Origin of the sequence: Pedobacter sp. (assembly GCF_041662865.1) — a bacterium.
GTDB lineage: Bacteria > Bacteroidota > Bacteroidia > Sphingobacteriales > Sphingobacteriaceae > Pedobacter.
In genome coordinates, this window is record NZ_JBAZRL010000023.1 from 1 (window position 1) to 48954 (window position 48954).

At 31.1% G+C, this 48954-nt stretch carries 50 protein-coding genes and 1 tRNA gene; 13 read left to right on the plus strand and 38 right to left on the minus strand.

Annotated features, from left to right (window positions below; all coding sequences use genetic code 11):
• From WC622_RS09385 to atpD, 3 genes are all read right to left on the minus strand, one after another.
• Positions 1 to 685 (minus strand): aminotransferase class IV (locus tag WC622_RS09385; RefSeq protein WP_372819434.1); only part of this gene is annotated, 685 nt, incomplete at its 3' end.
• Between the two features lie 743 nt (positions 686 to 1428).
• Positions 1429 to 1674, minus strand: coding sequence for an ATP synthase F1 subunit epsilon (atpC, locus tag WC622_RS09390; RefSeq protein WP_372819435.1), 246 nt, complete (start codon positions 1672 to 1674; stop codon positions 1429 to 1431).
• Positions 1675 to 1704: 30 nt separating this feature from the next.
• Positions 1705 to 3207, minus strand: a complete 1503-nt coding sequence (gene atpD, locus WC622_RS09395; protein ID WP_182920780.1) for a F0F1 ATP synthase subunit beta — start codon at positions 3205 to 3207, stop codon at positions 1705 to 1707.
• A 151-nt stretch (positions 3208 to 3358) separates the two neighbouring features.
• Between atpD and WC622_RS09400 the strand changes: the two genes are divergently transcribed.
• From WC622_RS09400 to obgE, 5 genes are all read left to right on the plus strand, one after another.
• The gene (locus tag WC622_RS09400) at positions 3359 to 4267 is read left to right on the plus strand and encodes an NAD(P)-dependent oxidoreductase (RefSeq protein ID WP_372819436.1); all 909 of its coding nucleotides are present in this window, start codon (positions 3359 to 3361) and stop codon (positions 4265 to 4267) included.
• Between the two features lie 103 nt (positions 4268 to 4370).
• Positions 4371 to 4835, plus strand: coding sequence for a redoxin domain-containing protein (locus WC622_RS09405; protein WP_372819437.1), 465 nt, complete (start codon positions 4371 to 4373; stop codon positions 4833 to 4835).
• An 86-nt stretch (positions 4836 to 4921) separates the two neighbouring features.
• Positions 4922 to 4998: transfer RNA gene (locus WC622_RS09410), tRNA-Arg, on the plus strand.
• A gap of 62 nt (positions 4999 to 5060) precedes the next feature.
• Complete coding sequence (locus WC622_RS09415; protein WP_372819438.1) at positions 5061 to 5630, plus strand: adenylate kinase; 570 nt, start codon at positions 5061 to 5063, stop codon at positions 5628 to 5630.
• Positions 5631 to 5704: 74 nt separating this feature from the next.
• Positions 5705 to 6703: a GTPase ObgE gene (gene obgE / locus WC622_RS09420; protein ID WP_372819439.1), complete on the plus strand. Its 999-nt coding sequence runs from the start codon at positions 5705 to 5707 to the stop codon at positions 6701 to 6703.
• Here obgE and WC622_RS09425 read toward each other — a convergent pair whose 3' ends face one another.
• From WC622_RS09425 to WC622_RS09595, 35 genes are all read right to left on the minus strand, one after another.
• Positions 6704 to 7258, minus strand: a complete 555-nt coding sequence (locus tag WC622_RS09425) for a WcaF family extracellular polysaccharide biosynthesis acetyltransferase (protein ID WP_372819440.1) — start codon at positions 7256 to 7258, stop codon at positions 6704 to 6706.
• A complete protein-coding gene (xrtY, locus tag WC622_RS09430; protein WP_372819441.1) occupies positions 7251 to 7853 on the minus strand; it encodes an exosortase Y in 603 nt (200 codons plus the stop codon). Before xrtY ends, WC622_RS09425 begins: the two co-directional genes overlap by 8 nt.
• Positions 7854 to 7880: 27 nt before the next feature.
• Entirely contained in the window at positions 7881 to 8732 is an 852-nt protein-coding gene (locus WC622_RS09435; protein WP_372819442.1) for a glycosyltransferase family 2 protein, read from the minus strand.
• Entirely contained in the window at positions 8732 to 9355 is a 624-nt protein-coding gene (locus tag WC622_RS09440) for a class I SAM-dependent methyltransferase (RefSeq protein ID WP_372819443.1), read from the minus strand. The genes WC622_RS09435 and WC622_RS09440 overlap by 1 nt, the downstream gene beginning before the upstream one ends.
• A complete protein-coding gene (locus WC622_RS09445) occupies positions 9355 to 10512 on the minus strand; it encodes an XrtY-associated glycosyltransferase XYAG1 (protein WP_372819444.1) in 1158 nt (385 codons plus the stop codon). Before WC622_RS09445 ends, WC622_RS09440 begins: the two co-directional genes overlap by 1 nt.
• A complete protein-coding gene (locus WC622_RS09450; protein ID WP_372819445.1) occupies positions 10475 to 11932 on the minus strand; it encodes an exosortase Y-associated Wzy-like protein in 1458 nt (485 codons plus the stop codon). The genes WC622_RS09445 and WC622_RS09450 overlap by 38 nt, the downstream gene beginning before the upstream one ends.
• Positions 11919 to 13070 carry a glycosyltransferase family 4 protein gene (locus WC622_RS09455; RefSeq protein ID WP_372819446.1) on the minus strand — a complete coding sequence of 384 codons (1152 nt, stop codon included), beginning with the start codon at positions 13068 to 13070 and terminating at the stop codon, positions 11919 to 11921. The genes WC622_RS09450 and WC622_RS09455 overlap by 14 nt, the downstream gene beginning before the upstream one ends.
• Positions 13063 to 13884, minus strand: a complete 822-nt coding sequence (locus WC622_RS09460; RefSeq protein WP_372819447.1) for an FkbM family methyltransferase — start codon at positions 13882 to 13884, stop codon at positions 13063 to 13065. Before WC622_RS09460 ends, WC622_RS09455 begins: the two co-directional genes overlap by 8 nt.
• A gap of 1 nt (position 13885) precedes the next feature.
• Entirely contained in the window at positions 13886 to 15118 is a 1233-nt protein-coding gene (locus WC622_RS09465) for a glycosyltransferase (protein WP_372819448.1), read from the minus strand.
• A 57-nt stretch (positions 15119 to 15175) separates the two neighbouring features.
• Entirely contained in the window at positions 15176 to 16426 is a 1251-nt protein-coding gene (locus tag WC622_RS09470; RefSeq protein ID WP_372819449.1) for a hypothetical protein, read from the minus strand.
• 122 nt (positions 16427 to 16548) lie between these two features.
• Positions 16549 to 17565, minus strand: a complete 1017-nt coding sequence (locus WC622_RS09475) for a glycosyltransferase family 4 protein (protein WP_372819450.1) — start codon at positions 17563 to 17565, stop codon at positions 16549 to 16551.
• Positions 17562 to 18551 carry a glycosyltransferase family 1 protein gene (locus tag WC622_RS09480; RefSeq protein ID WP_372819451.1) on the minus strand — a complete coding sequence of 330 codons (990 nt, stop codon included), beginning with the start codon at positions 18549 to 18551 and terminating at the stop codon, positions 17562 to 17564. Before WC622_RS09480 ends, WC622_RS09475 begins: the two co-directional genes overlap by 4 nt.
• A complete protein-coding gene (locus tag WC622_RS09485) occupies positions 18548 to 19249 on the minus strand; it encodes a hypothetical protein (protein ID WP_372819452.1) in 702 nt (233 codons plus the stop codon). The genes WC622_RS09480 and WC622_RS09485 overlap by 4 nt, the downstream gene beginning before the upstream one ends.
• Complete coding sequence (locus WC622_RS09490; RefSeq protein ID WP_372819453.1) at positions 19246 to 20226, minus strand: glycosyltransferase; 981 nt, start codon at positions 20224 to 20226, stop codon at positions 19246 to 19248. Before WC622_RS09490 ends, WC622_RS09485 begins: the two co-directional genes overlap by 4 nt.
• A complete protein-coding gene (locus tag WC622_RS09495) occupies positions 20227 to 21204 on the minus strand; it encodes an acyltransferase family protein (RefSeq protein WP_372819454.1) in 978 nt (325 codons plus the stop codon).
• The gene (locus WC622_RS09500) at positions 21188 to 22207 is read right to left on the minus strand and encodes a glycosyltransferase family 10 domain-containing protein (protein WP_372819455.1); all 1020 of its coding nucleotides are present in this window, start codon (positions 22205 to 22207) and stop codon (positions 21188 to 21190) included. The genes WC622_RS09495 and WC622_RS09500 overlap by 17 nt, the downstream gene beginning before the upstream one ends.
• Complete coding sequence (locus WC622_RS09505; RefSeq protein ID WP_372819456.1) at positions 22207 to 23088, minus strand: glycosyltransferase; 882 nt, start codon at positions 23086 to 23088, stop codon at positions 22207 to 22209. The genes WC622_RS09500 and WC622_RS09505 overlap by 1 nt, the downstream gene beginning before the upstream one ends.
• Positions 23089 to 23091: 3 nt before the next feature.
• Entirely contained in the window at positions 23092 to 24123 is a 1032-nt protein-coding gene (locus tag WC622_RS09510; protein WP_372819457.1) for an acyltransferase family protein, read from the minus strand.
• Entirely contained in the window at positions 24116 to 25006 is an 891-nt protein-coding gene (locus WC622_RS09515) for a glycosyltransferase (protein ID WP_372819458.1), read from the minus strand. Before WC622_RS09515 ends, WC622_RS09510 begins: the two co-directional genes overlap by 8 nt.
• A gap of 35 nt (positions 25007 to 25041) precedes the next feature.
• Positions 25042 to 26049: a glycosyltransferase gene (locus WC622_RS09520; protein ID WP_372819459.1), complete on the minus strand. Its 1008-nt coding sequence runs from the start codon at positions 26047 to 26049 to the stop codon at positions 25042 to 25044.
• Positions 26043 to 26918 (minus strand): alpha-1,2-fucosyltransferase, encoded by an 876-nt coding sequence (locus WC622_RS09525; RefSeq protein WP_372819460.1) that lies wholly within the window; start codon positions 26916 to 26918, stop codon positions 26043 to 26045. The genes WC622_RS09520 and WC622_RS09525 overlap by 7 nt, the downstream gene beginning before the upstream one ends.
• 7 nt (positions 26919 to 26925) lie before the next feature.
• Positions 26926 to 27645 carry an FkbM family methyltransferase gene (locus WC622_RS09530; RefSeq protein ID WP_372819461.1) on the minus strand — a complete coding sequence of 240 codons (720 nt, stop codon included), beginning with the start codon at positions 27643 to 27645 and terminating at the stop codon, positions 26926 to 26928.
• Positions 27636 to 28823 (minus strand): glycosyltransferase family 4 protein, encoded by a 1188-nt coding sequence (locus tag WC622_RS09535; RefSeq protein ID WP_372819462.1) that lies wholly within the window; start codon positions 28821 to 28823, stop codon positions 27636 to 27638. The genes WC622_RS09530 and WC622_RS09535 overlap by 10 nt, the downstream gene beginning before the upstream one ends.
• 80 nt (positions 28824 to 28903) lie before the next feature.
• Entirely contained in the window at positions 28904 to 30049 is a 1146-nt protein-coding gene (locus tag WC622_RS09540) for a glycosyltransferase (RefSeq protein ID WP_372819463.1), read from the minus strand.
• A gap of 59 nt (positions 30050 to 30108) precedes the next feature.
• Positions 30109 to 31218, minus strand: a complete 1110-nt coding sequence (locus WC622_RS09545; protein WP_372819464.1) for a DegT/DnrJ/EryC1/StrS family aminotransferase — start codon at positions 31216 to 31218, stop codon at positions 30109 to 30111.
• A 16-nt stretch (positions 31219 to 31234) separates the two neighbouring features.
• Positions 31235 to 31987, minus strand: a complete 753-nt coding sequence (locus WC622_RS09550; protein WP_372819465.1) for a class I SAM-dependent methyltransferase — start codon at positions 31985 to 31987, stop codon at positions 31235 to 31237.
• 46 nt (positions 31988 to 32033) lie between these two features.
• The gene (locus tag WC622_RS09555) at positions 32034 to 33074 is read right to left on the minus strand and encodes a hypothetical protein (protein ID WP_372819466.1); all 1041 of its coding nucleotides are present in this window, start codon (positions 33072 to 33074) and stop codon (positions 32034 to 32036) included.
• Positions 33071 to 33499 carry a hypothetical protein gene (locus tag WC622_RS09560; RefSeq protein ID WP_372819467.1) on the minus strand — a complete coding sequence of 143 codons (429 nt, stop codon included), beginning with the start codon at positions 33497 to 33499 and terminating at the stop codon, positions 33071 to 33073. The genes WC622_RS09555 and WC622_RS09560 overlap by 4 nt, the downstream gene beginning before the upstream one ends.
• On the minus strand, positions 33499 to 34755 hold the full coding sequence (locus WC622_RS09565; RefSeq protein WP_372819468.1) for an ABC transporter ATP-binding protein: 1257 nt from the start codon (positions 34753 to 34755) through the stop codon (positions 33499 to 33501). The genes WC622_RS09560 and WC622_RS09565 overlap by 1 nt, the downstream gene beginning before the upstream one ends.
• A gap of 38 nt (positions 34756 to 34793) precedes the next feature.
• Positions 34794 to 35648 (minus strand): ABC transporter permease, encoded by an 855-nt coding sequence (locus WC622_RS09570; RefSeq protein ID WP_372819469.1) that lies wholly within the window; start codon positions 35646 to 35648, stop codon positions 34794 to 34796.
• Positions 35648 to 36790 (minus strand): glycosyltransferase family 4 protein, encoded by a 1143-nt coding sequence (locus WC622_RS09575; RefSeq protein ID WP_372819470.1) that lies wholly within the window; start codon positions 36788 to 36790, stop codon positions 35648 to 35650. The genes WC622_RS09570 and WC622_RS09575 overlap by 1 nt, the downstream gene beginning before the upstream one ends.
• The gene (gene asnB, locus WC622_RS09580; RefSeq protein ID WP_372819471.1) at positions 36780 to 38570 is read right to left on the minus strand and encodes an asparagine synthase (glutamine-hydrolyzing); all 1791 of its coding nucleotides are present in this window, start codon (positions 38568 to 38570) and stop codon (positions 36780 to 36782) included. Before asnB ends, WC622_RS09575 begins: the two co-directional genes overlap by 11 nt.
• 159 nt (positions 38571 to 38729) lie before the next feature.
• Positions 38730 to 39236: a UpxY family transcription antiterminator gene (locus tag WC622_RS09585; RefSeq protein WP_372819472.1), complete on the minus strand. Its 507-nt coding sequence runs from the start codon at positions 39234 to 39236 to the stop codon at positions 38730 to 38732.
• 21 nt (positions 39237 to 39257) lie between these two features.
• Entirely contained in the window at positions 39258 to 41654 is a 2397-nt protein-coding gene (locus WC622_RS09590) for a GumC family protein (RefSeq protein WP_372819473.1), read from the minus strand.
• Positions 41654 to 42451, minus strand: a complete 798-nt coding sequence (locus WC622_RS09595) for a polysaccharide biosynthesis/export family protein (RefSeq protein WP_372819474.1) — start codon at positions 42449 to 42451, stop codon at positions 41654 to 41656. Before WC622_RS09595 ends, WC622_RS09590 begins: the two co-directional genes overlap by 1 nt.
• 828 nt (positions 42452 to 43279) lie before the next feature.
• On the opposite strand from WC622_RS09595, the gene WC622_RS09600 reads away from it, so the two are divergent.
• From WC622_RS09600 to mraW, 8 genes are all read left to right on the plus strand, one after another.
• Complete coding sequence (locus WC622_RS09600) at positions 43280 to 43834, plus strand: glycosyltransferase family 2 protein (RefSeq protein WP_372819475.1); 555 nt, start codon at positions 43280 to 43282, stop codon at positions 43832 to 43834.
• The gene (locus WC622_RS09605) at positions 43835 to 44050 is read left to right on the plus strand and encodes a hypothetical protein (RefSeq protein ID WP_372819476.1); all 216 of its coding nucleotides are present in this window, start codon (positions 43835 to 43837) and stop codon (positions 44048 to 44050) included.
• Between the two features lie 49 nt (positions 44051 to 44099).
• Positions 44100 to 45242 (plus strand): MraY family glycosyltransferase, encoded by a 1143-nt coding sequence (locus tag WC622_RS09610; protein WP_372819477.1) that lies wholly within the window; start codon positions 44100 to 44102, stop codon positions 45240 to 45242.
• A gap of 64 nt (positions 45243 to 45306) precedes the next feature.
• Positions 45307 to 46302 carry a type I glyceraldehyde-3-phosphate dehydrogenase gene (gap, locus tag WC622_RS09615; protein ID WP_372819478.1) on the plus strand — a complete coding sequence of 332 codons (996 nt, stop codon included), beginning with the start codon at positions 45307 to 45309 and terminating at the stop codon, positions 46300 to 46302.
• The gene (locus tag WC622_RS09620) at positions 46295 to 46726 is read left to right on the plus strand and encodes a GNAT family N-acetyltransferase (RefSeq protein ID WP_372819479.1); all 432 of its coding nucleotides are present in this window, start codon (positions 46295 to 46297) and stop codon (positions 46724 to 46726) included. The genes gap and WC622_RS09620 overlap by 8 nt, the downstream gene beginning before the upstream one ends.
• Before the next feature lie 4 nt (positions 46727 to 46730).
• Entirely contained in the window at positions 46731 to 47921 is a 1191-nt protein-coding gene (locus tag WC622_RS09625) for a phosphoglycerate kinase (protein WP_372819480.1), read from the plus strand.
• 212 nt (positions 47922 to 48133) lie between these two features.
• Entirely contained in the window at positions 48134 to 48604 is a 471-nt protein-coding gene (gene mraZ / locus WC622_RS09630) for a division/cell wall cluster transcriptional repressor MraZ (protein WP_372819481.1), read from the plus strand.
• A partial coding sequence (gene mraW, locus WC622_RS09635) for a 16S rRNA (cytosine(1402)-N(4))-methyltransferase (RefSeq protein WP_372819482.1) occupies positions 48594 to 48954 on the plus strand: 361 nt, incomplete at its 3' end. The genes mraZ and mraW, both read left to right, overlap by 11 nt.

Genomic DNA, 48954 nt, shown 5'->3' on the forward strand with positions numbered 1-48954 from the left:
CAATATCTAACACATTGCATAATTCAATAACTGTATTTCGTGTTATTCCTGCTAAGATATTTCCTAAACTAGGAGTGTATAATTTCCCGTTTTTCTCTATGAAAATGTTTGCACCTGGAGCTTCGGCTACATTTTCATCCATATCTAATAGTAATGCCTCATCAAATCCTTTGCTTTTTGCATCAGTTGTGGCTAGAATAGAGTTTACATAGTGCCCACTGATTTTAGCCTCAACAAAAGTTGATTTTGGATTAGGTCTTTGAAAAGGAGAAATGCAAACTTTTAATTGTTTATTGCCTAAATAAGCGCCCCATTCCCAAGCACAAATCATAATTGAGGCTTTTTGTGGAGCAATCAGAGTCATGTTTGGCTCACAATACACTAATGGACGGATATAAGCATCTTTTAGATTATTCAATTCTAATAATCTATAGGTTTGTTTAATCAATTCATTGTTATCCCAAGGGTATGGAATATTAACTAATTCACACGAACGTTGTAGTCTTTCAAAATGTTCTCTTATTTTAAATACTCGAGTAGCATTGTGAGTTTTATACGCCCTTATGCCTTCAAAAGCGGCAAAACCATAATGTAACGACTGACCATACAAGTCTGTTTTCGTTTCTTCGGCTTTAACAAAGCGTCCGTTTACATAAATTACTGTGTTAGAATTATAGTATTGCATTTTAATTTTTTTATTTAAAAAAAGCGTCCCTTTTAAATTGGGACGCTTCAGGTATATTTTGAGTATTAAATATTCATTTTATAGCGACCCCTGCTGCTTACTTAGTAGCAGAATAATAGCAATAAGAATGACATATAAAGTAGCCATATCGTCCGCTCTATTTGTTAAACTTAAACTTAAATATCTAGGGTTGTACATTGTTAATGTTTATAAAACCAATTTAGTTTTTGGTTCATAAACTAGCAATAGTAAATTGAAAATAATTTAAAAAAAATTTTGTTTCGATTTTTGTATATATACAGAATAAAATATCTTATTGTTATATTTATTCGATTTATATAGTGGTGTTAGATAGACTAAATATGAATTCGGTATTCGGTATGTTTATTATGCTTGCATTGTAATTAATAGATTTTCGGCGTAAAATGTTATAGATGACGAAAAAATTTGAGAAATAACCTAATATTTAATCCTTCTAAATGCATACAAATTCTAAAGGATAAGACTCATAGCCTGATACTATATCTACTGTATCTAAGCTTTCTTAAGCTTCTAATGTTTATTGATGTAAATTGAAAGTGGGATAAAGACTAATGCCCATAACATAACTAATGATTTATCTTCTTTTCCAAAAAATGAATGAATAATTTCTTGACTTTTATTTTTCAAACTAAGGACTATGTTATAAATAAAAAAAGCCCCTTGAAATTATCAAAGGGCTTTAAGAACTAGCAAATTTATACTTAAGAAAGTACTGCTTCTGCTAAAACTATAATTTTATTGTCCAGAACCTCGACTACACCACCTTTAATATTGAAGATGTTTTCGCCGTTTGCGTCTTTGATAATTACTAAACCGTCTTCTAAAGTAGAGATAATAGGAGCATGGCCTCTTAAAATTTGAAAAGAACCTAAAGTTCCAGGAACGGTAACTGAAGTTACATCGCCTTCGAAAACTTTTTTATCTGGAGTTAATATTTCTAAAGTCATTCTTTAAGTTTTACGTATACGTACAACGTACTAGTTAGATTCTGCTAATAATTTTTTACCTTTTTCGATAGCTTCTTCAATGCTACCAACTAGGTTAAATGCAGCTTCTGGATATTCATCAACTTCACCATCCATAATCATGTTAAATCCTTTGATGGTATCTTTAATGTCAACCAATACACCTTTTAAGCCTGTAAATTGCTCAGCTACGTGGAAAGGTTGAGATAAGAAACGTTGAACACGACGAGCTCTTGATACGACTAATTTATCTTCCTCAGATAATTCGTCCATACCTAATATCGCGATGATATCTTGTAATTCTTTATAACGTTGTAAAGTTTCTTTCACACGTTGAGCTGTGTTATAGTGCTCATCGCCTAAAACAGCAGGAGAAAGGATACGTGAAGTAGAATCCAATGGATCTACCGCAGGATAAATACCTAACTCAGCAATTTTACGAGAAAGTACTGTTGTTGCATCTAAGTGGGCAAAAGTTGTAGCCGGTGCAGGGTCAGTTAAATCATCTGCAGGTACGTATACAGCTTGTACCGAAGTAATTGAACCACGTTTAGTTGAAGTAATACGTTCTTGCATTAAACCCATCTCAGTTGCTAATGTTGGTTGGTAACCTACCGCAGATGGCATACGACCTAATAGAGCCGATACCTCAGAACCTGCTTGAGTGAAACGGAAGATGTTATCAACGAAGAAAAGGATATCTTTTCCAGCGCCTTCACCATCACCATCACGGAAATATTCTGCAACTGTTAATCCTGATAGGGCTACACGAGCACGTGCACCGGGAGGTTCGTTCATTTGACCGAATACCAACGTTGCTTTTGATTCTTTTAATTTTTCTGTATCAACGGTTTTTAAATCCCATCCACCTTTTTCCATTGAGTGTAAGAATTCATCACCATAGTTGATTACACCAGATTCGATAAACTCACGTAATAAATCGTTACCCTCACGAGTACGTTCACCCACACCAGCAAATACTGATAAACCAGCGTAAGCTTTAGCGATGTTATTTACCAACTCCATGATTAATACAGTTTTACCAACACCGGCACCACCGAATAATCCAATTTTACCACCTTTTGCATAAGGCTCTAACAAATCGATAACTTTAATACCTGTAAAAAGTACTTCGGTTTCTGTAGAAAGATCTTCAAAACGAGGAGGTGCATTGTGAATTGGGCGACCACCAGTTTTATCAACTGCTGTGATACCGTCAATTGCATCTCCAACTACGTTAAATAAACGGCCTTTAATTTGATCGCCAACAGGCATTTTAATAGGTGCACCAGTATCTACTGCATCCATACCGCGAACTAAACCGTCGGTAGAGTCCATTGAAATGGCACGTACACGGTCTTCACCAAGGTGTTGTTGAACTTCCAAAACGATCTTTTGTCCGTTTTCTTTTGTAATCTCTAATGCAGAGAAAATTTTAGGTAAATGGGCATCGTTAGCAAAACTTACGTCAACTACCGGTCCTATAATCTGCGCTATTTTTCCAATGTTAGGCATATATTGTTTTTGATAAAATTATAAAAATCAAAATGTTAAAGGCGTTTTTATGCGCCCGCAATTCAGTTTGCAAAGTTAGGATTTTTCAATGTAAATTTTATATATAAATTAAAAGTTTTTCAACAGAATTTTAATCGATAATTTAGCGGCTATGAAAACCATATTAGTAACAGGCAGTAATGGGCTCTTAGGGCAAAAAATAACTGAGAAAATTTTAAAAGAAGGCAGTATAAATTTAATAGCTACTTCAAAAGGAGATAACCGTTTTCCTGTTAAGGAAGGCTATATCTATGCTGATATGGATATCCTAAATCCTGGTGAAGTAAAAACAGTTATTGAAAAATATAAACCTGATGCGATTATTCATACAGCTGCAATGACAAATGTGGATACTTGCGAAGATCAAAAAGAATTGGCATTTGCTTTAAATGTAGAATCTGTAATTACCTTGATTGCTATTTGCGAACAACACAATATTCAATTAGTGCATTTATCTACCGATTTTATATTTGATGGAGAGGATGGACCTTATAATGAGGAAGCTGCACCAAACCCCTTAAGTTACTATGGAGAAACAAAATTACTGGCAGAAGAGGCTATTAAAAATTCGAATTGCAAATGGGCCATTCTTCGTACCATTATTGTGTATGGTATTGTAAGTGATATGAGTAGAAGCAATATTGTGCTTTGGGCAAAAGGAGCCTTAGAAAAGGGGCAACCTTTAAATATTGTAAATGACCAATGGCGTATGCCAACTTTGGCTGAAGATTTAGCTAATGGCTGTTTGTTGGCGGTTTCACATGATGCACAGGGTGTATATAATATTTCTGGAAAAGACATGATGAGTATTTCTGAATTAGTTGCAAGAGTAGCTGATTTTTGGAATTTAGATAAAAAGTTAATTAATGAGATTAGTGCTACTACTTTAAATCAAACTGCAAAAAGACCTGCCTGTACTGGGTTTATTTTAGACAAAGCAATGACTGAATTAAACTATCAACCACATAGCTTTGAGGAGGGGCTTGCGATATTAGATCAACAGCTTAAAGAAAGAAATTAACCTATTAGTTCAGTAGTATTGTTAGTTCATTAGGCATGATAATTAATACTAATGAACAATTGAATTAATGAACAACACTACAGATAACGATTAAACGAAAAATATGTCACTAAAAGTTGGCGATAAAGCCCCAGATTTTAAATTATTTAGTTCAGAACTAAAAGAAGTTTCATTAGGCGATTACAAAGGAAAAAAATTGGTTTTACATTTTTTTCCATTAGCATTTACAGGGACTTGTACTACGCAATTGTGTACTATGAGAGATAGTTTTGGTTATTATGAAGGCATGAATGCGGCTGTTGTTGCTGTATCTGTCGATTCTCCTTTTGCGTTAGGTAAATTTAAAGAAGAACAATTTTACCAATTTCCTTTATTATCTGATTTTAACAAAGAAGTATCTCAAGCTTTTGGCACATTTTACAAAGAATTTGTATTTAACTTAAAGGGCGTATCTAAAAGAGCTGCTTTTGTAATAAATGAACAAGGCGTAATTACGTATGCAGAGGTTTTAGATGTTGCAACAGATTTGCCTGATTTTGATGCAATTAAAAAAGTTGTAACCGATTAATTTGAATTATTCAATAAAAAAATTGTTAAATTGAATTTCAAGCGTTACTTTTGCAATCCGTTAACCACACGGAAACAGTAACATTCGCATTTGTAGCTCAACTGGATAGAGCATCTCACTACGGATGAGAAGGTTTGGGGTTCGAATCCCTACAAGTGCACCAATATTAAAGAGCCTTGCTGCCCACAGGCGGTGAGGCTTTTTTCACTTTTAAAGACAACCTTAATGCTGAATTTAGTTCTCTTTGGCCCTCCAGGTGCAGGCAAAGGCACCCAATCTGAAAAACTGATTAGCAAATATCAGTTAGTGCATATTTCTACAGGAGATCTTTTTAGAGCACACATTAAAAATCAAACTGCTTTAGGTAAGAAAGTAAGTAAATTAATTGCTGATGGTGAATTAGTACCAGATAAGATCACAATTGACATGTTAGAGGAAGAAATCGATAAAAATCCGAATGCTAAAGGATTTGTATTTGATGGTTTTCCTAGAACAATTCCTCAAGCAGTAGAATTAGATAAGTTTTTAGAAGGAAAAGGCAGTAAGATTGACGGTGTAATTGCACTAGATGTTGATAAAGATGAGCTGGTTAAACGCGTAGCGCTTCGCCAAAAAGAAACAGGTAGATTAGATGATCAGGCAGAAAAATCTCAAAAAAGAATTGATGAGTATTTTAACAAAATTATTTTAGTGTTACCTTATTATGATGAGCAAAAAAAATTAACAAAAATTAACGGCATTGGGAATATCGATGATATTTTTAACAGTTTATGTTCCGTTATAGATAAGTATTAAAGTATAAATGAGATAAAGAATAGCGGGAAAGATTGTTCAGTTCTTCCCGCTTTTTTGTTTTTAAATAAATTGTTATGTCACAGGGATCGAATTTTGTAGATTATGTAAAAATATGTTGCCGTTCTGGTAAAGGAGGGGCAGGTTCTGCACATTTACACCGTGATAAATTAACTTCTACAGGTGGACCTGATGGTGGAGATGGAGGAAGAGGTGGACATATTATTTTAAGAGGAAACTCTCAGTTTTGGACTTTACTTCACTTAAAATACCGTAAGCATATTATTGCTGAGGATGGATTAAGTGGTGGAAGTAGTCAGAAAACCGGGAAAACTGGAAAAGACGAAATTTTGGAAGTTCCACTCGGAACTATAGCTCGTGATGCAGAAACAGGAGATATTATATTTGAGATTACAGAAGATGGAGAAACTAAAATTTTAACTCCAGGAGGAAGAGGCGGATTAGGAAACTGGCATTTTAAAACCCCAACTTTACAAACTCCTCGTTTTGCACAACCTGGTGAGCCAGGAAAAGAAGAATGGATGGTTTTAGAATTGAAAGTATTAGCAGATGTTGGTTTGGTAGGCTTTCCGAATGCTGGAAAATCAACTTTGTTATCTGTTCTATCTGCTGCTAAACCAGAAATTGCAGATTATCCTTTTACAACCTTAGTTCCAAATTTAGGTATCGTTTCTTATCGCAATGGAAAATCATTTGTAATGGCGGATATTCCAGGGATTATTGAAGGAGCATCTAAAGGAAAAGGATTGGGATTTAGATTTTTACGCCATATAGAACGTAATTCTGTTTTGCTTTTTATGGTGCCTGCAGATACAAGTAGAAGCATTAAAGAAGAATATGAAATTCTTAAAAACGAGCTAGAACAGTTCAATTCAGAGTTAATGCAAAAACCTCATTTATTGGCAATTACAAAATCTGATATGTTAGATGATGAGTTGAAGGCTGAGATGAAAGCAGATCTACCTAAAATTCCGACAATATTTATTTCGGCAGTTGCCCAACAAGGTATAACCGAATTAAAAGATATGTTATGGAAAGCAATTAATGAAGAATAATTAGTCTATTATTCTGTCTTTCACTTTACTTGCTGGATTTCCTTGATAAATGGTATAGGCTTCCAAATTTTTTGTAGCTACAGAATTAACAGCAAGAACGGCATGCGATTTAGCAGTAATCCCTGGACAAACTATAGCTTTAGCACCTATCCAAACACCATCTTCTAATACAATTGACTTCGTAATCAAATCAAAACCTACTTTTTTGTAATCATGATTACCAGTTAATAACATTGCTTGCTGCGAAACACATACATTTTTACCAATGATAACCTCAGCCAAATTTTCAATTCTACATTCTGCCAACCATGAATAATCACCTATAGTTAATTTCCATGGATAATGGATATAGATGAATGGTTTTATTCTTACATCTTTTCCAATCTTTGCGCCGAAAATTCTTAGAATTAATACTAAAACAGAACTAAAAGGAATTAAGCCTGACCGAAAAAAGAGCATGCTTGTAAAATACCAGCAAGCAATTTTTAGAGAAGAAGCGCCAGGATTGAAATCTTTTTTATCAAAATCCTTCTTAAGTTGAGTTTCTTTAGTCAATTTTTGATTCAGTTTCTTGTTTAACAATAGGGGAGCTATTCTTTTTTATCCAATAATAAAGCACTATAAATACGATGATGTAAACTAAAATATTGAATACTTCGTGATGATAAGTAAAATTATCTCTTTGAGATTCGAAGAAACCTAGTAGTACTCCAAGTGCAGCTATCCTTAATATATTTAGCATATAAATCATTAGTAATCCTAAAATAAGGAGCTTAATCTTTGATTTTAATTTAGCAGGGAATGCAATTATAAAAGCGGTTAAAAACGACATTACACCAAGACCTAAACATGAATAATTTACTCTTAAATGAGGTCCAGCGACCACTAAAACATCCATTTCATTATGAATAGCATAAAAGCCGAATAGTTTAATAATCCATACAGCAGGTACAATCAATGCTGTTTTTAGTCCTTGAATATAATCGAAATGATTGGAGATATACGCATTGTAAAATCTACTTCCTTCATTCATTACGCTATTCATAAACAAATTTCCTTGACTAAATAGGAAGTAGAAAAATAAAAGTTTTATCACAAAAAAGATAGCTGTTTTATTTGCTTCTTTTTTGCTATCGAGAGATTGATTCATATTATGAGAGTTAATTTATAGACTAATTTACGGTTTAGGTTTTAAGATTTCTTTGATTTTTACATCAACAATGAGTCTAAACCAAAATCCTTGTAAAAAGTGAAATAATATGCCTGTTGAACCATCCAAAATACCAAGTTTGAAAAATAAACGATAGCTAAAATAGAGAAAGGGTCTTAAACCTAAAGGAAGTTTCCACCACAACCTTTTTAGCCAAGCATTACGTTCATCTGGGCTGCCCCAAAAATCAGGTTTAATAGTTTGATTGCGCAGGTTATTTAATCGCTCTATTTCTTCTTCAGCAATTAAATCGCTGTATCTATTGTGTTTTGCTATCCAGAAGCTGATTTTATTTTCCTTTAGATTTTCTTCTAGAATATGACCATTTTTCCAAATTTCGGTTTGGCCTGGAACAATAAAACGATGATCCATATTTTCATTTAAATCTGAATATCCAATATTAGTTCTAAACATTTTAAGCAAATATTTTGGGTAAAATCCTCCATATTTAATCCATTTTCCTTTAAAATAATTTTTTCTGTTGAAATAAATACCATTTGTATTCTTATGATCTTCGTCTTTGAAATTTTGTAATAATGCAAAAAGTTCTGGAGTTACGATTTGATCGGCATCTAAGCCAATAATCCATGGAGTTTGAATGTCGAAACTTTTTAAGGCGCAATCCCATTGTTTGGGGTGATTTTCGAATGGATTAATTTTAACTTCCGCTTTAAAATCTGCCGCAATTTTTAAAGTTTCATCTGTACTTCCAGAATCCAAGATATAAATCGATGCATTTAAATCCACGATAGATTTAAGCAATCTTGGTAAATGTTGTTCTTCGTTAAAAGTTAAAATAATGAAACTAAAATTCTTCATTATATTCTAGCTTTAATTACCATAGATTTCCAAACATAAGGAAATCGACCACACCCTACGAAACTTGAAACCTTAAATCCTTGTTCTTCTAATAATTGCGTTACTGTTTTTTTAGACCAAAACTTAATATGACCTCCATCAAATAGTGGGTTAACATGTTTATCCCAATTTCCCATTAAAGATATGATGAGATTTTTTAAATAACCATGGTATGGAGTGCTTAAGATCAATTCTCCGCCACCGTTTTTAATTAATATCTTTTTACAAAATGAAGCAAATTGTCTTGGATCGTACAAATGTTCTATTACTTCAGTAGAAATAATGGTATCAAAGTTTAAGTGTGCTAGCTTTTCTGGAAGTTCATCTTTAGAAAGGTCTTGCAATGCAAAGCGATCAGGGAATGATTCGGAAGCGATTTGTATTCCTTTTTCTGAAGCATCAGTTCCATAGGCATCAAATCCTTTTTCTAATAAAAGCTTTACCAAAGCTCCATTCCCACAGCCTAAATCAAGTATTTTTTGATTTGCATGCACATTTAATAAACCTAATATAGGTCCATCTAAATATTGATGAGCATGAGAAGCATTGGCATGTTGAAATCCAAAATCTTTATATTCAGACATTAATTTACTTGTTGATAAAATGAAATATATTGATGAATTAATTTTTCCGAGCTAAAATCTCTTTTTACAGTTTTTGGTGCCATTTTACGAATTTTAACTCTCTTTTCACGATCCATAAAAGCATTTTCCATATTTTCATGAATGTTTTTGCTCGTTAAATCAGTAATCCAGCCAAAATCATTCTTATCAATGTAATCTGCTAAACCAACTTGATTTGAAAGTAAAACAGGTGTGCCAACACTTAAACTTTCCACAACTACATTAGCAAAGTTTTCATTGTATGAAGTTAAAATCATTAGATGATGATCTGCAATTAATTTAAATTTGTTGCTATTTGTTACTTGGCCAATCCAATTTATTCGTTTGTCAAGTTTTAAACCTTTAGCCTTTAATTTTAAACTTTTTACATATTCTTCTTCTCCTGATCCAGCTATAGTTAAAGTCCAATTAAATGTTAAATCAACTAATGCTTCAAAAAGTAATCCTAAGCCCTTTTTTTCTTCAATTCGAGATAAAAAAATGAGTTTAAAAGAATTTTCTAATTCTAAATGTGGAATAAATTCATCGTCTTTTGAGAGTTTCACAAGGTTAGGAATTACAATAATGCTTTTTGGCTTTATAAACTGCAAGACATCTTGTTTTTCCTTTTCGCTCGTTGCATGAATATGACAATAAGTCAATAATTTCTTACCTATTACAAAATGAATAATAGATTTGAAATTAGTATTTCTATTGCCTAGGGTATAATTTGTGAGCATTCCTCGTGGCGATAAAATTACGGGAATATTATACCATTTGGCTATTTGACAACTAAAAATGGAAATCAAATTCCACCAAGCGTGTATGTGAATCACTAATTTTTTATCTTTTTTATTTTGAACAATGATACTGCGTAGATTTTTTAAAAGATTTGGTGAGAAGTGGGTATGATCTTTTGTTAATCTTTTAAAATAAGTAACATTTACACCATCAACTTTTTGAGTTTTGTTTGTAATAACATTCAATTCAGTTTTGCCATTAGCAGTAGTTGTTAGAACTTCAACTTCTACTTCATTTTCAGTTAATACTTCGCATAATTTTGCAACAGACATTGTTGGTCCACCATAAATGTAAGCAGGTTTATATGCTGCTGTTATCTGCAGTATTTTTATAAACATCTAATTCTGTTAGTGTATTTGATCTTTTTAACATCCAAAAAATGGCATACATAGCTACATACCCATAAAAAATATTGTTAAGCAAGAATTCGAAATTATTCCCTCGCCATAAATTTTGGAAAATAGCATTGAACATGACAATGCATCCAAGTTCGTAGCCACCAAACCATTCTTCTGCCTTATTACAAAGCCACTGAGTTAGCCAACCATATAAGAAAATCGAAATAAATACCCCTATGAAACCTGCACTTACATAACCGTCAACTACTGGTCGGGTTTTAGCAGATACACTTGAGTTTTTATAAGCGACTCTAGCTTCATATACACGTTGCATTGATACGGTTTCTGTTACAAATTTATTCGGCCATATAGATCTTGGGATGATTGCTAAAAGAGAGTTTTTTAAAATTTCTAATCCATAATAATCTCTTTCGTCAGGAATGTGCTTTACAAATTTGGTGAACATACTGATTTCACTTAATCTGTTTGTAAGAAAACCCCAATTCGTTTCATCAATTACTGGGTCATCACTAGCTAATACTGAATTAAATGCTTCTTTTCTAGCTTCTGCAGCTGTTTTTTGCCCAGACCACGATTGAGATCTTACTATACTAGCAAATGTTGGCAATATGTATAACAATATGTAAATTGTAGGGAGTGCTAGTGTAAGTATGGTTTTTTTATAATAAGGATAAAGTAAAAAGCTAATAATAATTATATTAATGATAATACTTTCTTTGTAACCAGTTAATGTTGAAGCTAAAAAGTTAAAAATAAATAGCCCACCTCCAAAAAATATATAACCTCTTTTTCTTTGCACAATACCTCTTACAAATACTAAAGCACTACAGGTTATTGAAATATTAATAAAGAAATAAGAAAACTGTAAAATGCTTGAAATTCTAGACGTTGCCGAACCTAAAAGATAACAGATTACACACAACCAGATTAGAAAAAAATCTAGATTTAAGTTGAGTTTATGCTTGATAATTGGAAACTGTTTAATTTGAACAATCATACCTGTAACTAATGCAGCATGTGCTAATAATGATAAACGCTGACATTTAGCAATAAAATAAGTTTGCTCATTTACTTTAAACGGTAATATATTTACTTTATTAAAATATTCATATCCCAAGTGGTCCATAAAATAAAAAACTGAAGAACAACACATAAATCCAGCAAAAATCAGTTGAATTAACACAATTGGTCGCATTACTTGTTTGGTTAACGGTAAATCATGAGGTATAAATTTTACTCTAGAAAATAATGTCAGATAAAAAATATAAAAGGAACCAAGCCAAGCTATAAAATAAGACACAACAGGATCTAGTTGTGTAATTACAGCTAAAGCCCATGGTACATAAATCAAGATAAGTACTTTTTGACGAGAAAAATTAGGATTCTTATCTGTTAACATACCCTACAATTGCATTTACTTGTGCTTCAAAACTCCAATTTTGGATATATTTTAATGAATTTTCTCCCATTATTTTTAGCTCAGATTTATCTAATGTTAAAGCTATTAATTTTTGAGTAAAATCCATTAAATCTGCATGTTTAAACATGCTTCCAGTTTTACCATTCACTAAATCAACTGCACATCCTACTTTATCTGAAACTAGTACTGCTTTCCCTGATGCCATCGCCTCATTTATTGCCAAACCCCAAGTTTCGCTATTAGATGGAAGACAAAATAGGTCGCAAGCTTGATAAATAGCTGGCATTTGCGTTTGATTTTGAAAATCTAAAAAATGAATGTTGGCAATTTTCTTATCATTGTTTTTAGCTTGCTCTTTTAAACTTTCTTCTAGTTCTCCGTTACCTACAATTAATAAATGCACATTATTTAGATTTAGCTTTTTAAAGGCTGTAAGCAATAATTTTGGGTTTTTAACTGGGTCTAATTTCCCTGCAAAAAGCACTAAAATTTCCTCTTCATTAATTTGAAATTGTGCCCTAATTTTTGACGAGTCTTTGAGCCTAATATTTCCAAATCTTTGGTTATCAATAGCATGTGGGGCAAAAATTAATTGCTCATCTTTCAATCCATATTTTTTAAAATAAGTTTTATTTGCTGTGCCAACATAAAATGCTGCATGAATGTGTTTATAAACCCAAGTTAAAAACAGGTTTCGAAATAAATTTTTTAGACCAGATTTTTGATTTAATAGAGTAGAATCTCCTCTAAAGTAAACAGGAATTTTATTTTTAAAATGTCGAATAATTTTTAAGTGACTGTTATAAGCCCAACCGTAAATTAAAATTGCCTCTGGCCGACATTTTTTTATCTGTGTAATTGCATATGGATTAACAATTCCTTTAAAATGATGACTGCCTTTATCTTTCGCAATATTTTCTAAAAATTCGTACTCATAACCTTCTAATAAAGGAATATCCCATTCAATCTTTTGCTTAAAACCCACATCATATTTTTCTAGGGAGGAATTACCAGCAGTGTAAAACACTTTAATATTCATTTTTTTGGCAAGTAATTGAAATACCGGCGCATAATATTGAATAGGGTGAGTACTAATAATCGCTAATTTCTTAGTCATTAGGTACGGCTAAAATATTACCAGATTCAAGTTCATTAAAATTGTCCAAAACCTTTGAGCCTTTTTGATAAATATGCATAAAGCGATAATTTAAGCTGGATAAAAGTGAAAAAATATAATCTTTAGCTAATCCAGTTTTTTTGTGATAATTAACGTCGTACTCAAATATAATTTTTGGTCTATTTTTTTTAATGGTTTCAAGCAAACCTTGAATTACAAAACTTTCATATCCTTCTACATCAATTTTAATAAAATCGATGGTTTCATCTCCAATAATTTCATCCCCAATGCAACAGGTAATTAAAGTGTCACCACTTTGATCAAAAAGATTAAAAGCTCCTGGGTTTTTACTTTTCTCATCAGCAGCAATTCTAATTTGTTCGTTACTATTTCCAAGAGCAATATTTTTTGATTTTATATGATGAAAGTTGTTTAAGCTAATATTATAATTAAGAGATTCAAAATTATAAGGAACAGGTTCAAACGCTGTTATTGAGCCTTGCTCTCCAACTAATTCTGCAAAAAAGAGGGTATGAAAACCAATATTTGCACCAATATCTAAAACGCAGTCTCCTTTTTTGATGTTAGATTGGAATACACTTTTAAGAGCGGATTCATAATTTCCAGTATAAACTATTTTAGCTCCAATCCATGTTGCTGTATCGCAGTTAATTTTAAAATTTCCCTGAATTGGTTTAACAATACGCCATCCCTGATTTAATTTATTTCTTTTAAATAGATAATTAAAAATACGATCCTGTCCTTTGAAAAATGGCCTTCTTAATATAATTCTAGCTATATTTTTTAATAACATTTTATTTACTAATCAAAACTTCATTAAATAATTCAACTTGTGATTTTGTCAGAGATGAAGCCGTATATGGTTCAAATGCTATAAAGTTGGTTGATATCGGTAGTTGTTTTTTTATGTTGGTAATATAATGATGTAATATTTGGTAAGCTTCATTTTGATTATCATTAAACGTAATTAGGTCACCTGAATTACAATCCATTAAAATTTTTGCAGCACTACTGGCAACATTAAAAACACCTAATAGCTGCTTTTTCGCTAAAATATAAGGATATAATTTAGAAGCGGTGTAACCACTATCATTAGAACCAATTATGATTAGTCCATCTGCAGCGATAAGTTGTTTAATACTTTCATAAAAACCAATCCTATTTGTATATTCTGAAACATAGTTAGAAAGATATAAAGCTTCAGCAACTGGCTTTATCGTAGCTATACCTTTGCCTGCAGGGGCGTAACTTGTACCAATGAAATGAAAGTGAATATTTTCAAATAACTCAGGCTCATTTTCAAGTCCAGTTTTGAACGCTTTAAACAAAATTTCTACCGCATCTCTCATATCATAACCACCTCTACCTACATAAACAAGATTGAGTTGCGTAGTTGATGGAGTGTAATATAGCTTTAGCTGTTCGTTATTTGCTTTAGCGATTTTAAAATCTAATACATTCGCACCAAAAGTGATTACTTTAGTTGGAGCATTTACCAAATTTGAATATCTGTCTTTTAAAGTATTTATATATTTTTCTGAGACACTAATTAAACCATCTACATTTTTCATCGCAATTGGTTCCAAGAATTTATGTAAACGATAAGAAAACCAATATTTTTTTGGGCGCTCTGATTTTGGTTTATTTTGGTAATAGTCGTTATGCCAAGGATCCTGCATATCAATTACATAAGGAATATTAAATTTATTTTTCCAATAAGAACCCAAAATACATACTGGAAATTCCGTAGTAGAAAAATAAATTAAATCGAACTTTTTAGTTCGCAATAATTGATTAACTTTTTTGCGATAGAACCATAATGAGCGTAATGCTAAACTTCCAAGCCCAATTTTGCTAGTCCATTTTTTAGCAAAAGCATCTACTTTATGGATAACGATGTGATTAGGAATTGATTCCATCAAAAGAGAATCCTTTACCATATCTACATAATTTTCATGCACAGTAACAACTTCGGCTTCCCACCCAAATTCTTTAAAATAAGGCAAACTCATTCTAACGCGTTGCATATCTGCCGCATTTGAGGGAGGGAAGTGAGGCGAAATAATTAGGACCCGATTCAAATTTTAAGAGTTAATTGTGTGATAAATGAGTGAAAGAAATTTATCTTTTTCAACATCCCAATTTAATTTTTCTTTTGCGTACTGAACTGATTGAGCCTGATGTTGAGCTAACAATTCCTTGTGTTCAATGTAGTTTTTTAAAATTTGAGCAAGACTAGTTGAATTTTTCTTTTCATAAATAGCTCCCATATTGGGATATGCAGTAATGAACTGTTTTTGAGCTGTAGTATCAGATGCGATAATAGCCAAACCGGCTTGTGCATAGGTGAAAATCTTATTACTCAGAGCGATATCATTATTGATAGAAAATCCAGGTTCAGTAGCTAAACCTATATCAAATTTACTTGCAAACTTGGTTAATTCTGTAGATTCAATCGGCGGATGAAATACAATTTTAGGTGAATGAATAAAGTTGAGATCTTGTATGATTTGATCTAATTCTGTTTTAACCTGTTGACTTAAAAAACCAAGTATGTGAAATTCGATTTTTTCATTTTCTATTATTTTTAAGGCGCCTAATACATCTTGCAAACCTCTAGATAATCCAACATTTTGCGAAAACCAGAATAATTTTAATGATTGTTCATTGTTATTTTTCTTAATTAATTCTGTTTCGTTTTTTGGAAAAACGTTTAGTAACGTATTGAATTTTAGGGATGGGAAAAACATTTCATATTTTTTTGCAATTTCTGGGCTGCTTGTCGTTAAATAATTAACTAATGGGAAATATTTTTCCTCTAGGTATTTTTTTAAGCGAACATCGTCGTTTAAATCATCATCGCTCATTTCATAACGATGTAAATCCTCAGCATCAAAACCGCATTTTACATTGTTGTATTTTGCAGCTAAAACAGCTGCAGGTAATGCTGCTAAATTGTGCGCAATGTAAAGATCTCCAGGCGTATTTTTTGCTTTTTTAACTAATTGAGAAGTACATCGACCTATAGCTAATTCGGCTAAATTACCAATAAAGCCAAGTGATTTAACCAGTTTTCGAGCAATTTTTAAGGTGATGCGTGTTTGCCAATAAGTTAATTTTTCATTTATGGGGTCACCACCGATTCTCACTGCTTTCCAATTTTTTTGAAGGAGTAATTTTTCATCTAAATCCGTTGCCCATCTATTCCAATATTGATAAATTACTTGAATGTCATAGCCAGCTTCAATTAATGCATCTGCCTCCTTTACTAAACGAGGATTTACACTAGGTTGACCTGATGTAATTAATACGATTTTTTTAGCGTTTAATTCCATCTAGAAGTGTAATGATACTTTATAAATGTTTTCTGATGAGCTCAATTTATTTTTCTTAACCTAAAAAACTATGATTTTAATCTGGAATTCCAAATTCTCTTAAGACTATTAAGAGGTTTGTATTATTTAAGTGCTAAATATTCATTTGCAATTACAGAAACATCAAACCTTTTGAGGGCCGTTGATCTACATTGAGCACGGCTAATTGCGCTAATTTTAGGAAGTGCGTCAATCATCTCTGCCTTATTGTTAACTATATATCCTGTTACGTTTTCTTCAATAACTTCAGGAACAGAACCTCTTTTAAAACCTATAACTGGTGTTCCACAGGCCATAGCTTCAGTCATAACCATTCCAAAAGGTTCATCCCATTCAATTGGAAATAATAATGCTTTGGATTTACCTAAATAATGATTTTTTTGCTCATCATTTAAGGCGCCTAAATAAATAATTTGCTCTCCATCAAATTTAGGCTCTAGTACTTCTTTAAAATAAGCATAATTGTCTTGTGTATCTGGTATATTCCCACCAATCCAAAGTTTATTACCAGTTTCTAAAGCTACTTCTATTGCTGTGTGTAATCCTTTTATTTTATCTAATCTACCCAAAAACATAAATGGAGCTTCTACACTAACATTTTCCTTTAATTCATATTTAGAGAAGTCAATTGCATTATAAACCGTTTTCCATTCACCAGCAATATTTCCAGTAGAGACACAATAATTGCTACAAGCCGTAAATATTAAATTTTGATTGGGTAATGAATTAATGAATTTAACACCTTTTTTAGAAACGGGACGACCATAGGTCATGATTTTTTTTACGCAACTATTCGTAATCGGAAATAAATAAGCTAGTCGACCAAAGTTGTGAATTAAATCAAATTTATTTCCTTTTTGGTAAAGAAATTGCCAAACATTTAGCAATTCTTTCATTCTTTGCCATTTGGAACGATTAAGCTTATTTATACCAAATGAATAAACTTTTCCAGATATTTTTGAATCTGGACCAGCTAATAAACTTACCTCATGACCCATTTTAGTATATTCTTCTGCAAACATATATACTAACCGTTCATGACCACCATATTTTGGCGGAGGAATAGATATTCCAGGATCCATTATTAAAAGTATTTTCATTTTGTTAAAGATTTGTAGATATCTACATATTTCTGAGCAGAAATTTCGAGAGTTAAATTTTCTAGAATATAGGCTCTTGGCTCAAATTTTTCGTTTTTTAATTTACTAATAAATTTTTCCAGTGTCTTAGCAAAGTCAGACCAATCTTTAAACTTTAACCCACATCTTTCATCCCAGTATGGAACAGAAGTTACAGGCTCATATTTAACTTTTTCAGGAAAATAAAACGGATCTTGCCAGTATCCTCCTCTGTCCCAAGCTAATATAGGAGTGTTTGTTGACAGTATTTGTTGGTATGCTATGCCTTGAGTTTCATGTTCACAAAGAAAAATTACGGCTTTTGAGATATTTAACTCATTTATTAAATCAGCATGGTTATAATTGCCATAGCGAATAATATGATAACTAAGGTTTTGTTTTTTTAATTCTTTAATTATTGGTTGCAATAATTCATGATCATATTTGTCATGGTCCCAGCGGATTTTATCATAAATTAAAAAATCAACATTTAATTTTTCAGCTTTTATTTTGGGAGACCATTTTTCTGTATCTATGCCAACAGGCCACGCTATTACTTTATTTGGATAGTATGGTTCACACATAAGCCTCATCCAGTCTCCTGGAACCAAAATCTTTTTAATATTAGGATAAACTTCAAAAAGATTTGGACATTCAATTGGATGAGAAAAAATACCAGCACCAAAAAGAATAGGGTTTTTAAATCTTTTTTCAAAAATGAGATGAGGTTTACCAATTACACCGATAAGTTCATTTGGATGTTGTTTAGCATATTGATAATCATTAAAACGGTAAGGAATTTTTAATAAATCTAAACCACGCATCAATTCTAAAGCAACCAGCATTACGCCACCTGGTCTCGATTTTCCTCTTATTATTCTTCTAATAATTTGCCTAGGATATCGATCATATTTGACCCATCTATCGTTATTTGGCTCCTCATAAAAAATATTTAGTTTTAAGTTCATTCTTTAATTAATTCTTTGCTTTCAAGTCCTGCAATTTGTCCTTCAATGTGTAAATTGTCTGATAATTCATAGGTATAGTGGCCTTTTTTAAGAGCCCTTGCCGCTGCAAATTCTATAGAAACAGTTGGTATTTTCTTTAAACTTGCACTAAAAAACTCTTTAATAAATTTAATTAAACTTCCTAAGCCAACAACACGGTAAGGATAGCTGTATATTTCGTTTAGACAATACAGCAAAAACTCCTCGTAAATCTCTTTATTACGAACAAAATATCCCCTAGTAGTAATTACGGCTTTTTTAGTATCAAATTCAAACCCCTTCACTTTAAAATCAATAGCTTGATTCATTTCCATTGAGAAATTTTCTGATGGAAAATACCTGCCAGAAATCTTAAATATCTTTGTATTCTCTGGAATTTCATCCATTACAGCTAAAAGAATTAAAATTTCATTGATGCTTTTATTTAAAAATTGATATTGCTTTAGATGAATTATTTTTACATTATCAACTGCTGATTTAAGTCTGGAAAAATCATAATCAAAAGAATTGTCTGCTAAGATAATCTGTTTAAAACCAACTTCTTTTAGTCTGTTTAAAGTATGTATCGTTTGTAACTCCCGTTCTTCAAGAGAAAAGAAGCTCCTAGTAATGGTTGACATTTCTTTGGGGTGGATACAAGAGGTTACAATGGCTATCATTTCTGTGTTAAAATATATTGAATAATTCTAGCGACCTTCCAACCAAATAGCTTAACAATTTTTTGGATTTTTGGTCCTCCTATAACAGGTTGGTAATAATTTGATTCTATATCAGGAAGTTCTTTTAGAGCTTTTTTATAAATAGAAGGATATTTAGGATAGCTTTTGACAATTAATTCGAATAATTGCCTATGAATAGCCTGTTTAGCTTCTTTTGTTGCTGTTCTGGATAATAATTCATGCTTTTTTGATAATGTAGAGAGCAGTTGACTTTTAAAATGGTTATGTGATTTTTGAGCAGATAAACTTTTTTGAGTGTTTTGTTTTCGATAATAATTAAATACATGCTCAACTTTTACAATGCCTTTTGAATTTAAAATAACTCGAGCAAAATACTCCCCATCATCATCTACAGACAGGTTTTCATCCCATTTATCAGTGGACTTAATTAAATTCATAGGAGTAAGCCAAGCATTGGGTTGTATCATTGAAGCATGTTGATCGTACCCTCCCCAAAGTTTGGTGATAAAATAAATAGGACTATCTGTATTATAAATGAAATTTTCTTCAAATGCGGAAGGATGCCTCAGAAAATGATTTTCAGTATCTTTAAAATGAACTGTACTGCAAACTGCTATTTTGTTTGGCTCATTTTGTAAAGCCAAAACTTGTTTTTCAATTTTATTAGGAGATAATAAATCATCAGCATCCAAAAATTGAATATAATCTCCTTTAGCACAAGATAATCCTAAATTTCTTGCAGCTGAGGCTCCTTTATTTTTTTGTTGTTGGATAAGTTTTACTTTTTCATTTTTAAAACTTTTTACTTTTAGAAATGAACCATCTGTTGAACCATCATCAATAAGTATAATTTCTTTGTTTTCCCATGTTTGGTTGATGGCAGATTGTAATGTTTCCACTAAAAAATCTTCAGCATTATAAAAAGGAATAATAATAGAAACTAATGGAATTTTCATTTATCGGTATACTATTTTTTTTGATATGGCTATAGTAGGTTTTTCTATTAAGAGATAAAAAACATAAGCTAAGCCAAGTGCAGTTGTTATTTGAACGCACAAAAATAAAAGCTCATAATTTATTAAGTTTGGTATTGTCTTCTTTGTAATGCCATTGATATAAATAAAAATCAAAGGATGAATAACATACAAAGAATAAGATATTTTTCCTAAAAAATTAAGTATTGCAATTTTATACTTAAACAAGTAGATGATCAAGATTGAAATTGTTAATAAAAACAAAATGAGATAACCATCATGTAAGTAGATGATGATTGCATCCAAAATCATAATGCTTAAATACCATTTGTTTCTTGATTGCTGAAAGTGTAAAGAAGAAATGCCTAGTGCAAAGATTGCTCCATAGTTGCTTAGTAAATTAGTTGCGTTTGCAAAAGGTATAAATACAGTTAAAGAGAAAAGAATTAAGAAAATTATTCTAAAAAACATACTATTTTTTATAAAATAGACACAACCCATCAATAGATAAAATTGAAATTCAACACCTAATGTCCAAAAGATGTTATTGTAAAAACTCCATTTAGTAAAGGGGACGATGTAAAATACATGTGCAAAAAATTGTCCAGGAATAAATGGCAAATCACCTCCTTTAAAGGATGAGAAGTGGTTAAATAAGTAGAAACTGAACAATGTTAGTAAAATAGTGATAATATAAACAGGTTCAATTCTTACAGATCTTTTTAATAAAAATTTAAAAAAATGCTTTGGGTAATAATTGTAATTTAAAAGAGATAAAGTTATAATATACCCACTAATTAGGAAAAAAATATGTACACCCAATTTCCCAAAACTTAATAGAAAGGCAAGTTCAGGATAATTTTTCAAGTCTGAACCATAATGACATAAAAGAACACCTAATGCAGCTAAACTACGTAAATATTGAATACCATAATTGATTTGACTAGGTTGTTTTACCATTAAAAATTTTAAACCACCTCTCTTTATTAGTGGTACTCATATCAATTGCGTTATTTTTGAACCAAGGTTCCTTTAAATATTGAATATATATATCTTGGTTTGTATCAATTTCAATTATTCTATCAATTAAATTAGAAAAATCTAAGTTGTTAAATTGTAAATTCATTTTAATTTTACGACCTAAATATTTCAATTTCCGCTGTAATCTATGATGTGGGCCTTTATAGAATTGAGGTCTAATATCTACAAAATTAGATTGGGAAACTTTTTCCAATGAAGCAATTATTTTGTTATAGTTGTAATTTATATACTCTGGAGCATTCAAAAAACTTTTGGTATTAAATATTTCTGAAATATTAGAATCTCCACAATAAATAGGAATGCTGTTAACCTGCATGGCATCATATAGCTTTTCTGTTTGATAACCAGGATAAGCATAGTTTTCAAAAGCAATAGTAAATTTATATGGAGAAAGAAATTGACGTTTTCTTTCCCAAATATCTCCTTTATACAAAGTATCAATAGATTTCATATTATTCATTGATTTCCCAGGAGCATCTACTTTTTTATATTTTGAAAGCTGTTTAAAAAATTCCTCTCTATAAGGTACTTTATGTGAGTATAGAAAGTTGCAAAAACTTTGCTTTTGATTTATAATCTGATCTATCTCGTTATCGGATAGATTTTTAATTAACTGAATTGGATTAAGCCCATGCCATTGAATACGTTTATATTTAGGATTGTTAATTTTTTCTTCTAAAGGAATGCCAAACGCGTATTCACATTTCGATAAATCAGGAGTTATATTTTCACAATAATAACCTATTCTAACATAATCTCCCTTTTTAGGGATATCATTTCCATAAGGGGCAAATAAGATAAAGTCTGGTTTCTCATTTTCTTCTATAAATTCAAATTCATCTTGTAGTTCAAAGAAGATCTCTTTTAATGCTGTATTATAATCGATACCATTCTGAAATTTGATGTAGACTTTTTTTCGCATTAATATAGAGGTTTCTTCTTGAGTAAGTTTAGTTTTTGACCAATTACATTGGATATGAACTTCACGAGATTAACAAATGAAGTATTTTTTATAAAGTGCCATTTTAAAAATATTTTAAAAGATGTAAGAATTGGATAACCTAAAATATTCATTCTTAGGAAGAATATTTTTCTATTTCTCCATTCAATTTCTTTTTTCTTATGAGCTAAAATATTCCCAACGGGCAGAAGGCTTTTCCATTTTTCAGATAATTTAATTGAATAATTTACCCAATCTCTATTTAAGCTACCAGAAGAGAAATGTTCTATTAATAGGTTGTTAAAAACAAATATTTTAGTGTGTTGCCCAATTTGCAAGCAAAAATCAAGATCGTAACAATGAAATTTATCAAATGTATTTTCATCAAACGGATATTGCGCCCAAATCTTATTTTTAGTAAATAAAAATACACCATCTAAAGTTTTAACTTCCGAAAATTTATGGTCTGGATTTTCACTATTCATTGAAATTGATGTTCTGTAATGTTGAATTAGATTTGCATGGTCTGTATGGTGCAATCCTTGCGCCCATACACTCGGAACTAAAGATTTATAAGTAGAACCAGCAACACCTACAATTCCAATGTTTTCATTTTGCTCAAAAAAATTGATTATTTCTACACCCCAGTTTGAAGATTTAATTAAAATATCTTCATGTAAAAAACATAAAAAAGGGAACTTCGCTTTAGTTGCTCCAATATTATAAGCTTTACAAATGCCATAATTTGTAATTGTATTCTCAATTTGAACAATTTCATATTCAACACCAATTGTTTCAGCAATACTTTTTGAAACTTGTTCAAAAAGCAATTTGTTAATAGAACAGATGATAATTGAAATCATGAATTAATTAAACTGTTTTTGTAGCACCCTTTTTCTTAAATTAAGAAAGGGCTTTTCCCATAGGTAATAAGAGGCCGTCGAAATCAGATAAATGGCAATGATATTTAATGGAAATTTATTAAACAGTAGTGCTTCTTTTGTAAAGAAAAATTCTTGCCAAATATAAATGCTGTATGATAATACTCCAATATGAACCATTACTCTATGGTTTAAAAATTTAAATATTAAGTTGTTTTGTGGATAGATGTAACTTAAAATAATATACATTATGCAGATAGCTATAATAGTATTGCCAAAAGGCAATGAAACATAGGCTAGTTTTCCATAAGCGGAGCTATATACAAATAAAATAATAATCAATAGAGCTAAAATTTGTAAGTAGCGATATCGAAATATTTTATTTGTAAATAATTTGGGATTTTCTTGCTTCAAAACCGCTGTTAAAGCTCCTATTAAAATTGAATCTGAAATAGAGAAAAAAGGATGTAAAAAAATGCTTGGATTTAAATGAAATTTGTAGACAACTACCCGAACAAACCACGAGTAAATAATTAAAAATAAGATTACTAATTTTATGTTTCGTTTAAAAAAGAGGAGGGTTAATGGCCAAAATAAATAAAATTGCTCTTCTATGGAAAGCGTCCAAAAATGCCCAATAAACCAGTTCTTGTTTTGATCAAAATTTGCTGTAAAAGTTATGGCATGTAAAAAATTGGATGGAGTAATTTCAATATTTCTAAAATAATTTAAACAACATATTAATAAGAAATACAAAAGGAATACGGGTAAAATTCTAAATGCTCTTTTAATATAAAATTCTTTTATAGATATCGTATTGTCTTTTTCATATTCCTTTAATAAAAGCGTAGTAATTAAAAAACCACTTATTACAAAGAAAACGGTTACGCCAACATCGAATTGTTTTGCAAAACCTGCTAAGCCTTCTGGAAAATCATCTAAAAATCTGAAATGACTAAATACAACTAAAATAATAGAAATGGCTCTAAATCCATCCAAAGAAGATATTCTATTCAATCTTTTTGATGAATTTAAAATCTCCATTAGCATTAATCATTTCTATTTGAGATTGAAGATATGTATAGATAACTGAAAGGTCTTTATTTACCTCGGATGCATATTGATTTTTATGCTCTTTCTTCTTTATTCGTTTTCCAATAGCAATTTTAATTTTAGACCATAATGAAATCCCAGCTCGGTCACCCGCATACTCATAAAAAACATTAGCTCTACTACCTTGATTGGTTATTTGTTTGATATTTTTTAATGCGGTAATACTTTGGTCATGGTAAACGGATAAGGCATTGTAACCAGTGTAATATGCAATATTTGCGTTAAGATAACTTATCCTTAAGGAATATTCCCAGTCCATCATTACATAATTAGTGTTATATAAACCAATATAAGCCAGTGAACTGCGTCTAATTAATAAATGTACATCACCAAAGGTAAATGAAGGTTGTAATTTGTTTTTCCATTTATTAAACTGAGGAAGTCTAGTTGTTTTTTGTATGTTTTTGTAGTTGCTCAAACTACTCAACAAGTCGTTAGAAATTACCACATCTATATCTGGATTTTTAAGCATGTAATCAGTACATTTTCTAATGGCATCATAATCGAAAATATCGTCATCAATTATTTTTTTTATAATGATTCCATTAGCTAATAACATAGCCTTATTCCAACCATGCGCTTGGCTTTGATCTGGTTCAGATAAGAGTTGATGGATTTTACCATCTGCTAAGAGTTGTTCTAAATATTCTTTAGTTCCATCGCTGCTATTTCCATCTACAACTACAATTTCTTCATCTGGTAATCTCTTATTTAAAAGATTGCCCAACGTTATTTTCAATAATGGCAATCTGTTTTTTGTACTGAAAATGTAACTCAGGTTAAACAAAATGAAATTCTTCTTTAATCAACAAAATGTAGAATTTAAATGGTTGCGTTTTTAATGGCATTGGTAATTTGATTATAAATCTTATTTACTTTGAAGTTATAGGTAAAGTAGTTTGTTGAGAAGATAAACCAATTGCTTAATAAAATTTCTTCTCTTTTATATTTAGTCTTGCTTAGTAGGTTTGGTAAATATAGAACAAGGTATTTCGTAAATAACAAAAAGTTATATACCGACTTTCTAAGCCAATAGAAGCTACCTATTTCTTCTTTATTTAATGCTTTCTTATATATATCTAAAATTACAAAAGACCTAGCAAAACCCTTATGTAATTTTAACAGATAACTCCAGGTTAATCTATTTGCAGGAAGAAAATGTTTAAATTTTAGATCGGGAGAATATAATACCTGGTAACCAATTAATCTGATGCGTATGCAAATTTCAGAATCCTCTCCTGCAGATAATTTTTTGCCTTTTCTACCAGACAGCAGTAAGGGGCCAAAAATTTTGAAAATGTTTAAATAAACATCTTTTCTTATGCACATACCTGCGCCTTGAACGCTATCTACTATACATTCTTTTGGATGAATTTTACCCACTGCATAAGAATTGTAATAGGTATCTAACCAAACGGGTATTACAGTATCAGAAGAAAAAGCTGGTTCGCCAAGTCCACCTAATACTGCTGTATTAGGAAAGCCTTCAAATAATTGATAAACTGTTGTTAAATAATTTTCTTCAAGCCAATTGTCATCATCGCAAAAGACAATGTAATTATATATTGATTCTGTTAATCCTTTTTCTCGAGCGCTACTTAAACCTGGTTTAAATTCTTCTACAATAGTAAAAGTGTAATTTGGTAAATTATACTTTTCCCATTCTTTGATGGCTACATTCTTAGTTTGATCTGCAGATGCATTATCAACTATAATAACTTGAATATTTAAATCATCGCACCCAGTTTGATTGGCGATATATTGAAGTGTTTCTGGCAAACGTTTTTCACTATTGTAACAGCATACAATTATAGAAATTCCTTTTAACATTGAACTTGAATCCAATTAGAAGGGTAAATGTGAGGAGGTACTTCTTGTTGAATATGAAAACCCATAAAATATTTTGGAGCGTACACAACTTTGTTTGGTTTTTTATTTAAATAGGCTCCCCACCAACTAAATGTGCTATTTGAGATGATGCAAATATCTGCTTTTAACAAATGTTGAAAATCTGTAATCTCATCGCTATAAGAGATATGTTTATGCACAAGGTATTTAAATTCATCAGTTAAAGAAGCTGGATCATCACTTATAAAAATAAAGAAAGTATCATTATTATTTAATGCAGCAATTGTTTGGTGATAAAAATGCATTGGCAAAGAAATGTCATCACTACCTAAATTTAAATGCGCTTGATTTTGATAGTCAGTTTTTCTGATATGCACTGTTACAATCTTTTTACCATCACCAAGTTTTTCATAAGTATTATAATATAGTTTCTGATAAGATTTTTTCAATGTAAACTGAGATAGGATTTCTTCTTCATTGTCTTTAAAATAAGCAGCGGATTGAAAATAACCATTATATAAAACCTGATCTTTTATGGTAGGTAAAATCTCTTGGTACGATTCTTTAAAATCAAAATATTTAGATTCTTTAATAAAAATTCTGCTTAATGCTTTTGAATAAAAGACCCGGAGATAGTAGCTGAAAAAATTTTTATACCCTGAAATGCTAAATACATTGTTAAAAAGTAGATTAGATAAAGAAAATTTAAGCTGAAAGTATTTAGCTGCTTTAAAAGGCTCTACACTTTGATCAATAAAAAAGTTGGTATTTAGTTTTTTACTAATACTATTTATAAAAGCATACTGAAAAAGCTGATTGCCTAATCTTCCTTGAATAGTTATCCCTATCATGAAAGTGTTATTTTCTTTTCCAATTTTCCCATATAAAATCAAATTGATAGGTTGGGTAATGTGTTAACGAGAGCAGATTTCTAAGCACTAGCATTCGTTCTAATGCATTTGGAACAAAATCATGAAACTGAATTTGAAGATTGTCAATCTTTTCAATAATCTTATAATCAATTAGATGTGCTAAAAGCTCATATTCTCCACCCTCAATATTTATTTTCATTAAATCTATACAGTTTAATTGTAATGAATTAATAAAATCTACACCTTTTTTCAGAACTATATCTACCATATTTGGAGATTGAATATATGTAGAAGACCCAACTGAATTAACAGACATTTTCACTACTTCATCAACAGATGATAACCCAAAATCAAAAACTTTTATTTTTGTGTTTAATTTAAATCTTTCAGTAATCTGATCCGAAAAGGATTTGCAAGCTTCAAATATGTAGAAGTTTGATTCATATTTGCTAAATAAATCACTGGTAAACTGACCATCATAACCACCCAAGTCAAATACGATAGAATCTTTTTTTAAATCATATTCAAAACGTAAAAATTCTCCACCTGCCTCGCAGAAAGCTACCCAGCCAATATCCTTTAATGTTGGCTTGGGCCGATAAATTTTGCTAGCAATCCTCCTTGAAGCACCAAATACTTTGGAACCTAAATATATTAAGGTTTTACTTAGGTAATAAGTAGGTTTGTTCAATATTTTTACTCCCAAGTTCTTCTAATATTAATACTTCTAACGATTACTTGTTCAAATATATTCAAGGTATTTTCTAAATTATTTTTCTTAGTAGATATTGTAACTTTGAATTGAGTTCCAGAATGTTTCATTGCAATTAATTCAGCCATTGCTTTTTGGATGGATGAGGGGTCTTCAGGATCAAAATAAATTGCATCATCACCCAACATTTCTTTGTGACCTTTTAGGTTTGAACAAGCGACATTACAATTTAATAATGGGGCTTCAAGTAAAGGCATGTTTGTGGGGCCTAAAAAAGATGCAAATACTAAACCTATTGAATTTTTATATAACCATTTCAATGCCCCATCTTCAATAAAACCTGGAATGATAATATAGGATTCTAATTTAAGATTAGCGATTAGCTGTTTTATATAATAAAAATTACCTTGGTCGCTTCCAGTTAAAATGAGTTTATATTTTTTAGCAGGATTTGCTTTTAATAATTCCGCAAAACCAATAATCAAATTGTAATGATTTTTATGAGCCCAGAATTGTGCAGGATAAAGAAAAAAAGATTCGTTTTCTTCCAGCCAATCTGGTCTTTTTTCAATTATTTCATCTAAGATGATTTTTCCAGGAAAAAGTGGTAATACCGTTACTTTGTTAGCAAATAATCTATAGTTATCTATAATTTCCTGCTTTCCTCTTTCAGATTCGCAGCAAACCAATAAAGCATTGTTTAGGTTTTCGCTAATTTTTTTTTCTCTTGATGCCCAGTTTCCAAACATTGCCGTTTCTGGAAAAGGGTAGGTTGTCTTATGTGCTAAATCCCAATTTACAAGAATATAAGGGTAATTATTGATGAAAATATCTGGTGTGGTATAAAACATAACATCAATTTTATGGCTCTTTAATATTTTCTCAGCATCAGCATAATTTTTTAAGATATCTTTTCGAGGTAAGTTAATATTAAAAAACTTGTGATAGAAGTTGTTTTTTCTTCTCTCAAAATAATTTTCGTTAAATGGTATGCTGATTGTAGTTCGGTTAAGCTCAAAATTTAGATTAAATCCAACAAAATAAATTTCAATATTATGGTCAAATTGTTTTTGATCTATACCATAAATTAGTTGCCACAAAAAGGAAAAACCACCACCGGATTCTGGAGAATAGCTATTGTCAATCCAAACACCGACCCTATAATTTCCCATAGTTAAATAATTTACGATTTTTTAAACAATAACATTTTTTATACATTAATCTAGCTGCGTAAAAATTCTTTATAATAATGCTAAATCCAATTTTTTCTAATTATAACAGCTTTTAAGAATATTTGGTCTAGTGCTTCAAGCGCAGTATTTATATTAAAATAATCACTATTTTTAAATGATCGTGATGTTTTATCTTCTACCTGATCTAACATTTCTTGAGCCAAAGCATGCATATCCCATGGCTCAAAATATCTTGGGTATTCACCAAGTAGTTCGCGATGCCCTTTTATATTGCTAATGAGTACTGGACAATTTAAAAATGCCGCTTCCAATGGCGGCATATTTGAAGGCCCCAAATATGTAGGCATAACTAGTGCTATTGCATTTTTATAATAAGAATATAGCTGAGAATTGCTTACAAATCCTAAAATTAAAATACTTTCACTTAGCTTTTTATACTGAATATAATCTTTTATATATGCCAAATTTCCTTTGTCTGATCCTGTAAAAGCCAACTTTAAGTCAGGATGTTTTTTAAGCACTTGTTCAAAAGCATCAATTAATAAAGTATGATTTTTATGGGCCCAAAATTGCGCTGGATAAATAAAAAATTGCTTAGAAATTAGATTAGAATTTCTTAATATCTCTTGCTGTAAATGAAAAGACACGTTTTCATTGATGACCTCTCCAGGGAAAATTGGCATCACTTTTATACGATCTACATTAATATTTGTATATTTTATAAGTTCCTCTTTCCCAGACTCTGTTTCCGTAACAACCATTAATGCTTTAGGTAATATGGTTTTGTAATATTCAGATCTGGCATCAAAATCTTCAGTAAATTCTGGGAACATGAAAGTGGATAAATGTCCAATGTCCCAATGAATTGTTATAAACGGAAAATTGTAATTATTGCCGTCAGGATTTAAGTAAAATAAAACTTTAATCTTATTTTCGTCTAATACTGTCTTTATTTTTTGATTTCTCGCTTCGGCATGTTTAATTTCTACTTGTCGTAATAAGCGTTTGAAAAAAATAATAGGTATTTTACCAATGCATAAAATTATGATCTTTCTTATTAAATCTCTTAATGTATAGTTGTTAAAAGGATGAAATGTGATTAATGGTTTTTGAGTTTTTATAACTTTTTTTTCAAAGTTTAAAAATACTACTTCTATATTATCATTAAACTCATAGCTATCTATAGCTTTTACTAACTGCTTCACATAAGAATAACTGCCTCCGCCTAGTGGATCGTAATCGAAACTAATGGGAATTCCAATTTTTAGCTTATGCATTTAATTATTACTTTCTGTTCATCTAAAGTCAACCCCAAACCACTTGGTAAATAAAAACCATTTCTAGCTAATTTTTCTGCAACTGGATATTTTTCATCCTTAAATAACCCCATGTTTTTAAATACAGGTTGTTCATGAATACACCAAAAAAATGGGCGGGTGCCAATTTTATTTTCGGTAAGGTAATTCACCATTTCTTCCTTTTCTTTCTCAGTAGGGGCAACTAAACCAAATACCCAATAAATATTTTCTGCAAAATCGGTTTTAGCTAAAGGCAATTGATATCCCTTTTCTTTCAAAAAAGAAAGTTGATGTTGGTAATTGGCCCCCATTTTTCTTTTTATCTCAATAAAACCCTCAATTTGCTCTAATTGCGCTAACCCTAAGGCTGCTTGCAAATTTGTCATCCTATAATTCCAACCTAATTCATAATGTACAAATCGTGGTCCATTTGGCTCAAAACAAAGATTGCGTAATTTTTTACACCTTTCAGCCAATGCTTTATCGTTGGTCAATAACATGCCACCTTCGCCAGTAGTAATGTGTTTGTTTGGATAAAAACTAAAAATACTTAAATCAGCCATACTCCCACACATTCTATCTTTATAAGTTTGACCATGCATTTCTGCAGCATCTTCAATTACTTTTAAATTGTATTTTTTTGCCAAGTCTAATACCGGGTCCATATCTACTGGTAATCCATAAATATGTACAACTAATATTGCTTTTGTTCTGGCTGTTATTTTTGCTTCAATTTGATTTACATCCATATTCCATGTCAACGGATCACTATCTACCAAAACTGGTAAAGCTCCTGCAATTACTACAGATTGTGCAGGAGAAATAATAGTAAAAGTCGGCATGATAACTTCATCGCCTTGCCCAATATTTAAAGCTTTTATAGCAATATCTAAAGCCGCAGATCCGTTACTTACTGCAACACCATGCTCACAACCAATAAAATTGCTAAAACCTTCTTCAAATTTTGAAATAAAGGGACCTTCACTAGAAATCCATCCAGTTTCTATGCATTCTGTTACATATTTTAGTTCATTGCCATTGAGCAATGGTGTATTTACAGGAATTGGTTGATGCATTTTAATTCGTTTAAGTTTAAATTTTCTTTAAAATATAACATACACCCCAAGTATCTGTAGAAGGAGCTAATCCAGTTAAAAATTCTTCAGTGCCCAATAGTTTAAACCCTGTTGTATACGCCAACAATTCAATTTCTGGACTACTAAAATGACGCATTGGATGTTTTTCTGTTATTGTACTTGCACTTTTATCATTTACGTTTATAATTGTTATTTCATAATTAACTTCAACAACATTTTTTTCTGAATAGATTACAGGATTTGCTTTTCTAATAACCTCGATATTATGATTTTTTAAGATTTTAGTCCTTTTTTCAGGTACTTGATGATAAACAGCTGGACTATACCAAACATCAAAAATGAATATGCCATCTTTATTTAAATGTTGATAAACATTTTTAAAGGTTTGAATAAGACTTTCATTATCGGTTAAATAACTAATTACGTGGAATAAAGAAGTTGCCACATCAAAAGTTTGATTTAGATTAAATTCAATAATATCTGCTACATCAAAACTTACATTTTCATTTGTTGTCTGATTAGCTATCGCCACCATTTCTGCACTTCTTTCTACACCTAAAACGGTATAGCCTTTGTTGGCTAGTAAAAATGCATGTTTACCTGTTCCAGCACCTAACTCTAGTATAGTTTTACTTTTAGGGCGATAAGTTTCTATCAATCTACTTACATAATTTGTCTCTAGAATATAATTTTTATCTTGATAAAGCAAATCATAATATTGGCTATATAATCTAAAATTATCGGTCATTTTGATTTTTTGTAAATTTTCAGTTTATTAATTAGTGGTTATATTTTTAAGCTTTTTCTTTAATTATAACCTCATTTAGTAATCCACCAAATTGCTGTGGTAGATACTTAATTAATTTATATTTAAATTTTGAGTAGATCGGATGATGAGTATTGAAACCATTTTTTATCTCACATTGAAATTTATATTGATGGTCATTGATCAATCTTGCATATTCATTAACGTTTGAATCTGAATGTAGAATTCCGCCACATTGAGAAAGTAGATGTGCATCTCGCAAAATTTCTAAACCTAAAAGATATCTATGATGTTTACGTGCTTCTAATTCTTTATAGGCATTTCCCTTTTTTGTTCTATAAGAGTTTGTATAAAAAACTGCTTTTGGGAATTTTTTTTCCAAAGTTTCGATCGCTTTTAAATCTTCCGTAACAATAAAAATTTTAGATAGATTGTATTTTTCAAGAAGCATTTTGGTATTACTCACCAATTGTTTATAGGTTGGTCCAAAAGGATGGTGGCTAGCAAGGTTTTGCTCCTTGCCTCTAAAATGAACACCTACGTAAGTAGAGTCTGTTTTTAAACTGCTTTGAATAAAATTTTCGACGGTTTTGTTGATTTTTATTTCTTTTGAAAGCTGGTTTGCTCCTTCTATTTCGGTTAAATTATATGAAAATCCATTCGGAAAGCCACCATTACAGAATAATACATTTTTACTGCCATATACTTCTTCTAATGAATAATCGCTTAATCGCTCAAAATAATAATTCCATGCATTTTCACTACCGTTAATGGACTCTTTTTCATTATATATTGTTTTGAAATTTTCAAAGTCTATTATCGGGATAAAGTTGTTTTTTTTCGCGATCAATATATGGGCAATTACAAACGCATAGTTTGAAAAAAAACCTGCGCCATAATAATCTCTCCAGATGATATAAAATTTTTTATCTGGATTTTTATTTCCAAACGATCTAACATAAAGCATGTCGCCCTTCTTTAAATCAAAAGGATAATCATACATGGTAACATTACTTATGAAGTCTTTGTTAAGATATTCCTTGATACGATTTTTTAAAGCTCGAATCATTTTATGATTATTTTTTCTTCAGAAACAGCTTCAAATCTAACTTTATCTTCTTCTCCACAATATGGACCTTGCTTTACTTCAAAAATTTCGGAATCCTCAAGCATTTTAAATCCATGACCACCATCTGATAGTAAAATAACATCGCCCGAATTTAAGATAGAACTTTGTAAATAATTCTGAGCATTATCAAAAAAATCTACTCTTACTTTACCTGACTTAATAACAAGTACTTCTTGAGTTAATTTTACTTCACGAGTTACTAAATTATGCCTGTGAGGAGCAATATAATAACCTGCTTGCCTATTCATATACCCAAGTTGCTGGGATGAATTATTATCGGTAAAAAATTCAATACCGTCTTTTTTAAAATTTGATCTAACTACAATAGCAAGTAATAGATCATCTTGATAGATATTTTCAATCATTAAATTAAATTTTGATTCATTTTCCACAGAACTTTTGGCCTTACAACTCCGTCTAAGGTTTGAGTCCAGCCAAAGTCTTCAACATAATTTTCAATATCAATTTTTAATATATTATCATATTTGGCGATAAAATATTCGTAGTCTTTCGAAATACCTATCGAAAAGTAGTAAGTCATATCATTAAAGATATTTTTAGGTATAATCATTTCAAAGGTGTAGGTATCCTCAGCTAATTCTAATGTTCTTGTACAACTACTAAAGATTGGCAGTTCATCCTCATTCCTTACAAAGAGCTCAATTGCTATTCCAGAAATTTTATACTTAAAATAGATTTCTAATGTGATGGTTATTTCATTATTTATAGTAAAAATTGATTCTTTAAATTCGTTTTCGATAGTAATATCTTTAATCGTAAAAACATCATTTTCATAGTTGAAATCTTTAACAACTTTTAATTGATCTTTTAATAAATTTCTATAATCTGATATGATTTGCGACGTTTTATCAAAATTTTCAAGCATTCCATTTTTGAGTAGGATGGCATTATTACATAGCATCATAATACTTGCCATATTATGGCTTACAAATAAGACTGTTCTTCCTTCGCCTTTGCTTACTTCACCCATTTTGCCTAAGCATTTTTTTTGAAACTCTGCATCGCCAACAGCAAGTACTTCATCAACAATTAATATTTCTGATTCAAGATGTGCGGCGACTGCAAAAGCCAATCTAACATACATTCCAGAACTATATCTTTTTACAGGTGTGTCAATATATTTTTCTATTCCAGCAAACTCAACTATTTCATCAAACTTTCGTTTAATCTCATGCTTTCTCATGCCTAAGATTGCCCCGTTTAAGAAAATATTTTCTCTACCAGATAGTTCAGGATGAAAACCGGTTCCTACCTCTAGTAAACTTGCAATTCGGCCATTGCCTACAATTGTACCAGTAGTAGGGGAGGTTATTTTACTTAATATTTTTAGAAGCGTACTTTTGCCAGCGCCATTTCTTCCAATTATGCCTACAGCATCTCCTTTTTCAACCTCAAAACTTACATTTTTTAAGCTCCATACTATATCGCTTTCACTTTTAGTGTTTTGATTATTAGTTTCTCCGATTTTTAGAAAAGGATCTTCTTTGCCACGCATTCTTGCATACCACCGTTCTAAATCACGACTAATTGTACCTGTGCCAATTTGCCCTAACTGATATGCTTTACTTAAATTTTCTACTTTAATAGCGATGTTTGACATTTTTTAAAAATAACGGGGTTTTAATTGCACTTTAAAGGCTAAACAGTATCAACAAAAGTTTTTTCGACTTTGTTAAATATAATAATGCCAATAATTAAAAGTATAACTGTTAAAGAAGTAGCGTAGCCTAGGCTAATCCAACTAAAAGAACCTTCTCCTAAAAACCCATATCTAAATGTTTCAATTATTGATGTCATTGGGTTATATTCTATTAACCAACTGTATTTTGGGTATTTTTCTATTGCTGTAGATAATGGATAAATTACAGTAGTTGCATACATTAATAATTGCACTCCAAAGCTAACCAAGAAGGCAAGATCTCTATATTTAGTTGTCATAGCAGATATAATCATTCCAGCTCCTAAACCTAATAATGCCATTAAAATCACAATTAATGGAAAAAGAAAAATTGCCCAACTAATATTGAACTGGGATCCATTCGCATAATAATAAAGCATTAACAGTATAAATAAAACCATTTGCACCCCAAAACGAACTAAATTACTAACTACAATACTAAGGGGCATAATTAATCTTGGAAAATAAACTTTACCAAAAATGGCTGCATTGTCTTTAAATACTGTTGATGTTTTAGTTAAACAATCAGCAAAATAATTCCAAGCAGTAATTCCAGCCATATAAAATAGCGGTTTCGGCAATCCATCTGTCGATATCCCAGCAAGATTTCCAAAAATAAATGTGAAAATTAGGGTAGTAAATAACGGCTGTATAAAAAACCAAAGAGGACCAAGAATAGTTTGTTTATAAAAAGAAACAAAATCTCTTCTTACCAATAAGCCCAATAAATCTCTGTAAGCCCAAACTTCTTTTAGTTTTAAATCAAAAAGATGAGTTGAAGGAGCAATTTCCCAGGTTTCTTGTTGTTTATTCATTATAAAAGCATAAGATAACTTGTACCATAAACAATTAATTTTTTAATGCTTTCGCGATATTTTTCATAGCTAAAAGCCTTTAAAACATTTTTTTGTAAAGCAATTTTTTCTTCGTGATTTAAGGGAGATTTCAAAAGTTCATCTAGCGTCTTTTCAATTTCATTCGAATCATCAGGATTAACTAATTTACCTAATTCTCCATTTTTTAGCGCATCCACACTACCATCTTTATTGCCAGCAACAACATATAAACCACTCGCCATTGCTTCAATAAATACAATACCAAAGCCTTCTTTTTTGCTTGGCATTACGAAAATATCCGAAAGCAAAAAATGATCGGTAATTTCGGCCTCATCTATAAAGCCAATTAATTTAATGTGATTGGCTATTTGATGTTTTGTTATCAATTTCTCCAATCTTAGTTTTTCTTCTTCGTCAGATTTGCCCGCTATTAAATATACCACTTCTGGATATTTTTTAATTAACTGAGGTAAAATAGAAATGGTATTATCGTATCCCTTATATTTTTCTGAAGAAACAACTCTAGAAAGCGACATTAATATTTTTTGATTTGAATTAAGTCCATATCTTTCTAGCAATGTTTTTGGTTTACTAAAATTTTCTGGAAAGAAATAAAATGGATCAATACAATTATTAAGTATTTCCATTTTATCAGCTTTAATGCCGTGTATGCTTTTTATCTTTTCTGCTGTAAAATGGCTAACAGCAATAATTTTATCCAGTCTTTTGAGTGCTTTCAATTTAGGCTCTGGTAGTTTTCTCCAAATTTCAATTCCATGAGCAAGTAAATAAACTTTAGTTTTTGGACTAAATCTTTTAATTAAATAACCAATTGATAATAAGTTAATGTGACTCAAAATAATAACATCAGACCTTATTCCTTTCATCAAAGATTTAATGACAAAATATTTTCTATGCTCATTAAAAGCATGATATTGTTGCTTTTTTAAATATCTTGAATCACGGTCAAAGTATTTATCATACATAGAATAAACAGTTGGTTCTAATGTATTATCTTCTCCAAGATCATATAACGAACGGCAAATAGAGCGGCAAACTTTTTCAATCCCGCCGGTAAAACCGAAAACCTTTAAGGTTAAAAAGAGAACTTTAGGAGGCATGGAATACTTTATATAGTGCAAAAGCCGAAGACCAATGCAATTTATTGTTGTTAAAAGAAGAAATTAATTTTTTAGCTTTTTTATTTTGATAAAGATCTGGAGATGAGATTTCTTTATTTTTTACCATCCATTCTTGAAAAGGAAAAGTAAATCCCATTTTAGAACGGTTCAAAATTTGCTCAGGCAACTCTTTTTTATAAGCCTCGATCAATAATCGCTTTTTTTGATAAACTCCAAATTTTATCGAAGGGTGTATTGAAGTTACCAGATTTACAAAATTAACATCTAAAAATGGAACTCTTACCTCCACACCATGACTCATACTCATAAAATCAGTATCCTTTAACAATTGGTTTTGCATATACATATTAATCTCAAACCAACTTGCTCGCTCTTCATCATTTAAATAACGAATAGTATCATTTAAAGGAATATTTTGTAAGCAATTAATAACTGTTTTTATATCTATATCTAACAGATTAGCTATAATATCTGGCGTATATAGTCCTCTTAAACATAAATATTCGCCAACTGGCGATTGAAAACTTAAATAATAGAGTCTATTTAACTTGGTGTTTTGCAGAAATCGAGCTGATTTAATTAACTCTTTACTTATTCTACCTAAGTTTTGAATTTTTCTAATTCGATCAAATGAAGGATATCCGCCAAATAACTCATCAGCACCTAAACCTGATAGTACTGATTTCAGCCCATTTTCTTTAGCACACTTACATACAAACCAAGTATTAATACCATCAGTAGTTGGCTGATCCATATTTTTCAATATCGTATCAAAATTGTAAACAAAATCCCGATAGGTAATTACATGTTCTTGATGACTTGCCTCAACTCGTTCAGATATGATTTGACGATAAGAACTTTCGGAAAAATCTATTTCATTGAAATTAGCAGATATTGAAGTTAAATTCCCTTTAGCATACGTATCAGCAAGTAAAGTGATAATGCTAGAATCGAGCCCGCCGCTAAATAACACTCCTATACTAGCATCAGAAATTAATTGCAGTTTAACCGCTTTATTTAACTCTTCCTTAATTCTGATTATAGCTTCAGCTTCATCAATTATTTGAATAGCAGGACTGAATTGGAAATAAGGGTGAATTTTAAAGGAGCCATCTATTAACTTATATTTTAAAAAACTACCTTTTGGTAAACTATATACATTTTTTAAAGTAGTAAAAGGTTCAGGAATATGCCCGAATGCTAAATAATATATTTTCCAGTTTTCATTTGGTTGTTGAGTAATGCCAGAATGTTCAAATGCTTTTACTTCTGATGCAAAGATAAAATGTTGGATATCCCTACTATAGTACAAGGGTTTAACACCATTTTGATCTCTAACTAAATAGCAGCAATCTTTTGTTTTATCATGTAAACAAAAAGCAAAAATCCCGTTTAATTTTTCAAAAGAATTTTCTCCCCAAAACTGATAAGCCTTAATAATTACTTCTGTATCTGAATCGGTTTTAAAGTGAAAACCTTCCTGAATAAGTTGTTCCCTAATAACTTTAAAGTTGTAAATTTCTCCATTATAGGCGATTACAACCTGTTCATCATCACTAAACATAGGCTGATGACCAGCGGCGCTTAAATCTAAAATAGAAAGTCGTCTATTGCCTAAGCTTACCTTTTTTTCTTCATCAACTATGACCCCAAAATCATCAGGACCACCATGTGCCATGCTATCGCACATTAAGGTTACTTGATGTTTTAATTGTTCAGGAGAAAAATTTTGAGCAATGATGCCAGCAATTCTGCACATGTATTAACTATTTGTTAAATTAATAAGGACGTAAACTTTAATTGATTAATAAAAGTGTGTATTTGTTAAGTAATTAATTGGTGAAACATAGTGCTAATCAAACACAGCTTCGCCCTCTCAATCACATTAAAATTTTGTAACTGCTTGCTAGTATGCTGGTTATACTACCGGCTCAATAAAAGCCATAGAAGTGTTGATTAGGATGGAATAACCTATATCCTGTAATCGTAAAACTATGCTTTTTTTGCTCTTTAAAGATACTAATTCTGCTATAATTCCTTTAAATGGGCCGGCCTTAATTAAAACTTTTTCTCCTAACGAAATATCATATTCAATTACTTCAAGATCTGTTGAATTAGCTAATAATAATTTTAAATCTGCTAATTGCTTATCAGGAATCGAGGCAATTTTTCCAGAAAAATAAATAAATCGACTAACGCCATAAGTCATTAATACCTCTGTATACTCTTTAGCAGAGATATAAACAAAAAGATAGGATTTTAATAAAGGTTCTTCAATAATTTTCTTTCGATCACTCCATTGTTTTAACACCTTTCTTAAAGGTAAATAAGAAATGATGTTTTTTTTTGCTAATGCTTCTTGCGTTGTTTTCTCAGCTCTAGAGCGTGTATAAAGAGGGTACCATTTGTAACTATTGTCAATCATATTTGGTATCCATCATGTACATTATTTCTTCTTCCAAAATTCCCACCATTTTTTTGGATCTTCTTCGTAATATCCAGAACCCGCATAGCCAGAATAATCAGAATAATAATACGTACTATTTCCGCCACCTCTAGCATAATCAGTTGTGTAGTAATTAGAATGAAGTGCATCATCACCAAATGCATTTAAAACAATTGCTAAATTGCTTAATCCATACTCACGTGAAAGCCTTTCAGGTATCGCTGCTGCTCTAAATTGAGATTTTCCCGAACGAATTACAAACAGGTTTACATCAGATTGTCTAATTAATGGAATGGCATCTGAAACCAAACCAACAGGTGCAGTATCTACCAATACATAGTCATATTGAGGAGCTAATATCTCAAGCAATTTCTTCATGGATTCTGTATGCAGCAACTCTGATGGGTTAGGAGGCACAGGCCCAGATGGAATAAAATCTATATTATGAACTTCATCATGAATTATAACTTCTTCTAACGTTTTTTGGCCAGTTAAGTAAGAGCTCAAGCCAACTTTATTATCACTGCCAAAAACTTTATGTAATTTCGATTTACGTAAATCGGCAGCAATTAGAACTACTTTTTTATCAATTAAAGCCAAAGTGCCAGCTAAATTAACCGTTACAAATGATTTACCTTCTCCAGAAACTTCTGATGTAATACAAATGGTTTTGCTTTTTTTGTTACTCGCTAAAAAACTAAGATTTGTCCGAACAGAACGTACAGATTCAGCAAAAACTGATTTTGGTTTTGAGATAGAAAGTGCCTGTCTATTATCCTTATCAATATATTCAGGGAATTTTCTAATAACTCCAATAATTGGTGTATTTGTTAAAGCTTCAACAGTTTCTTTATCGTAAATGTAAGGATTTAAGAAACGTACCAACAAAATAAGACCAAAGCCACAAGCTAATCCTATCATGGCGGCAAAAGAATATATTTTGCTTTTTACAGGGGATATAGGAACATTAGAGGGAAATGCTTTGTTTACAATAGCTGCACCTGCAACAATAGCTGCCGCATTTAATTCGGATTCTAATTTTTTCTCTGATAAATAAGTTAAAACTTTATTGTTCACATCAAAGTTAGATTGGAATTGCACAAAGTCCTTTTCTTTTCCTGGTATTTGACTTATACTTTGATTAACTAAAGCAATTTGATTATCAAAATAACGCATCAATTTAAGATTACGTTCTTTTAAGGATCTAATGTTGTTCTTAATTGCAGTTTTAATATCTGAAATCTGTTTGTCTAGCTCTTGAATTGGTTCTGAATTAGGTTTGAATTGAATTAATTTTTGTTCTCTAGAGCTAATTAATATATTAAGCTGATTAACTAAACCACTTAATAAGCCACTTATGTTACCTTCTAAATCGAAATTAATTTTTATTTTATCTCTGTTGTTATTGATTTGATTTTCTAATTCATTTATTCCAATCAATTCTATATTTACTTCAGATTTTTGAGTTTCCAATGCGCTTAACTTACTAGCATTCAATTGGCTGCTGGCGCTTAAATCGACCATTTTGTTTTTTATTTTATAGTTGGCCAAGTTCGAACCTGCCGTGTCTGCTTTTTTACTTAAGAAACCTAACTGACTTTCAATAAACTCAATTGTTTGCTCTGCAGATTTTCGCTTTTCAATGATATCATAAGCAACGTATTCCTTCATAATGGAATTCAAAATATCTGCAGCAAAAATAGGATTGGAATCTGTTTGTGTCAGTAACATTATATTAGTAAAGTTACCCATCTCACTAGTAGAAATATTGCCGGCCCTGCCTATAAAATCTTCTTTAGAATTAAATCTAAAACTATAAGAACCAGCAGGAATTTGACTTTTAATTCGGAATATCATATTTCCCATTTTCAGCGTATCATTATAATGATATTCCTTTTTAGGACCATTATTTTCTGAAATTAAAGTAAAAGTAGTAGGGTTAACAGCTTCTACTTGATACAAAAACCTACTAAAATCTACAGAATCTTGTTTAATAATTTCTATTTCAAAGGGTTTTCTTGGGTATAATTCAGTAGTTCTAATCGTACCTTTTATATAATATGATATTTTATAATCTAGATTAGAAATTGCATTTAAAATAACATCATTACTTCTGATAACAACACCTTCTGCTTGTATTTTGTCTGTATAATTATATGCCTGAGAAGGGTCACCACCCATTGTATTAAGTGTTGGCCTATTTTCTTGTAATTTTAAAGAGGCACTAGTCTGATACATAGGAGGTGTATACAGTATATTTATTCGGGCAATTATTAATGCAATAATTACACAACCTGCAATCCAATACCAGCGACTAAAAAAAACTTTGAATATTTTATAGAAGTCTATATCCTGCCTAACAGTTTTAGTGTGTTGTAAAGTTTCTGGATTACTCATTAACGTGTAAATGTAAATATTAATACAGCTAGGTTAATTACAACAAGTAATGGCTGTATAATGTTATTATAGCTCTGTAGTTTTTCGCCGAGCACACTGCTTTTAGTAGGTTGTAGCACAATTATATCATTATTTTGCAAAATCAATTTTTTACTAGCTAAACTATTAATATCATTTAAGTTTACATAGATAATTTCTGGATTGCTTCTTTCGCCACGAATAATTTTTAAAGTTTTAGGATCTGCAGTTTTCGTAATGCCACCTGCTTCGCCCAAGATATCTATTAAACTTGTGTTATCCCTTTCTAATAAGAAATTGCCTTGTTTCATAAACTCTCCCAATAAGGTAACCTTAACATTTACAATTGTTACTTCAATAATAGGATCTACTAATTGCTTTTCCGCATAAATAGCTTGTAACTTGGCAGTAGCTTCTTTTCGAGTTAAACCAGCTACAGCAATTTTTCCAATCGCTGGAAGATTTACCTTTCCATCATTATCAACTGGATAAGACGTAACATTTGCTGAACTTCCACCAGAAGAAGCACCAATGGCACCTGTTGAACCAAATTCTTTGTTTTGGACATTTCTAACTGCCAAAATATCATTTACTTTGATTTTATAATACAAATCACCTAGCCCTTGATCATTCACAACATAAACTTGTTTAATAGTGTCGGTTACTATATCAGTAGATGCATTAAAAAGGGTTTTTTCTTTCCGAGCTGCGCAAGCTGAAAGAAGTAAAATTATAGTGAAAATTAAGAATAAATTTTTTAGAAGATTGACTTTCTGCATAGTATGGTATTCCTGGTAGGATAATATCGTCTTTGTAAATAATGAAACTATTAAATACAGCTTAAAGATGCTGAAAAAATATGAATATAAGAAAATCGTGTTTTTAACTTTTGCTAAATAAAATTTCTAAAATTATATATGCACTATATAAAATTTCTTTAAAAGCAATAATATTTCGGCTCAAAACTTGCCTAAATAAAAATATAATTAATCCTCTTCATGAATAAGTTTAAATTTATTGCCTTTCTTGGTATCTTATTTTGTATAAGTAATAATAATGCCAATGCAGCTAACGGTTGTATATATGCGTCTTCAGGAAACTTGTATATTACTGCAACTACGGCCCATAATAGCTTGCCAACATATGTATATAATGGTGCTTCAGATAGAGTTACCAATCCCAACTCGGTGTATTGCGTGCAAGCAATCTCAACAAATGGCTGTTATATTAAGCAAAGCACAACATATAGTTTAGGGAATTATGTAAGTTATGGTCCACTGCCTTGTTCTTTAGATAATTTTACTTGGGTTTTGATAAGTGCGATAATGGGATGCAGTTGTTATTTTCTCTATAAGAGAAATATTTTAACTGTTAGTTAAGTTTGGCTTTTACATGTTTGGTTTAATGAGTATAATTGGGTATAACTGTGGATATAATTGCTCATTAATCCCTTATTTATAAATATGACTATTAAACATAACTGTTTTTGCATAATATTTAAATTGCTTTCTTAAATTATTGAAGTAGTTAGCTTAAAAAAAGAAAACTTCTGTAGAAGTTAAAGTAAATTAACACTAGATTAAACAAAATTTCCAGTTTAAAATTAATTGTCTTATTTAGAAAATCTGTCATTGAAAGTAAGTGTAATCACTGTAGTATATAACGGAGAAAAATACATAGAAGATTGTGTTAAATCTGTTATTAGTCAAACGTATGGTAATATTGAATATATAGTAATTGATGGAGGTTCTATCGATTCTACTTTGTCTATACTTGAGAAATATAAATCAAACATTAGTTGTTTTATTTCTGAGAAAGATAAGGGTATGTATGATGCATTAAATAAGGGTATCAATTTAGCAAAGGGAGATATAATTGGTATACTCAATGCGGATGATATGCTTGCTGCTAAAGATGTAATTTCTAACATTGTAACCTGTTTTAAAAACAATAATTTAGATGCAGTTTATGGAAACCTGAATTATATCAATCCAGAAGATGCAAATCAAATTATCAGAAAGTGGGTTTCAAAAAAATTTACAAAAAGAGATATTAAATTAGGTTGGATGCCTGCACACCCAACTTTATATTTAAAAAGAGAATTATTTAAACGTTTAGGAAACTATTCCCTAGATTTTGGAACTGCTGCAGATTATGAATGAATGCTTAGATATTTATATCGTTACGAAATTAAGGCAATATTCCTTAATCAGTTAATCGTAAATATGAGAACTGGCGGAATGAGCAATGCTTCTTTAAAGCATCGTTTCCACGCTTTGGTTAATGACTATAAAGCTATAAAGGCAAATGACATTTCATTTCCGTTAGTAACTTTATTGGCAAAAAAATTGAGTAAGATTAAGCAATATTTACATTAAATTACTGAAATTAACTTTCAGTAAACATATAATAAGTATTTTTGGGTACATGACAAATCAATTAATTGTGGATTTTTTACAAGGGAATTTAATATACTATATCTCAATTGTTGGTTTAGCATTTCTATTATCGATAGCTGGCATTCCGTCTATTATTTTTACAGCCATAAAATATCGTTTATTCGATAATTCAGATGGGCATAGAAAAGCTCATCGTATCCATATTTCAAGATTAGGGGGAGTTGCTATTTTTTGCAGTTTTACAATAACTATATTGTTATTTGCTACTACGGTTAATTATCAACAAGCTAATTTTTTAATCACATCCTGTATTATTTTATTTGGTTTAGGACTGAAAGACGATTTATATGGAGTTGGCCCTAGTACAAAATTTTTGCTCCAGTTAATAGTTGCAATAATCTTAGTTGTTTTAGGAGGGTTTAAGCTAACAAGCTTATATGGGGTTTTTTATGTGTGGGAAGTAAATGTAATCTGGGGAGGATTGTTTTCTGTTATTGTAATTATTTTTGTAAACAATGCATTTAACTTAATAGATGGTGTAGATGGCCTGGCCGGGACTTTAGGGGCAATCGCCACATTAAGCTTTGGAATATTTTTCGCCATAGCTAATGCTTTGCCTTATGCATTTATTGCATTTGCTATGTTTGGAGCTATTGCTGGTTTTTTAATATTTAACTACTCTCCAGCTAAAATTTTTATGGGTGATACTGGCGCATTAATTATAGGCCTTGTTTGTGTAATTTTAGCTATTAAATTTATAGAACTCAATAAAATTGGTTCCTTACCAAAACCATATTTTTATTCTGCACCTTCTATTGCTGTCGCAGTTCTATTAGTGCCAATTTTTGATTCATTAAGGATATTTATCATTCGCATCCTACATAAAAGCTCTCCATTTAAAGGCGATCGTAATCATATTCATCATCGCTTACAACGTTTAGGCTTTAAATCAAATAAAATTGTAATGATTTTAGGTGGTTTTAATGTTGCAATGATTTTTTTCGCGGTTGAATTACAACGCGTTGGAAATTTCACACTAATTACGTTATTAATATCAATTTGTATACTGATGAATGCGACAATAACGTATGTTATTGGTAAAAAGTCCAACAAAAATTATAAATTAATCGATGTTATTTTTAAGGATACTTTTAAGCCTTCTACTGATTAATGTTGTGATTAAAAAACGACAAAAAATAACAATTCGTTTAAAAGAATATAGGTAGTTTTGCTATATGAAGTTAGCAATAAATGGTTTTGGCCGAATTGGTCGAATTTTTTTACGTACCGCAATAGAGCGTCAACTTAATGTAGTAGCTATTAATGATCTTTCCTCAGCTGCAACACTGGCTCATCTCTTTAAATATGATTCTGTTCATGGGGTTTATAAAGGTGATGTTACTTATGGGGATGATTTGCTAATTATTGATGGCAAAAGAATCAAAATTTACGCAACTGTTAACCCTAGTCAGCTGCCATGGAAAGCACTAGAAATAGATTTAGTAATCGAATCGACAGGTAAGTTTACCAATCGAGCTAATGCTTCATTGCATCTTGAAGCAGGAGCAAAACAAGTAATTATTTCTGCACCAGCAAGCGATATAACTATTCCGATGGTAGTGATTGGAGTAAATGATGACGAAGTTAATCTTAGATCAGATATCATATCCAACGCTTCTTGTACAACTAATAATGTAGCGCCAATGGTGAAAATTTTAGATGATAATTGGGGAATAGAAGACGGATATATCACTACTATTCACTCTATGACTGGTGACCAAAATTTACATGATGCGCCACATAATGATTTACGCAGAGCGAGAGCCGCATCGTCCTCTATTATACCAACGAGTACAGGTGCTGCTAAAGCAATTACACATATTTTCCCCCATTTAGATAGAAAACTTGGGGGAGCTGGAATTCGTGTACCTGTTTTAAATGGTTCTTTGACGGATTTCACCTGTATTCTTAAAAAGAAAACAACAATTGAAGATATTAATGCCGCCTTTAAAAAAGCTGCCGAAGGGAAATTAAAATCAATTATTGAATATACTGAAGATCCAATTGTTTCAGTTGATATTATAAATAATACTCATTCTTGTATATTTGATTCGCAACTTACCTCTATTGTTGGCGATTTGGTGAAAGTAGTGGGTTGGTATGATAACGAATCGGGTTATTCGAATAGATTGGTAGATTTAGTTGAAAAAATAACACAAATAAATGGTTAAGTTTATTCCATTTGAACTCACTTTGGGGCTTAGAAGTAAAATTCTAAGAAATGGTTTACCAACAGAAAAATGTGTATTTCCTACAGATCAAGTACAAGGAGCTTTTCATTTAGCTTTTTATGTTGATGAGGAAATAGCCTGTATTGCATCTTTTTTTCCTAATAACTATAAGGATAATAAAGAATTAGGTTATCAATTGAGAGGAATGGCGAGTGATACTGCATTTTCAGGTAAAGGTTATGGTTCGGAATTGGTAAAATTTGCAATCGAATACATCAAAAATACAAATGCACAATATATATGGTGCAATGCAAGAAGCTCGGCCATCGATTTCTATAAAAGACTAGGTTTCAAGCTTGTTTCTGATGAATTTGAAATAGAAGGCGTTGGACCGCATTATGAAATGATTTTAAACTTATACTAAATATATGAACACAATAGACGAATGTAATTTTAAAGATAAAAAAGCACTGGTAAGAGTAGATTTTAATGTGCCTCTAGATAAGGATTTTAATATTACCGACGATAAAAGAATGCGTGCTGCCTTGCCGACAATTAATAAAATACTAAATGACGGTGGTTCAGTGATTTTAATGTCGCACTTAGGTAGGCCAAAAGGTGGGCCAGAAGGAAAATATTCGTTAAAACATATTTTAGGTGATTTATCAAGAATGCTCGATTTAACTGTGAAATTCGCTTATGATTGCATTGGTGCTGAGGCAGAAAATAAGGCTAAAAATCTTTTCCCAGGAGAAGTTTTGTTGTTGGAAAATTTACGCTTTCATCCAGAAGAAGAAAAAGGAGATCTTGCATTTGCAGAAAAACTATCAAAACTAGGTAACATATATGTTAATGATGCTTTTGGGACTGCTCATCGGGCCCATGCCTCAACAACTATTGTGGCTCAATTCTTTCCAAAAGCTAAATATTTCGGCTATTTAATGGCTGAAGAATTGAAAAATGCTGAGAAAGTAAATCATGGAGCTGCAAAACCATTTACAGCCATTATGGGCGGAGCAAAAGTTTCAGATAAAATTTTATTAATCGAAAGTTTATTAGACAAAGTTGATAACCTAATTATTGGCGGAGGTATGGCGTACACTTTTGCTAAAGCGCAAGGCGGAGAAATCGGTACATCACTTTTAGAAGAAGATCGTATGGCTTTGTGCCTTGAATTGCTAGATAAAGCAAAAGCTAAAGGAGTAAATTTAATTCTACCAGTTGATACTGTAATTGCTGATAAATTTGATAATGATGCAGCTAAAGATCAGGTGGATACAGGAAAAATTCCAGCGGGTTGGATGGGCTTAGATATTGGCCCCAAAACCATTGAATTATTCAGCGAAACTGTTAAGAATTCTAAAACTTTACTTTGGAACGGACCAATGGGTGTTTTCGAAATGTCCAATTTTGAACAAGGTACAAAAGCTATCGCCGAAGCTGTAGTTGCAGCTACAAAAAATGGTGCTTTCTCTTTAATCGGAGGTGGAGATTCGGCTGCGGCAATTGCTAAATTTGGTTTAGAGGATCAAGTTAGCTACGTTTCTACCGGGGGTGGCGCTTTATTAGAATACATGGAAGGTAAAGAATTACCAGGTGTAAAAGCTATTCAAAGCTAGATAAATAGGGCGTAATTAATACTTAAAAGGCGGTATTTTGGATAATAATCCGAAATGCCGCCTTTTTTGATTTCCGCGATTTTTTTTAAAAAACACTCAAAAATGAGACGAAATGGGAATTTTAAATATGTTGAAAACTTTTTGTGGTAAGAAGTGGTAAATTGTGGTAGAAGTGTTTATTTTTACACTACATAAAAAGTGTTGGTGGTAAAATGATACAGCTATTAGGAGAGTTTGATTGTAAGTTAGATGCGAAGGGACGCCTTATGGTGCCCTCGAGTCTAAAAAAGCAATTGCCTAGTGTAGAGCAAGAGGGCTTGGTCATTAACCGTGGATTTGAAAAACACTTAGTGATTTATCCGAAAAAAGTGTGGGAAGGTATTGTGGCTGAGTTAAGTAAGTTGAATCAGTATGAGAAAAAAACTAGAGAATTTATTCGTTTTTTTACCCGTGGAGCTACAGAATTAAGTTTAGATGCTTCAGGCAGAGTTTTATTGCCGAAATCTTTATTAGAATTTGCTGGTATTAATGGTGATGTAGTTTTAGCTTGTCAGTTTGATAAAATTGAAGTGTGGTCTAAAGCTGCTTATGATAATTTATTAGATAACGAACCTGAGAATTTTGCAAATCTTGCGGAAGAAGTGATGGGTGGTAAAGATAGGAGGGATGAAGATGGAAAATAATTACCACGTACCAGTTTTACTGAAAGAATGCATTGAAGGATTAAATATTAAACCATCTGGAGTATATGTTGATGTTACTTTTGGCGGCGGCGGTCATTCTAAAGAAATATTAAAAAACTTGGGTAAGGATGGAGTTTTGATAGCTTTTGATCAAGATCCAGATGCACAAAGAAATAAAATTAACGATCCGCGTTTCATTTTTGTAGATCAAAATTTCGGCTTCCTTAAAAATAATTTACGTTTATTAGGCTATAAACACGTTGATGGCATTTTGGCCGATTTAGGTGTTTCATCTCATCAATTTAATGAGCCTAGCCGTGGTTTTTCAACTCGTTTTGAGGCGGATTTAG

What these genes read in the sequence shown, in the direction of transcription:
- WC622_RS09620 (WP_372819479.1), top strand. Translation starts at nt 46,295, where the DNA reads ATGGTTAAGTTTATTCCATTTGAACTCACTTTGGGGCTTAGAAGTAAA.
- WC622_RS09605 (WP_372819476.1), top strand. Translation starts at nt 43,835, where the DNA reads ATGCTTAGATATTTATATCGTTACGAAATTAAGGCAATATTCCTTAAT.
- WC622_RS09550 (WP_372819465.1), bottom strand. Translation starts at nt 31,987, where the DNA reads ATGACCGATAATTTTAGATTATATAGCCAATATTATGATTTGCTTTAT.
- WC622_RS09465 (WP_372819448.1), bottom strand. Translation starts at nt 15,118, where the DNA reads ATGCAACGCGTTAGAATGAGTTTGCCTTATTTTAAAGAATTTGGGTGG.
- asnB (WP_372819471.1), bottom strand. Translation starts at nt 38,570, where the DNA reads ATGTGCAGAATTGCTGGCATCATTGCTCAAAATTTTTCTCCTGAACAA.
- WC622_RS09535 (WP_372819462.1), bottom strand. Translation starts at nt 28,823, where the DNA reads ATGGGAAATTATAGGGTCGGTGTTTGGATTGACAATAGCTATTCTCCA.
- WC622_RS09590 (WP_372819473.1), bottom strand. Translation starts at nt 41,654, where the DNA reads ATGAGTAATCCAGAAACTTTACAACACACTAAAACTGTTAGGCAGGAT.
- WC622_RS09475 (WP_372819450.1), bottom strand. Translation starts at nt 17,565, where the DNA reads ATGAAAATACTTTTAATAATGGATCCTGGAATATCTATTCCTCCGCCA.
- atpC (WP_372819435.1), bottom strand. Translation starts at nt 1,674, where the DNA reads ATGACTTTAGAAATATTAACTCCAGATAAAAAAGTTTTCGAAGGCGAT.
- WC622_RS09520 (WP_372819459.1), bottom strand. Translation starts at nt 26,049, where the DNA reads ATGTTAAAAGGAATTTCTATAATTGTATGCTGTTACAATAGTGAAAAA.
- WC622_RS09415 (WP_372819438.1), top strand. Translation starts at nt 5,061, where the DNA reads ATGCTGAATTTAGTTCTCTTTGGCCCTCCAGGTGCAGGCAAAGGCACC.
- WC622_RS09455 (WP_372819446.1), bottom strand. Translation starts at nt 13,070, where the DNA reads ATGACTAAGAAATTAGCGATTATTAGTACTCACCCTATTCAATATTAT.
- WC622_RS09595 (WP_372819474.1), bottom strand. Translation starts at nt 42,451, where the DNA reads ATGCAGAAAGTCAATCTTCTAAAAAATTTATTCTTAATTTTCACTATA.
- WC622_RS09405 (WP_372819437.1), top strand. Translation starts at nt 4,371, where the DNA reads ATGTCACTAAAAGTTGGCGATAAAGCCCCAGATTTTAAATTATTTAGT.
- WC622_RS09445 (WP_372819444.1), bottom strand. Translation starts at nt 10,512, where the DNA reads ATGTTTATAAAAATACTGCAGATAACAGCAGCATATAAACCTGCTTAC.
- WC622_RS09585 (WP_372819472.1), bottom strand. Translation starts at nt 39,236, where the DNA reads ATGATTGACAATAGTTACAAATGGTACCCTCTTTATACACGCTCTAGA.
- WC622_RS09490 (WP_372819453.1), bottom strand. Translation starts at nt 20,226, where the DNA reads ATGAAAATTCCATTAGTTTCTATTATTATTCCTTTTTATAATGCTGAA.
- WC622_RS09555 (WP_372819466.1), bottom strand. Translation starts at nt 33,074, where the DNA reads ATGATTCGAGCTTTAAAAAATCGTATCAAGGAATATCTTAACAAAGAC.
- WC622_RS09625 (WP_372819480.1), top strand. Translation starts at nt 46,731, where the DNA reads ATGAACACAATAGACGAATGTAATTTTAAAGATAAAAAAGCACTGGTA.
- WC622_RS09500 (WP_372819455.1), bottom strand. Translation starts at nt 22,207, where the DNA reads ATGCGAAAAAAAGTCTACATCAAATTTCAGAATGGTATCGATTATAAT.
- WC622_RS09525 (WP_372819460.1), bottom strand. Translation starts at nt 26,918, where the DNA reads ATGATAGGGATAACTATTCAAGGAAGATTAGGCAATCAGCTTTTTCAG.
- WC622_RS09440 (WP_372819443.1), bottom strand. Translation starts at nt 9,355, where the DNA reads ATGTCTGAATATAAAGATTTTGGATTTCAACATGCCAATGCTTCTCAT.
- gap (WP_372819478.1), top strand. Translation starts at nt 45,307, where the DNA reads ATGAAGTTAGCAATAAATGGTTTTGGCCGAATTGGTCGAATTTTTTTA.
- xrtY (WP_372819441.1), bottom strand. Translation starts at nt 7,853, where the DNA reads ATGAATCAATCTCTCGATAGCAAAAAAGAAGCAAATAAAACAGCTATC.
- WC622_RS09450 (WP_372819445.1), bottom strand. Translation starts at nt 11,932, where the DNA reads ATGTTAACAGATAAGAATCCTAATTTTTCTCGTCAAAAAGTACTTATC.
- atpD (WP_182920780.1), bottom strand. Translation starts at nt 3,207, where the DNA reads ATGCCTAACATTGGAAAAATAGCGCAGATTATAGGACCGGTAGTTGAC.
- WC622_RS09435 (WP_372819442.1), bottom strand. Translation starts at nt 8,732, where the DNA reads ATGAAGAATTTTAGTTTCATTATTTTAACTTTTAACGAAGAACAACAT.
- WC622_RS09610 (WP_372819477.1), top strand. Translation starts at nt 44,100, where the DNA reads ATGACAAATCAATTAATTGTGGATTTTTTACAAGGGAATTTAATATAC.
- WC622_RS09575 (WP_372819470.1), bottom strand. Translation starts at nt 36,790, where the DNA reads ATGCCTCCTAAAGTTCTCTTTTTAACCTTAAAGGTTTTCGGTTTTACC.
- WC622_RS09545 (WP_372819464.1), bottom strand. Translation starts at nt 31,218, where the DNA reads ATGCATCAACCAATTCCTGTAAATACACCATTGCTCAATGGCAATGAA.
- WC622_RS09480 (WP_372819451.1), bottom strand. Translation starts at nt 18,551, where the DNA reads ATGAACTTAAAACTAAATATTTTTTATGAGGAGCCAAATAACGATAGA.
- WC622_RS09570 (WP_372819469.1), bottom strand. Translation starts at nt 35,648, where the DNA reads ATGAATAAACAACAAGAAACCTGGGAAATTGCTCCTTCAACTCATCTT.
- WC622_RS09560 (WP_372819467.1), bottom strand. Translation starts at nt 33,499, where the DNA reads ATGATTGAAAATATCTATCAAGATGATCTATTACTTGCTATTGTAGTT.
- WC622_RS09495 (WP_372819454.1), bottom strand. Translation starts at nt 21,204, where the DNA reads ATGGTAAAACAACCTAGTCAAATCAATTATGGTATTCAATATTTACGT.
- WC622_RS09460 (WP_372819447.1), bottom strand. Translation starts at nt 13,884, where the DNA reads ATGTTATTAAAAAATATAGCTAGAATTATATTAAGAAGGCCATTTTTC.
- obgE (WP_372819439.1), top strand. Translation starts at nt 5,705, where the DNA reads ATGTCACAGGGATCGAATTTTGTAGATTATGTAAAAATATGTTGCCGT.
- WC622_RS09505 (WP_372819456.1), bottom strand. Translation starts at nt 23,088, where the DNA reads ATGATTTCAATTATCATCTGTTCTATTAACAAATTGCTTTTTGAACAA.
- WC622_RS09485 (WP_372819452.1), bottom strand. Translation starts at nt 19,249, where the DNA reads ATGATAGCCATTGTAACCTCTTGTATCCACCCCAAAGAAATGTCAACC.
- WC622_RS09400 (WP_372819436.1), top strand. Translation starts at nt 3,359, where the DNA reads ATGAAAACCATATTAGTAACAGGCAGTAATGGGCTCTTAGGGCAAAAA.
- WC622_RS09565 (WP_372819468.1), bottom strand. Translation starts at nt 34,755, where the DNA reads ATGTCAAACATCGCTATTAAAGTAGAAAATTTAAGTAAAGCATATCAG.
- WC622_RS09470 (WP_372819449.1), bottom strand. Translation starts at nt 16,426, where the DNA reads ATGGAATTAAACGCTAAAAAAATCGTATTAATTACATCAGGTCAACCT.
- mraZ (WP_372819481.1), top strand. Translation starts at nt 48,134, where the DNA reads ATGATACAGCTATTAGGAGAGTTTGATTGTAAGTTAGATGCGAAGGGA.